Annotated in this window: 49 protein-coding genes (2 of these 49 cut by a window edge); 21 read left to right on the top strand and 28 right to left on the bottom strand. The window is 67.3% G+C overall.

Going from position 1 to position 57,220, the window contains the following annotated elements:
- On the bottom strand, positions 1–506 hold the 5' portion of the coding sequence (locus tag ACHQ4I_RS14280) for a magnesium transporter MgtE N-terminal domain-containing protein (protein WP_420772187.1). 814 nt of this gene lie to the left of the window's left edge; the window shows 506 of its 1,320 coding nt (coding positions 1–506); it begins with the start codon at positions 504–506; its stop codon lies off the left edge, out of view.
- A 64-nt stretch (positions 507–570) separates the two neighbouring features.
- On the opposite strand from ACHQ4I_RS14280, the gene ACHQ4I_RS14275 reads away from it, so the two are divergent.
- From ACHQ4I_RS14275 to ACHQ4I_RS14265, 3 genes are read left to right on the top strand one after another with little or no spacing between them, the layout of a single operon-like run.
- The gene (locus ACHQ4I_RS14275; protein WP_420772186.1) at positions 571–1,527 is read left to right on the top strand and encodes an HpcH/HpaI aldolase/citrate lyase family protein; all 957 of its coding nucleotides are present in this window, start codon (positions 571–573) and stop codon (positions 1,525–1,527) included.
- 12 nt (positions 1,528–1,539) lie between these two features.
- Positions 1,540–2,031, top strand: coding sequence for a YflT domain-containing protein (locus tag ACHQ4I_RS14270; protein WP_330250104.1), 492 nt, complete (start codon positions 1,540–1,542; stop codon positions 2,029–2,031).
- Between the two features lie 5 nt (positions 2,032–2,036).
- Positions 2,037–2,618, top strand: a complete 582-nt coding sequence (locus tag ACHQ4I_RS14265) for a suppressor of fused domain protein (RefSeq protein WP_420772185.1) — start codon at positions 2,037–2,039, stop codon at positions 2,616–2,618.
- A 42-nt stretch (positions 2,619–2,660) separates the two neighbouring features.
- Here ACHQ4I_RS14265 and ACHQ4I_RS14260 read toward each other — a convergent pair whose 3' ends face one another.
- On the bottom strand, positions 2,661–3,737 hold the full coding sequence (locus ACHQ4I_RS14260; protein ID WP_420772184.1) for a magnesium and cobalt transport protein CorA: 1,077 nt from the start codon (positions 3,735–3,737) through the stop codon (positions 2,661–2,663).
- Positions 3,738–3,799: 62 nt separating this feature from the next.
- On the opposite strand from ACHQ4I_RS14260, the gene ACHQ4I_RS14255 reads away from it, so the two are divergent.
- The 4 genes from ACHQ4I_RS14255 to ACHQ4I_RS14240 all read left to right on the top strand — a co-directional run bounded on the left by ACHQ4I_RS14255 (position 3,800) and on the right by ACHQ4I_RS14240 (position 8,244).
- On the top strand, positions 3,800–4,654 hold the full coding sequence (locus ACHQ4I_RS14255; RefSeq protein WP_420772183.1) for a PHP domain-containing protein: 855 nt from the start codon (positions 3,800–3,802) through the stop codon (positions 4,652–4,654).
- Positions 4,655–4,656: 2 nt separating this feature from the next.
- Complete coding sequence (locus ACHQ4I_RS14250; RefSeq protein ID WP_420772182.1) at positions 4,657–4,917, top strand: hypothetical protein; 261 nt, start codon at positions 4,657–4,659, stop codon at positions 4,915–4,917.
- Positions 4,918–4,968: 51 nt separating this feature from the next.
- Positions 4,969–6,573, top strand: coding sequence for an FAD-binding protein (locus tag ACHQ4I_RS14245; RefSeq protein ID WP_420772181.1), 1,605 nt, complete (start codon positions 4,969–4,971; stop codon positions 6,571–6,573).
- A gap of 474 nt (positions 6,574–7,047) precedes the next feature.
- Positions 7,048–8,244 (top strand): NAD(P)-dependent malic enzyme, encoded by a 1,197-nt coding sequence (locus ACHQ4I_RS14240; protein ID WP_420772180.1) that lies wholly within the window; start codon positions 7,048–7,050, stop codon positions 8,242–8,244.
- A gap of 56 nt (positions 8,245–8,300) precedes the next feature.
- Here the strand turns inward: ACHQ4I_RS14240 and ACHQ4I_RS14235 are convergent, their stop codons facing one another.
- The 5 genes from ACHQ4I_RS14235 to ACHQ4I_RS14215 all read right to left on the bottom strand — a co-directional run bounded on the left by ACHQ4I_RS14235 (position 8,301) and on the right by ACHQ4I_RS14215 (position 12,460).
- Positions 8,301–8,717, bottom strand: a complete 417-nt coding sequence (locus tag ACHQ4I_RS14235) for a CBS domain-containing protein (RefSeq protein WP_420772691.1) — start codon at positions 8,715–8,717, stop codon at positions 8,301–8,303.
- A gap of 299 nt (positions 8,718–9,016) precedes the next feature.
- Positions 9,017–9,757: an ABC transporter permease gene (locus tag ACHQ4I_RS14230; RefSeq protein WP_420772179.1), complete on the bottom strand. Its 741-nt coding sequence runs from the start codon at positions 9,755–9,757 to the stop codon at positions 9,017–9,019.
- Entirely contained in the window at positions 9,754–10,422 is a 669-nt protein-coding gene (locus ACHQ4I_RS14225) for an ABC transporter permease (protein ID WP_420772178.1), read from the bottom strand. The genes ACHQ4I_RS14230 and ACHQ4I_RS14225 overlap by 4 nt, the downstream gene beginning before the upstream one ends.
- The gene (locus ACHQ4I_RS14220; RefSeq protein WP_420772177.1) at positions 10,419–11,567 is read right to left on the bottom strand and encodes an ABC transporter ATP-binding protein; all 1,149 of its coding nucleotides are present in this window, start codon (positions 11,565–11,567) and stop codon (positions 10,419–10,421) included. The genes ACHQ4I_RS14225 and ACHQ4I_RS14220 overlap by 4 nt, the downstream gene beginning before the upstream one ends.
- Before the next feature lie 8 nt (positions 11,568–11,575).
- On the bottom strand, positions 11,576–12,460 hold the full coding sequence (locus tag ACHQ4I_RS14215) for an ABC transporter substrate-binding protein (protein WP_420772690.1): 885 nt from the start codon (positions 12,458–12,460) through the stop codon (positions 11,576–11,578).
- A gap of 357 nt (positions 12,461–12,817) precedes the next feature.
- On the opposite strand from ACHQ4I_RS14215, the gene ACHQ4I_RS14210 reads away from it, so the two are divergent.
- The 3 genes from ACHQ4I_RS14210 (at position 12,818) to ACHQ4I_RS14200 (ending at position 16,112) form a co-directional block, all read left to right on the top strand.
- Positions 12,818–13,624: a glycine betaine ABC transporter substrate-binding protein gene (locus ACHQ4I_RS14210; protein WP_420772176.1), complete on the top strand. Its 807-nt coding sequence runs from the start codon at positions 12,818–12,820 to the stop codon at positions 13,622–13,624.
- A gap of 217 nt (positions 13,625–13,841) precedes the next feature.
- Positions 13,842–14,534, top strand: coding sequence for a PadR family transcriptional regulator (locus tag ACHQ4I_RS14205; protein ID WP_420772175.1), 693 nt, complete (start codon positions 13,842–13,844; stop codon positions 14,532–14,534).
- Between the two features lie 96 nt (positions 14,535–14,630).
- A complete protein-coding gene (locus tag ACHQ4I_RS14200; protein WP_420772174.1) occupies positions 14,631–16,112 on the top strand; it encodes a DHA2 family efflux MFS transporter permease subunit in 1,482 nt (493 codons plus the stop codon).
- Positions 16,113–16,204: 92 nt separating this feature from the next.
- On the opposite strand, the gene ACHQ4I_RS14195 is transcribed toward ACHQ4I_RS14200, so the two are convergent.
- Complete coding sequence (locus tag ACHQ4I_RS14195) at positions 16,205–18,010, bottom strand: molybdopterin-dependent oxidoreductase (protein ID WP_420772173.1); 1,806 nt, start codon at positions 18,008–18,010, stop codon at positions 16,205–16,207.
- Between the two features lie 57 nt (positions 18,011–18,067).
- Positions 18,068–18,622: a CGNR zinc finger domain-containing protein gene (locus tag ACHQ4I_RS14190; protein ID WP_420772172.1), complete on the bottom strand. Its 555-nt coding sequence runs from the start codon at positions 18,620–18,622 to the stop codon at positions 18,068–18,070.
- Between the two features lie 88 nt (positions 18,623–18,710).
- On the opposite strand from ACHQ4I_RS14190, the gene ACHQ4I_RS14185 reads away from it, so the two are divergent.
- Positions 18,711–19,586, top strand: a complete 876-nt coding sequence (locus ACHQ4I_RS14185) for an alpha/beta fold hydrolase (RefSeq protein WP_420772171.1) — start codon at positions 18,711–18,713, stop codon at positions 19,584–19,586.
- Between the two features lie 130 nt (positions 19,587–19,716).
- Here the strand turns inward: ACHQ4I_RS14185 and ACHQ4I_RS14180 are convergent, their stop codons facing one another.
- The 4 genes from ACHQ4I_RS14180 to ACHQ4I_RS14165 all read right to left on the bottom strand — a co-directional run bounded on the left by ACHQ4I_RS14180 (position 19,717) and on the right by ACHQ4I_RS14165 (position 24,933).
- Complete coding sequence (locus ACHQ4I_RS14180) at positions 19,717–21,507, bottom strand: AMP-dependent synthetase/ligase (protein WP_420772170.1); 1,791 nt, start codon at positions 21,505–21,507, stop codon at positions 19,717–19,719.
- Between the two features lie 80 nt (positions 21,508–21,587).
- A complete protein-coding gene (locus ACHQ4I_RS14175; protein WP_420772169.1) occupies positions 21,588–22,514 on the bottom strand; it encodes an alpha/beta hydrolase in 927 nt (308 codons plus the stop codon).
- Positions 22,515–22,564: 50 nt separating this feature from the next.
- Positions 22,565–23,395: an SDR family NAD(P)-dependent oxidoreductase gene (locus ACHQ4I_RS14170; RefSeq protein WP_420772168.1), complete on the bottom strand. Its 831-nt coding sequence runs from the start codon at positions 23,393–23,395 to the stop codon at positions 22,565–22,567.
- Positions 23,392–24,933, bottom strand: coding sequence for a flavin-containing monooxygenase (locus ACHQ4I_RS14165; protein WP_420772167.1), 1,542 nt, complete (start codon positions 24,931–24,933; stop codon positions 23,392–23,394). The genes ACHQ4I_RS14170 and ACHQ4I_RS14165 overlap by 4 nt, the downstream gene beginning before the upstream one ends.
- A gap of 89 nt (positions 24,934–25,022) precedes the next feature.
- On the opposite strand from ACHQ4I_RS14165, the gene ACHQ4I_RS14160 reads away from it, so the two are divergent.
- On the top strand, positions 25,023–25,655 hold the full coding sequence (locus ACHQ4I_RS14160) for a TetR/AcrR family transcriptional regulator (RefSeq protein WP_420772166.1): 633 nt from the start codon (positions 25,023–25,025) through the stop codon (positions 25,653–25,655).
- Between the two features lie 66 nt (positions 25,656–25,721).
- Positions 25,722–27,356 carry an alkaline phosphatase D family protein gene (locus ACHQ4I_RS14155; RefSeq protein ID WP_420772165.1) on the top strand — a complete coding sequence of 545 codons (1,635 nt, stop codon included), beginning with the start codon at positions 25,722–25,724 and terminating at the stop codon, positions 27,354–27,356.
- A 31-nt stretch (positions 27,357–27,387) separates the two neighbouring features.
- Here ACHQ4I_RS14155 and ACHQ4I_RS14150 read toward each other — a convergent pair whose 3' ends face one another.
- Complete coding sequence (locus ACHQ4I_RS14150) at positions 27,388–27,711, bottom strand: hypothetical protein (protein ID WP_420772164.1); 324 nt, start codon at positions 27,709–27,711, stop codon at positions 27,388–27,390.
- Positions 27,712–27,795: 84 nt separating this feature from the next.
- Between ACHQ4I_RS14150 and ACHQ4I_RS14145 the strand changes: the two genes are divergently transcribed.
- Positions 27,796–28,371, top strand: a complete 576-nt coding sequence (locus ACHQ4I_RS14145; protein ID WP_420772163.1) for a TetR/AcrR family transcriptional regulator — start codon at positions 27,796–27,798, stop codon at positions 28,369–28,371.
- Positions 28,372–28,908: 537 nt separating this feature from the next.
- Here ACHQ4I_RS14145 and ACHQ4I_RS14140 read toward each other — a convergent pair.
- From ACHQ4I_RS14140 to ACHQ4I_RS14115, 6 genes are all read right to left on the bottom strand, one after another.
- A complete protein-coding gene (locus ACHQ4I_RS14140; RefSeq protein ID WP_420772162.1) occupies positions 28,909–32,724 on the bottom strand; it encodes a multifunctional oxoglutarate decarboxylase/oxoglutarate dehydrogenase thiamine pyrophosphate-binding subunit/dihydrolipoyllysine-residue succinyltransferase subunit in 3,816 nt (1,271 codons plus the stop codon).
- 96 nt (positions 32,725–32,820) lie between these two features.
- On the bottom strand, positions 32,821–36,486 hold the full coding sequence (locus tag ACHQ4I_RS14135; RefSeq protein ID WP_420772689.1) for an ABC transporter ATP-binding protein: 3,666 nt from the start codon (positions 36,484–36,486) through the stop codon (positions 32,821–32,823).
- A 138-nt stretch (positions 36,487–36,624) separates the two neighbouring features.
- Complete coding sequence (locus tag ACHQ4I_RS14130) at positions 36,625–37,407, bottom strand: ABC transporter permease (protein ID WP_420772161.1); 783 nt, start codon at positions 37,405–37,407, stop codon at positions 36,625–36,627.
- Entirely contained in the window at positions 37,404–38,390 is a 987-nt protein-coding gene (locus ACHQ4I_RS14125; RefSeq protein WP_420772160.1) for an ABC transporter ATP-binding protein, read from the bottom strand. The genes ACHQ4I_RS14130 and ACHQ4I_RS14125 overlap by 4 nt, the downstream gene beginning before the upstream one ends.
- A complete protein-coding gene (locus ACHQ4I_RS14120; protein ID WP_420772159.1) occupies positions 38,387–39,115 on the bottom strand; it encodes a hypothetical protein in 729 nt (242 codons plus the stop codon). Before ACHQ4I_RS14120 ends, ACHQ4I_RS14125 begins: the two co-directional genes overlap by 4 nt.
- A 113-nt stretch (positions 39,116–39,228) precedes the next feature.
- On the bottom strand, positions 39,229–40,254 hold the full coding sequence (locus tag ACHQ4I_RS14115) for a glutathione S-transferase family protein (protein WP_420772158.1): 1,026 nt from the start codon (positions 40,252–40,254) through the stop codon (positions 39,229–39,231).
- Positions 40,255–40,443: 189 nt separating this feature from the next.
- Between ACHQ4I_RS14115 and ACHQ4I_RS14110 the strand changes: the two genes are divergently transcribed.
- Together ACHQ4I_RS14110 and ACHQ4I_RS14105 are read left to right on the top strand one after the other, a co-directional pair.
- The gene (locus tag ACHQ4I_RS14110) at positions 40,444–41,238 is read left to right on the top strand and encodes an enoyl-CoA hydratase/isomerase family protein (protein ID WP_420772157.1); all 795 of its coding nucleotides are present in this window, start codon (positions 40,444–40,446) and stop codon (positions 41,236–41,238) included.
- Positions 41,239–41,403: 165 nt separating this feature from the next.
- The gene (locus ACHQ4I_RS14105) at positions 41,404–42,669 is read left to right on the top strand and encodes a class I adenylate-forming enzyme family protein (RefSeq protein WP_420772156.1); all 1,266 of its coding nucleotides are present in this window, start codon (positions 41,404–41,406) and stop codon (positions 42,667–42,669) included.
- 1 nt (position 42,670) lies between these two features.
- Here the strand turns inward: ACHQ4I_RS14105 and ACHQ4I_RS14100 are convergent, their stop codons facing one another.
- Positions 42,671–43,417, bottom strand: coding sequence for a tyrosine-protein phosphatase (locus tag ACHQ4I_RS14100; RefSeq protein WP_420772155.1), 747 nt, complete (start codon positions 43,415–43,417; stop codon positions 42,671–42,673).
- Between the two features lie 430 nt (positions 43,418–43,847).
- Between ACHQ4I_RS14100 and ACHQ4I_RS14095 the strand changes: the two genes are divergently transcribed.
- Positions 43,848–44,327: a TetR family transcriptional regulator gene (locus ACHQ4I_RS14095; RefSeq protein WP_420772154.1), complete on the top strand. Its 480-nt coding sequence runs from the start codon at positions 43,848–43,850 to the stop codon at positions 44,325–44,327.
- Between the two features lie 47 nt (positions 44,328–44,374).
- Positions 44,375–45,553, top strand: a complete 1,179-nt coding sequence (locus tag ACHQ4I_RS14090; protein ID WP_420772153.1) for an amino acid deaminase/aldolase — start codon at positions 44,375–44,377, stop codon at positions 45,551–45,553.
- Between the two features lie 166 nt (positions 45,554–45,719).
- Here the strand turns inward: ACHQ4I_RS14090 and ACHQ4I_RS14085 are convergent, their stop codons facing one another.
- The gene (locus ACHQ4I_RS14085) at positions 45,720–49,163 is read right to left on the bottom strand and encodes an AAA domain-containing protein (protein ID WP_476445393.1); all 3,444 of its coding nucleotides are present in this window, start codon (positions 49,161–49,163) and stop codon (positions 45,720–45,722) included.
- Positions 49,164–49,251: 88 nt separating this feature from the next.
- Positions 49,252–51,045, bottom strand: a complete 1,794-nt coding sequence (locus tag ACHQ4I_RS14080; RefSeq protein ID WP_420772151.1) for a DEAD/DEAH box helicase — start codon at positions 51,043–51,045, stop codon at positions 49,252–49,254.
- A gap of 62 nt (positions 51,046–51,107) precedes the next feature.
- Here ACHQ4I_RS14080 and ACHQ4I_RS14075 point away from each other — a divergent pair, with 62 nt between their 5' ends.
- Entirely contained in the window at positions 51,108–51,962 is an 855-nt protein-coding gene (locus ACHQ4I_RS14075) for a carbon-nitrogen hydrolase family protein (protein ID WP_420772150.1), read from the top strand.
- 11 nt (positions 51,963–51,973) lie between these two features.
- Positions 51,974–52,597, top strand: coding sequence for a phosphoribosyltransferase (locus ACHQ4I_RS14070; protein WP_420772149.1), 624 nt, complete (start codon positions 51,974–51,976; stop codon positions 52,595–52,597).
- A gap of 34 nt (positions 52,598–52,631) precedes the next feature.
- Here the strand turns inward: ACHQ4I_RS14070 and ACHQ4I_RS14065 are convergent, their stop codons facing one another.
- The 5 genes from ACHQ4I_RS14065 to ACHQ4I_RS14045 all read right to left on the bottom strand — a co-directional run bounded on the left by ACHQ4I_RS14065 (position 52,632) and on the right by ACHQ4I_RS14045 (position 56,741).
- On the bottom strand, positions 52,632–53,162 hold the full coding sequence (locus ACHQ4I_RS14065) for a gamma carbonic anhydrase family protein (protein ID WP_420772148.1): 531 nt from the start codon (positions 53,160–53,162) through the stop codon (positions 52,632–52,634).
- Between the two features lie 289 nt (positions 53,163–53,451).
- Positions 53,452–54,333, bottom strand: coding sequence for an ESX secretion-associated protein EspG (locus tag ACHQ4I_RS14060; protein WP_420772147.1), 882 nt, complete (start codon positions 54,331–54,333; stop codon positions 53,452–53,454).
- Positions 54,315–55,598, bottom strand: coding sequence for a WXG100 family type VII secretion target (locus ACHQ4I_RS14055; RefSeq protein ID WP_420772146.1), 1,284 nt, complete (start codon positions 55,596–55,598; stop codon positions 54,315–54,317). Before ACHQ4I_RS14055 ends, ACHQ4I_RS14060 begins: the two co-directional genes overlap by 19 nt.
- Positions 55,591–55,968, bottom strand: a complete 378-nt coding sequence (locus ACHQ4I_RS14050) for a hypothetical protein (RefSeq protein ID WP_420772145.1) — start codon at positions 55,966–55,968, stop codon at positions 55,591–55,593. Before ACHQ4I_RS14050 ends, ACHQ4I_RS14055 begins: the two co-directional genes overlap by 8 nt.
- A 47-nt stretch (positions 55,969–56,015) precedes the next feature.
- Positions 56,016–56,741 carry an alpha/beta hydrolase gene (locus ACHQ4I_RS14045; protein WP_420772144.1) on the bottom strand — a complete coding sequence of 242 codons (726 nt, stop codon included), beginning with the start codon at positions 56,739–56,741 and terminating at the stop codon, positions 56,016–56,018.
- Positions 56,742–56,867: 126 nt separating this feature from the next.
- On the opposite strand from ACHQ4I_RS14045, the gene ACHQ4I_RS14040 reads away from it, so the two are divergent.
- On the top strand, positions 56,868–57,220 hold the 5' end (the start) of the coding sequence (locus ACHQ4I_RS14040; protein ID WP_420772143.1) for an SMP-30/gluconolactonase/LRE family protein. The gene runs 580 nt beyond the window's last position; the window shows 353 of its 933 coding nt (coding positions 1–353); the start codon lies at positions 56,868–56,870; its stop codon lies off the right edge, out of view.

Genomic DNA, 57,220 nt, shown 5'->3' with positions numbered 1-57,220 from the left:
GGCCTGCCGATTTCGTACGGGGTCAGTCCGCTGACCTGGATCCAGTCCACCACGTGGACGGTGCGGCGGCGCCCGAGCCTGCGGTGTCCGCGCACCGCGACCCTGGTCACCCGCCAATCCCTGGTCCGAGTCTGTTCGATACCGAGATCGACGACCAGGACATCGACATCCGCGACGTCCGGCAGATCCGGATCCGCAACGCGCACCGAGGAATCGACGATCTGGGCGAGTGCGAGCATCTCGCCGGGACGCTGGTTGAAGCGGCGCAGGCTCACGGTGCCGGTATTGAGCGTGACGGAGCCGGGCTCGATCGCGGTGATCCGCAGCATCGGCACGAAAATCCGCCGTCGCGATGGCAATTCGACGACCAGGCCGTGCACGCGCGGCTGCTGGCGGTCGTAGCGGATGGCCACGACGACGTCACGGATGCGGCCGATAGACTCGCCGTCCGGGCCGAGTACCACCAGCCCGGCCAGTCTGGCGACGTACACCCTGGTTGCTGCCATGGTTGTCAGGTTAGAGGGTTCGCGGACCGGTCTTCGCACCAAGCCACGATCGACGGGAGTGATCATGAAGCCGCGCCGCTCGGTGCTCGCCTGCCCCGGTAGCAGCAAGAAGATGATCGATAAGGCCAAGGGGCTGCCGGTCGACGAGGTGTTCCTCGATCTGGAGGACGCGGTGGCGCCCGCCGCCAAGGCCGAGGCAAGGGCGAATATCGTGGCGGCGCTGAACGACTCCGGCTGGGGGACCCAGCTGCGGGTGGTGCGGGTCAACGACTGGACCACCCAATGGACCTACGCCGATGTGATCACCGTGGTCGAGGGCGCCGGTGCCGCACTGGACGCGATCCTGCTGCCGAAGGTCACCGACGCCGGTCAGGTGCGGGCACTGGATCTGCTGCTCACCCAGTTGGAGCGGGCGAGCGGGCTCGAGGTCGGCCGGATCGGCATCGAACCGCAGATCGAGAACGCCATGGGTTTGCGCAATATAGATGAGATCGCCACCGCGAGCCCGCGGGTGCAGGCGCTGGTCTTCGGTCCGGCCGACTTCATGGCCAGTATCAATATGCGCACCTTGGTGGTCGGTGAACAGCCCGAGGGTTATGACACCGGCGACGCCTACCACCACATTCTGATGACCATCCTGCTCACCGCCCGCGCGCACGGCCTGCAGGCCATCGACGGTCCCTACCTGCAAATTCGCGATATCGACGGATTCCGCAGAGCGGCCGGGCGCACCGCCGCACTCGGTTTCGACGGCAAATGGGTGCTGCATCCCGGACAGATCGAGGCCGCGAACGAGATCTTCAGTCCGCGCCAGGCCGATTACGATCGCGCCGAGCTGATTCTGGACGCCTACGCCTTCCACACCTCCGAAAAAGGCGGTGCGCGCGGGGCGGTAATGCTCGGTGACGAAATGATCGATGAGGCCAGCGCGAAGATGGCTCAGGTAATCGCCGATAAGGGCCGGGCCGCGGCAATGACGCGCACCACGCGTTTCACACCCCCGAACATCGGTTCGGAATAGCAGAATAGAGATATGACGAATCCCCTGGGGAACTCGAATCGCGCGCGGCAGGGTCTGCCGACGCCGCCATCGGGCTGGCCGGTCGGCTCGTATCCGACCTATGCCGAGGCGCAGAAGGCGGTCGACTTCCTGGCCGACAACCAGTTCCCCGTGCAAGACGTGACCATCGTCGGCGTCGACCTCATGCAGGTCGAGCGCGTGCTGTACCGACTGACCTGGGGCAAGGTGATCGGCGGTGGGGTGGTTTCGGGCGCGTGGCTCGGCCTGTTCCTCGGCCTGCTGCTGAGCCTGTTCACCACCAGCGGCGGTTTCGCGCCGGTGCTGGTCGGCCTGGTCGGCGGCATCATCTTCGGCGTCATCTCCACCTCGATCCCGTACGCGGCGACCAAGGGACAGCGCGACTTCGCCTCCACCATGCAGTTGGTGGCCGGCCGCTATGACGTGCTGTGCGACCCGAAGTCGGCCGAGCAGGCTCGGGACATGCTGGCGCGGTTGGCGATCTGAGCGGCATGGAAGTAGTGGACAAAGTCCGCACCGAGGTGCTGGACCACTTCGGCGCGACATCGACGGGGGTCGATTCCGCGTCGGTGACCTTCCTCGGGTTGGAGCCCATCGAAATCCTGCGCATCCCCGGCGAGGATCTGGTGCACTACGTGACCCTCGGCGGGTCACGCCATCCCATGGGCGATCCCAGTGACCTGCACGCCGATCCGGTGCGTGGACCGCGCGCCGAACTGGTGATGACGCTACGTGCCGGTGTCGGCCCGAGTTCCGGACTGGCCCGCACACTCGGCGTGCTCGTCGCGGCGCCCGCCGTGGAAGGCGTTGTGCTGCAAGCCGATGCGCTGCTGGACCTGGGCGAGCCGATGTGGCGCGATGCGCCGTTCACCGCGGTGTTGTTGGGCGAGAGCGATATTCCCGAGGTGGAGCTGCCCGAACCCGCCCAGCCGGTGCGGTACTTCGCGGTGGTTCCGGTGACCGCGACCGAGGCGGCCTGGGTGCGGGTGCGTGGTGCGCAGGCGTTGCGTGATGCGTGGGCGGAGGCCGGAATCGATGTCTACGATCCGGGCCGCGGAGCCGCGAATCTCTGAGTCGGCTGCCCGGCGAAAGCCCGGAAACAGCACCGTCTTTCGCTACAACCAGTTGTTGCGGTGGAAGGTGAGGTACAGCCCGGTGCACAGGAGTGCGATGACGCCGAGCACCACTGGATAGCCCCACCTCTGGTGTAGCTCCCACATATGGTCGAAGTTCATGCCGTAGATGCCCGCGATCATCGTCGGCACGGCGGCGATGGCGACCCAGGCCGAGATCTTGCGCATATCGGTGTTCTGCTGCAGGGCGATCTTGGCCAGTGCGGCGCCGACCAATGCGCTCAGGGAATCGTCGAAGTCGGTGATGCGCTCGGCGACGGTGGTGTGGTGGTCGGCGACATCGCGAATGTAGCGCCGAATCTCCTTGGGCAGCGGAAGATCCGGCTTCTGGCCCAGCAGTTGCAACGGAACCTGCAGCGGATTGACCGCACGGCGCAGTTCGACGACCTCGCGCTTGAGCTGATAGATCGATTCGATGGCCACCGTATTGCGCGGGGTGAAGACCTCCTCTTCCATCTGGTCGATATCGTTCTCGACCGCCTGCGCCACATCGATGTAGGAATCCACCACATGGTCGGCGACCGCGTGCAGCACCGCCCCGGGGCCGAGCCCGAGCTGTTCGGGATGGCACTCCAATTCCCTTCGGACACCCGCCAATCCGGTGTGCTCGCCATGGCGCACGGTTACCGCGAAATTCGCTCCGGTGAAGACCATGATGTCGCCGGTCTCGACAATCTCACTGACGCTGTGGATTTCGTGCGGGACGTAGCTGACGGTGCGCAGCACGAGAAACAGGGTGTCGTCGTAGCGCTCGAGTTTGGGTCGCTGATGGGCGTGGACCGCATCCTCGACGGCCAGCGGGTGCAGGCCGAAGGTTTCGGCGATATCGGCCATCTGGTACTCGTCGGGCTCATGCAGTCCGACCCAGACATATCCGGTGCCGCGCTTGTCGACCTCGGCCAACGCCTCCGCATGGGTGAACCGTCCCGGCAGTCGTTCACCGTCGATGTAGACCGCGCAATCGACCACCGCACGCGCGGTCGGCACAGGTATGTGCGGTGCTTGCGCCGCCCTTCTGGCCTGGCTGCGGAACGACGGTAGCGGGGGAATCGATGGCACCGACCGATGCTACGTCGCCTGCGCGTGCGTCCTCCTGACGAGCGCACGGTAAGAAAGAAGGCGTGCGCATCGACCTGCATACCCATTCGACCGCGTCCGACGGCACCGATACCCCGGCCGAACTAGTCCGGAACGCGGCGGCGGCGGGACTGGACGTCGTCGCGATCACCGACCACGACACCACCGCCGGGTGGAGCGAGGCGGTCGACGCGCTGCCGAAGGGATTGACGCTGGTGCGCGGCATGGAGATGTCGTGCGTCGGTCTCGGCGAGGACGGTTGGCCGGTTCCGGTGCATTTGCTCGCCTATCTCTTCGACCCGACCGATCGGAGTTTCGCCGACGAGCGCGACCGCCTGCGCGCCGAGCGGGTCGAACGGCTGCGCGCGATGGCCGAGCGGATGCGGGCCGACGGACTACCCATCGATCCGGACGCCGTGCTGGCCTCGGCCGGACCGTCGGCGGGGCGCCCGCACCTGGCCCGCGCGCTCGTCGCGGCCGGTGTGGTGCCGAGTGTGGACGCGGCCTTCACCGAATTGCTGGCCCCGCACGGCCCCTATTACGCCGAGAAGGCCGATACGCCGCTGCGACGGGCCGTCGAGATGATCGCGTCCGCGGGCGGCGTCAGTGTGCTCGCGCATACCAGGGCGCGCAAGCGGGGCCGGTTGCTGGCGCTCGACGATATTCGCGAACTCGCCACGCTCGGACTCGGCGGGCTGGAGATCGCGCATCCGGATCATTCCGCGGCCGACCGGGCCCTGCTGGTGGACCTGTCCGCCGAACTCGGTCTCATCACCACCGGATCCTCGGACTATCACGGCGCCAACAAGACCATCCGGCTCGGCGAATTCACCACCGACCCGGCACAATTCGAGGAACTGGCGGGCAAGGCAACGGGAGTTCCGGTGATCACCTCGTGAGAGTGCTGCGCGGACTCAGCGGAATCGTCGCCGGTGGGATGTTCGTGCTCGCCCTCGTCGTTGCCGGCACCGCGGTCATCGCCGCCCGCCGCGACTTTCCCGGACCGGGTGGGGAATCGGTGACATGGCATATTGCCGCATCCGTAATCGGCATTGGCGCACAGATTTTTTCGGACCGGCATCGTGGTTTGGCAGCCTTTTCTGGATCAATGGTCGTTTTCGTTGTCGCCGGATTATTGCTCTGGACGCAGTGGTGGAGCTGATATTTCGGTAATGCTTGCGGCCGCGTGAATTGTGGCCGAACATTTTTCTTTGTGACCGAATTCGATACGGACGTGCTCGTCCTCGGCGGCGGTCCCGCCGGGGCTTGGGCCGCCGTCTCGGCCGCCACCGCGGGCGCTCGGGTAGTGCTCGTCGACAAGGGCCGCTGCGGGTCCAGCGGACCCACCGCATGCGGGACGACATCGCTGTGGAATATCCCGCCCGGACCCGCCAGGGACGAGGCGGTGCGGCGCGCGTACGCGCACGGTGGCGGGCTCGCCGAACCGGAGTGGATACTGCGGGTGCTCGACGAGACGCATCGACGGGTCGAACAGCTGGTGGAGTGGGGTTATCGGTTTCCGGGGGCGGGCAATGGGCCCGATTCCATGGGGATGTCGTTGCGCGTGTGCTTGGACGGCGCGAGCTATCTGCGCCGGATGCGGCGCCGTCTGCTCGATGCCGGGGTGTGCATTCTCGATCACCATCCCGCGCTGCAACTGCTCGTCGATCGCGACGGTGTGGTGGCCGGCGCGGTCGGCGTCCAGCAGCACAAGAGTTTTCGCCCATGGACAATTCGGGCGGGGGCCGTTGTCGTGGCCACCGGCGGCTGCGCCTTCCTCTCCGGCGGCGCGGGCACCGATGTGGACACCGGCGACGGACTGCTATTGGCCGCCGACGCAGGCGCGCATTTGTCGGGCATGGAATTCTCCAGTGCCTATGGTCTCGCGCCGGTTTCGCCGTCACCACGCGACGCGCCCTTTGTGCCCGGGCTGGCACTGCAATTCGCGACGCTCTACGACGAATCGGGCGCGGAGATAACCGGTCACCGCTGCGCGGCATTCGCCGCGATCGCCGATGGCCGCCGGATCTACGCGGCCCTGGACGATGTGCCGTACGCGGTCCGGCGCTGGCTCTCCCGGCAGGGCTTGGTCGATCGCACCCGCCGGGTGCCATTGCGCGCGGTGCTGGAGGGCACGGTGCGCGGGACCGGCGGGTTGCGCATAGCCGGGGCGGACTGTGCGACCACGGTCGCCGGACTCTACGGCGCGGGCGATGTGACGACGCGCGAGCCGATCACCGGCGCGGTCGGCGGGTTCGGCGGTCAGGACGGAGCCTGGGCCATCGCCTCGGGGGTGTGGGCCGGCAAGGGCGCGGCGCGGTTCGCACGCGGTCGCGGCATGATCGGTCCGGTGCGCGAGGTGACGGGCGCCGGACTGAATCCGGTGGCCCGAATCGATCCGCGCGCGGTGGTCGGCCTGGTCCAAGAGCACACGCTGCCGCTGCGGCGCAGCTACTGGCGCAGCGCGGGCAGTCTGCGCGACAGCATCGCCGAACTCGACGCCATGTGGCCGGGCGCCGAATTCGACCTCGGCGGATTCGGCGTGGATCGGTTGCGAGCCAGGCAGGCGGCGGCACTACTGGCGGTGGCGCGCTGGACCAAATACAGTGCCCTGGCGCGCACCGAGAGCCGCGGAATGCACCGGCGCACCGATCATCCCGGCGCGGTGGCCGATTGGCGGGTGCGGCTGACCTCGGGCGGTCTCGACACGGTCTGGGTACGCTCGGACACGCATCCGCCCGCGCCGCGAGTTGCCGACATGATGCCCGAGCCGGCGGCGCCGCGGGAGCTCACCACGGGCGATCCGCTCCCGTTGTGACAGCTCACCGGATACCGCTGCCGAACTGCGAGTTTCTGCTTACCCCCTGGTAATTCCAGCGACCTACCCTCGAAAGATGACGCTCGACCGGGATACGACACGCCGGTTTGGCAATGCGTCCTCCCGGCTGGCAGAATGTTGCGGATTCCCGCCTACGCCACCGCCGGGTACGGGAACATCGGCGATCACCGCCTCGCGACGCACCGTCGCGACCCGAGGATCCCCGGCGCTAGCGACCCCTTGCAGGTCGCTCGAAGAGATCGGCACGTTTTGTACGGACACACCCGTCCGACCGTCGCTCTGCGGATCAGTGCCGCGCCACGTTTCGGTAGTAGGCCGTCGTATTTCCGATGCCTTCGGCTCGACCCGAAATGTCCCGGTCAGCGCACTCGATGAGCGTGTGAATCAGCCAATACCCATGTACCCGGCGGTAACCGTCCCACCGGCTTGTCCGACCCGACCAGGAGTGAAATCGTGTCATCTGTGACTGACGCAGCGAATGCCACCGCAAGCCTTTCCGAAATCACCCAGGAAGAAATTTTCGCGGGCCACCTAGGCGGCAAGCTCTCGGTCGAACTCACCGCACCGCTGGAGACCCAGCGCGACCTTTCCATCGCCTACACCCCGGGTGTGGCGAAGGTCAGCCTGGCCATCGCGGAGGACGAGGCGCTGTGCAAGCGCTACACCTGGACCGACCGGCTCGTCGTCGTGGTCAGTGACGGCACCGCGGTGCTCGGTCTCGGCGACATCGGCCCGCGCGGCTCGCTGCCGGTGATGGAGGGCAAGGCGGCGCTGTTCAAGAAGTTCGCCGGGCTGAACTCGATCCCGATCGTGCTCGACACCAAGGATGTCGACGAGATCGTGGAGACCGTCATCCGGCTGCGCCCGAGCTTCGGCGCGGTGAACCTGGAGGACATCTCGGCGCCGCGCTGCTTCGAGATCGAGCAGCGGCTCATCGAGGCCCTCGACTGCCCGGTGATGCACGACGACCAGCACGGCACCGCCATCGTGGTGCTCGCCGCCCTCAACGGTGCGGCCAAGGTGCAGGGCCGTGCCATCGATGACATGAAGGTCGTCGTGTCCGGCGCCGGCGCCGCCGGTGTGGCGTGCACGAACATCCTGCTCGCCGCGGGCGTCAAGGACGTGACCGTGCTCGATTCGCGTGGCATCGTCAGCCAGGACCGCGGCGATCTCAACGAGGTGAAGGCCGAACTGGCGCAGCGCACCAACCCGCGCGGGCTGACCGGTGGTGCGGCCGAGGCGATGGCCGGATCCGATGTCTTCCTCGGGCTGTCCGCGGGCACCATTGCCGAGGAGTTGATCGCCTCGATGGCGCCGGACTCGATCGTGTTCGCCATGTCGAACCCGAATCCCGAGATCCACCCCGATGTCGCGCACAAGTACGCCGCGATCGTGGCGACCGGGCGGAGCGACTTCCCGAACCAGATCAACAACGTGCTGGCCTTCCCCGGCGTCTTCAAGGGTGCGCTGGACGCAGGCGCTCGCCGGATCACCGAGGGCATGAAGATCGCCGCCGCGAACGCCATTCTGAGCGTGGTCGCCGATGAAATCGGCCCGGAGAAGATCGTGCCGAGCCCGCTGGACCCGCGCGTCGCCCCGGCCGTCGCCGAGGCCGTTGCCGCCGCTGCGCGCGCCGAGGGTGTCGCGTAGTCCGACCCTGACATACGGGGCTGCTCACTCGATGTGAGCAGCCCCGTTGCGTTTGGTCAGTGGGGAGTGGAGACGGCCGAGACGAATTCCGCGATTTCGGCGTTGCTGAGGTTCTTGGCGATATCGGATTCGCAGATCATGCCGACGAGTCGCTTGTTCTGGTCCACCACGGGGAGCCGTTTGATCTGGTCCCGTTCCATCATGTCGAGGACTTCGCGGACTTCGGCGTCGGCGGAGATCCAGCGCGGGGTGCCCTCGGCCAGGTCGCCGGCCCGGATCTTGCTCGGATCATGGCCCATCGCAATGCATTTCACCACGATGTCGCGGTCGGTCAGCATGCCGACCAGCCGGTCGTCATTGCCGATCGGCAGTGCGCCGACATCCAGCCTGCGCATGAGCTGCGCGGCCCGATCCAGCGTTTCGTCGGCGGGGATCCATTCCGCGTTTTCGTGCATGATGTCGCGCGCCTTCATAGAGCGGCTGTTCACGTTACGCCTCCTGGTGTTGGATGAGTGATCTCGCAGGAGTCGGCCACGCGGTCGTGCGTCGAGCATCCGCGAAGCAAACTTCCGCGGCCAGACACATCGTGACCCATGTCACATCATTGGTCAATGCGTGCAAACGCCGTACCGGTCCGAACGTCGGCCGCGCGGTCTCGGGATCGGGCGGCGCCCCGATGATGCCGATGTCACGCCGGATGCTGCGCAGGCACGCAACATCGCGCGGACATACTGCGGATGCTCTTCCTCGGGCCAGAGGATTGATGCCGCGTTCACTCGGCCGGTTGCAGGACGGGTTCTTCTTCGATGGGGATGGCGGCGACCGGTGGGAGCGGCGCGTGGGTGGTGCGGCGGAGGCGGCCGGTGCCGGGGGCGCTGGCCCAGACCGTGACGGCGAGCAGGCCGTCCATGAGCATGGCGAGGGCGGCGACCAGCAGGGCGCCGACGAGGACGCGGTCGTAGCGGTAGACGGCGATGCCGTCGAAGATGTAGCGGCCCAGGCCGCCCAGGTTGACGAAGGCGGCGATGGTCGCGGTGGCGATGACCTGGAGGGTGGCGCCGCGCAGGCCGGTGAGCAGGATCGGAAGCGCGTTGGGAACCTCGACGCGGAACAGGATCTGGCGTTCGGTCATGCCCATGGCGCGCGAGGCGTCCACGACATCGGCCGGGACATTGGCGATTCCGGCGTAGGCACCGGCCAGCAGCGGAGGAATGCCGACCGTGACGAGCGCGAGTAGCGGCGGGATCAGCCCGAGCCCGAGCAGCAGCACGAGGAAGGTGAGCAGGCCCAGGGTCGGCAGGGCGCGCATGGCATTGGCGAATCCGACGAGTACCGCGGAACCGCGGCGGGTGTGCCCGATGACCAGGCCGAGCGGGATCGCGACCGCCGCGGAGAAGACGATGGTCAGGAAGCTGTACCAGAGGTGCTCGCCGATGCGGTGCTCGATACCCGCCGGCCCGTCCCAGTTCGCGCCGTCGGTGAAATAGTGCCAGGCGTCGATGAAAAGGTTCATGCGGCAGCGCCTTTCGCTTTCGCGGCCCTGGCGTCGGCGCGCGCCCACGGGGTCGACCAGCGGCCAAGGGCGTAGACGAGCCGGTCGAAGATCAGGGCCAGCGCGAGCGTCACGATAATGCCCGCGATGATTTCGTCCGGATAGTCGCGCTGATAGCCCTGGGTGAAGAGTTTGCCGAGCCCGCCGACACCGATCAGCGCGCCGACCGAAACCATGGCGATATTGGTGACCACCACGACCCGCAGGCTGGATACGAAAACCGGTATGGCCAAAGGCATGTCGACGGTCAAGGTGCGCCGCAGCGAACTGAAGCCGACGGCGTCGGCGGCGTCGATGACGGTGGGCGACACCGAATCCAGCGCCGTCGGCACCGCGATCACCAGCAATGCGGTCGAGTAGATGGTGAGCGCGATGATCACATTCAGCGGGTCGATGGTCGAGATTCCGGCCAGCGGCGGAATGATCACGAACAGCGCGAGCGACGGAATCGTGTACGACAGGCTGGCCACCGTCACCGTGATCCGTCGCAGCCAGGACACCCGGCGCACCAGCGTGCCCACCGGAATCGCGATGATCAGCCCGAGTGCCAGCGGCGCCAACGCCAGATACACGTGGGTTCTGGTGAACCCCATGATCTCGGCGAAATTGTCGATCAGATATCTCATGCGTTCTCGGTCTCGAAGAAATGCCGATTGCGCTCGTCGTCCTCCGCCGTGCGCTGTCCGGACAGCTGCTCGAGCACTTCGGGTGCCCGGATGCCACCGCGTGCGGCGCCCGAACCATCCACGGCGACACCGATTCCCGATGGCGACGAGATCGCCGCATCCAATGCCTGACGTAGGTCGCCGCCGGGTGGGAACAGCGAACCGCCCGCCGCGATGCTGTCGTGCAATGCCCGGCCGGCCCGAATGCCCTCGACGCCGGTGACATCGATCCAACCGCGCGGAACACCGGAATCGGTAACCACCAGCACCCATTCGCCGCGCTCCAGGCGCAGTTCGGCGAGCTCGGATTCGGTCGCGGTGTGAATCTCGTGCAGTACCACGCTATCCGCGCTGCGGAACGACAGCCCACGATAGCCGCGGTCGCGGCCGACGAATCCGGCCACGAAATCGGTTGCGGGAGCGGCGAGTACGCGTTGCGGTTCGTCATACTGCTGCAGGATGCCGCCGGGTCCGAAGACCGCGATTCGGTCGCCGAGCTTGACCGCCTCATCGATGTCGTGGGTGACGAAGACGATGGTTTTGTGCAATTCCGCCTGCAGGCGCAGCATTTCGGCCTGCAGCTCCTCGCGCACCACCGGATCGACCGCACTGAACGGTTCGTCCATCAGCAGCACCGGCGGGTCGGCGGCCAGTGCCCTGGCTACCCCGACGCGCTGCTGCTGTCCGCCGGAGAGCTGGGCCGGATAGCGATTGGCCAGCGAGCGGTCCAACCCGACCCGGTCCAGCACCTCGAGTGCCGCCGCGCGGGCCGCGCGGCGCCGAACCCCTTGCAGCACCGGCACGGTCGCGACATTGTCGACGACCGTGCGGTGTGGCAGGAGTCCGGCGCTCTGGATCACGTATCCGATGCCGAGCCGCAGCTTGACCGGATTCACCGTCGAAATGTCCGCGCCGCCCACGGTGATGGTGCCCGAACTGGGCGTGATCATCCGGTTGATCATCCGCATCGAGGTGGTCTTGCCGCAGCCCGACGGTCCGACGAAGACGGTGAACGAGCCGGATTCGATGCGCAGATCGAGTTCGGAGACGGCGTGCGTGCCATCCGGATAGGTCTTGCTGATGCGGCTGAATTCGATATCGGACACGCTGGCTCCTACTTGGTCGGCGTGTTCAGCCCCTGGGCGGTAACCCATTGCTGCGCCGCGGCCTTGGGTTCGGTCTTGCTGCTCCCGGAGACGGCCTCGTTGAGCTTGATCAGCTCGTCGGTGGTGAGTTTCGCGGACACGGCGTTGAGCGCGGCCAGCGCCTTATCGCTCTTCTTGGCGGCGTTGAACAGCGGCACCACATTCTGGGCCGGGAAGTTGTGCTTCGGATCCTCCAGCACCACCAGGTTGTTCTGCACGATCGCCGGGGAGGTGGTGAAGATATCGGCCGCGGTCACGGTGCCCTCGACCAGCGCGCGCACCGTCGCGGGACCGCCGCCGTCGGCGATCGGCACGAAGTTGTTCGCGGCGATATCGAGGTTGTAGTTCTTCTTCAAACCGGGCAAACCGCCTGCGCGCTCCTGGAATTCGGCGGGCGCGCCGAATTTCACCTCGGCCGAATGCGCGGCCAGGTCGGCGATGCTGTGCAGGTTCCAGCGCTCGGCGGTGGCCTTGGTGACCACGACCGCGTCGGAGTCCTGACCTGGAGCCGGGGTGCCGACGGCGAGATCGGAGCCCACCGCCTTGGTGAGTGCGGCGTCCACCTCGGCGGAGCTGGTCGCGGTGGCGTTCTTGTCCAGGTACTGCAGCAGGTTGCCGTTGTAGTCCGGGATCACCGAGATCGCGCACTGCCGCAGCGCCGGAATGTAGGCCTCGCGGCTGCCGATATTGAGTTTGGTATCGACCTGGAATCCGTTGACGCGCAACACTTCCGCGTAGATATTGGCGACCGTCTCGGATTCGGGGAAGTTCGCCGAACCGACGGTCAGCCCGTCGCCGTCACAATTGCCCTTGGCCGCAAGCGGATCGGAGTTGCCGCACGCGGACAGGATCATGGCGGCGGCCAGTGCCGCGGCGGCGATGAGGAAGCGGGCGGCGCGCAGCGTCAGGCGCAGCGCGAACCGCCCGTGCCTCGCGGCATCGGGGGTGATCGTGGTTTTCACTGGAGTCCTTCCGGCATGGACGGCGGTGCGAGGAGCCGTGTACGCACGGCCACCCGGTACATTCTGGTGGTTCATACTGCCCGCCGCATGGTGTTCCTGTTCGCTACGGAGAGTTGGTGTCGCCGGATGGAGTTGGCCGCGTCGAGGCGGATGCTGGCCCGAATTTTGGCCGTTACGGCCATCGGGCTGGCCGTTTCCTGTGGAAGCGACAATCCGGGCCCGACAATAACGGTCGGCGCGGGCGATTCGATGGAATCAAATCTCCTTGCGCAAATCTATGCGGGAGCGCTCGCGCGGACCGGTGCGCGCACCGCGGTGGCCGCCGATCTCGGTCGGCGCGCGGACTATCTGGCCGCACTGGACGCGGGCACCGTGACGGTGGTCGGTGAACACAGCGGCGAACTGCTCACCTTTCTGAATTCCGGGGCACAGGCTCGCAAGCCCGAGGTGACGACCGATGTGGCGGACAAGTCGGGGCCCGTGCGGCTGTCGGTGACCGAGGAGCTGAACCGGTCGCTGCCGGAGGGGCTCGCGGTATCCGACCCCGCCGACGGCACCGATATGCGGCCTCGGGTGCTGTTGACCGAGGCGGCGGCGACCCTCGACAACGTGCGGTCGGTCGGCGAGTTCGCGCCGCGATGTGGTGCGGTGGAAGCCGCAGTCGCGCCGGTACCGGGTGTGCTCCAAGCGGCGGGTCCGGTGCGGATCGCCGGTTGCGATTTCGCCGCGACCAGGCTCTACCCCGATGTGGCGGCGCTGCGAAAAGCGTTGCTGGACGGCGAGATCCAGGCCGGAATCCTGACCGGGCCGCCCGCCATGGTCCCCGGCGCGACCGACGGGCTGACGATCCTCGCCGATGGCGACTATGCGGTGCGCGCCGAGAATGTGCTGGCGGTCTACCGCAAGGGTCTGCTCGACGATCGGCAGATTCGGAAGCTGAACTACGTCGCGGGTGAGCTCACGACCGATGGTTTGGCGGAGATGATCCGCAAGGTCCGCGAGGGCGCCAGTGCTTCGGATGTGGCCCGCGCCTGGTTGGACGAGCACGCACTTTAGCCGGTCTTTCGCCGGAAATCCCTGGTCACGACGACCCGAGCGGTGCACGCTCGGGTCGTTTTGCTATGTCGCCTATCACTTTTCGCGTCGATGCATCCGTCTTGTGTGCTGATTGATCCACGCCGTATATTCCACGTGGAGTATTTGATGCGGAGTATGTCGGCGGCCACGGCTAGCGTGCATGCTCTCGGGACGTGACATATGGGAGGTGACCGAAATGGGGCAGCACGCGCGCCCAGCGGTGACGCCATTGGCGATCGCCGTGCTCGCGCTGCTCGACGAGCGGCCCATGCATCCCTATGAGGCGTTTCAGCTGCTGATCGCCCGTCGGGAGGACATCCTGGTGAAGGTGCGGCCGGGCTCGCTCTATCACACGGTGGCGCGGTTGGCAGACCAAGGATTGGTGTGCGCCGAGGGCGTGGACCGGGACGGGAATCGGCCGGAGCGCACGACCTATCGGATCACCGAAAGCGGCCGGGCGACATTGCGTTCCAGGGTCGCCGAGATCCTGCGCAGCCCCGCCCGGGAGTATCCGGTGTTCCCGCTCGCGCTCGCGGAGGCCCACAATCTGCCCGCGCGGGAAGTGCTCGAGTTATTGCGAGAGCGCGTGGACAGGTTGGGTGAGGACCTCGCCGACGTGGAGATGATGAGCCAGTGGGCGGGTTTGCATGCCGTGCCGCGTCGCTACTGGATCGCGCTCCCGTATCTGCACGCCACCATCGCGGCCGAGATCGCGTGGGTCAACAACCTGATCTCCGAACTGGATAGCGGCGAGATGGAGTGGAACGAGTTCGATCCCGCCACCGGCGTTCGGATCGACGAGCACCAGCACACCTGGTCCGTTGCCGAAGATTCCGACCTACCCCCGGTGCCGCGCCGCTGGACCGAGACCAGCGCGTCACCGCCCTGATGCGCACGGGTGTGCGCGGCCGGACGGCCGCGCACGTAGTCGCACCGACCCGTCCCGCGTCATCGGGAACAGACATCCGAGATAGGAACCGAGTACATGACCACCCAACGCAATCCGTGGCTGGCGCTGTTCGCGCTGGTCGTCGGGTTCTTCATGATCCTGTTGGATATGACCATCGTCGCGGTCGCCAATCCGGCGATCATGACGGATCTGCAAGCCGACATCTCCCAGGTGATCTGGGTGACCAGCGCCTACCTGCTGACCTACGCGGTGCCGCTGCTGGTGACCGGCAGGCTCGGCGACCGCTACGGGCCCAAGAACCTCTACCTGGTCGGCCTGGCCGTCTTCACCGCCGCCTCGCTGGGGTGTGGTCTGTCCGGATCGATCGCCATGCTGATCGCGGCGCGGGCCGTGCAGGGACTCGGCGCCGCGCTGATGACGCCGCAGACCATGGCGGTCATCACCAGGACCTTCCCGCCGGATAAGCGCGGTGCGGCCATGGGCCTGTGGGGTGGCGTGGCCGGTCTCGCCACGCTGGTCGGCCCGATCCTCGGCGGTGTGCTGGTCGACGGGCTCGGCTGGGAGTGGATCTTCATCGTCAATGTCCCGGTCGGCGTCATCGCCTTCGCGCTGGCGGTCTGGCTGGTTCCGTCGCTGCCCACCAATGAGCACAAGTTCGACGTCCCGGGTGTGGTGCTGAGCGGTATCGGCCTGTTCCTGCTGGTATTCGGCATCCAGGAGGGCAACACCTACGACTGGTCGCTGCGCATCTGGCTGATGATCGCCGCGGGTCTGGTCGTGCTCGCGGTATTCCTGGTGAACCAGTCGCGCAATACCGGCGAGCCGCTGCTGCCGTTGGGGCTGTTCCGCGATCGCAACTTCGCGCTGTCGAATGTGGCCATCGCGTCGATGGGTGCGGCGATCACCTCGATGATGGTGCCTTTGTACTTCTACCTGCAGGCGGTGCGGGAGATGTCGCCGACCAAGTCGGCCTTGGTGTTCGCGCCGATGGCGATCCTCACCGGCATCTTCGCGCCGGTCATCGGCAAGTTCTCCGATAACTTGCATCCGCGCATCGTGCCCACCATCGGTTTCATCGGATTCTCGGCCTCGATCTTCTGGTTCGCGGCCGTGATGACTCCGCATTCCTCGATCGTGTGGTTCATGCTCTCGGGCGCGCTGGCCGGTATCGCCAACGCCTGCATCTGGGCGCCGCTGGCTTCCACCGCGACCCACAACCTGCCGATCCAGCTGGCCGGTGCGGGTGCGGGTGTCTACAACACCACCCGCCAGGTCGGTTCGGTACTCGGTAGCGCCGCGATCAGCGCGCTCGTCGCGGCCCGCATGACCGCCAATGGTCTCGGCGGCGGCAAGATCTCCGAAGGCGGTGCGGGACAAGGCTCGATCCCGGAGTTCGTGAAGGACTCCTTCAGTACCGCCCTCAGCCAATCCGTCCTGCTCCCGGCGGGCATCCTCCTGATCGGCGTCATCGCCTCGGCTCTGTTCCTCCGACACGGCAAGTCCGCCGCGTCCGGGGCGAAGACCGACCTGGCCAAGGCCGACACCGTCGGCGTCTGAGGTCGGTATTGCGCCCCGCGGGCCGATCGGTCCGCGGGGCGCACGCGCTTGTCGAGCGGATCGGCGTTGGCGCGCAGTCGAAGTGATTCGGCTCAGCCGACGGTGACCGTGGTGGAGGGGTAGCCGGTGGCGCCGTCGGGGACCACGGGAGCGCGGGCCTCGGTTTGGGTTTCGCCGGTGCCGTCGGTGGCGCGGGCGCGGATGGTGTGCGGGCCGGGGGTGGCGTTCCAGTCGTAGACCCATTGGCGCCAGGTGTCGATGGATTGTTCGGCGGACAGGCGGGCGGGTTGCCATGGGCCGTTATCGATTTGGACTTCGACGGCTCGGATGCCGCGATGTTGGGCCCAGGCCACGCCCGCGATGGCGATGCTGCCCGGCTGCACCTTGGCGCGGGCGCGCGGGGTGTCGATGCGGGTGCCGGTTTTGATGGGGCCGTAGGCGGACCAGCCGCGCCGGGTCCAGTAGGCGGTGGCGCGGTCGAAGCGGGTGATCTCCAGTTCGGTCACCCATTTGGTGGCGGAGACATATCCGTAGAGACCGGGGACGACCAGGCGGGCCGGATAGCCGTGCACGACCGGGAGCGGTTCGCCGTTCATACCGACGGCGAGCAGCGCGTCTCGGCCGTCGGTGAGCACCGCAAGTGGACTGCCCGCGGTGAACCCATCGATGCTGTGCGACAGGACCATATCGGCGTCCGGGTGCGGTCCCGCCTCGGCGAGTAATTCATCCAGACGGTAGCCGCGCCAGCGTGCGTTGCCGATCAGATCGCCGCCGATCGGATTCGATACGCATGCGAGCGTCACCAGCGTCTCGACCGGCTTGCGCTTCGCGAGATCCGACCAGCTGATCTGGATTTCCCGATCCACCATGCCGTGGATGCGCAGCGACCAGTCGTCGATCGAGACCTGCGGAACGGTCAGCGCGGTATCGATCCGGTAGAAGTCGCTATTGGACGTCAGATACGGAGTAAGTCCTGGCAGCTTCAAATCCGCGTCGGGTGCGAGCGACACCGCCGGTCCACTCGGCTCCGGCAACTGAATCCCCGCCCGCTCACCAGACACGTCGCGGCGCCGCGACCCGATCAGCCGCCCTCCCGCCTCACTGACCAACGCCAACCCACCCGTAATCACAATGCCCCGCAACACCTGCCGCCGCCGTGGCCGCACAACGGGCCCGGGCTCTCCCACCGCGCCCGGGGCAGGTTGGTCAGCAGTGGGTTTCGGTGTCGAAGCGGCCGCGTTGCCGGGCTCGGCCGTCCCGTTCGCCACTTGCTCGGCCGCTGGTCCGACCGCGCTCGGTGGAGTCGGTGCCGCCGAGTAGTCATCCTCGGCGGCAGTGTTTTTCGGTGCTGCGGATGATGTCGAACTCGAGGCCGGGGTATGCGGGTGGGGGGACGTGTCGCCGCGGGATGCCGTGGCTTCCGGTGTGACGCCAGCGGGTGCCGGAGTTGGTTCGGCGGAGGCTCTCGCGGCGACTGCGTCGTCGATGCGAGCGGTTAGTGCGCGCAGGGCGTAAATGGCTGCGGCGGTACCGATTACGGTGGGCCAGGCGGCGGAGAGGCCGGAGCGGCCGAAGGCGATGGCGGCGGTGAGGAGGCCGAGGGCGGCCAGTAGCCAGGATCCGCGGGGGTGGTCGGTGCGTTCGATCGCGCCGATGAAACCGGCTACCAGGATGGCCACCAGTGCCATGCTGACGAAGAGCAGGGTCTTGTCGTTGGTGCCGAAGGTTTGGATGACCCATTCGCGCAGGCCGTCGGGTGTGTGGTCGATGACGGTCGAGCCGAGGGCATTGGCCGGTGCGCTGTCGGGGCCGGTGAAGGCGGCGACGAGTTCGGCGACGCCGAGTGCCAGACCGGCGCAGACGATGCCCGCCGCCACCCGAAAGCGCAGTTCAGCCATGGTCCGAGCCTACTGCGGCGGGTGCCAGGGGAGTATGACCATTCGGTGACGTGAGCGTCAGTCGGACTTGTGCCGCTTGTAGTAGCGGGCGACGCGGACGCGGTTGCCGCAGCGTTCGGGTGAGCACCAGCGGCGGCGCGGGTGGGCGGGCAGGAACAGCAGCACGCAGTCGTCGGCCTCGCAGCGCCGCAGCTTGCCGATCGATGGGTCGGTGAGCAGGTCGGTGGCGGCTTCGGCGAGCACGGCGGCCAGCTTCTCGGCCGGGGTGCCGTTGCGGCGCACGGTCGCGGTGACCGCGTCGACGTCCCATGCCAACTGCCGGATCGCGGGCGCGGCGGCTTGCGCGGCATTGAGTCCGCGCAGCGCGTCGGCGGGCGGGCGGCGATCGTGCAGCAGTGCGTCGAGCGCGGTGCCGATATGGTCGCGCACGGCGCGGACCGCGGCGAGGTCGGTGGCGGTGGTATGCGCCACCGCCAGCTCCGGGAAGCGATCGGCTTGCAGCGCAAGCCAATTCGCGAGCGCTTCCGGTGTGTCCAGCAGGTCGGCGTCGGTCGGCCGGGTGTTGACCAGGTCCAGTGCCAGCGGCTCGCCGACCAGCGGGGCTTCAGTCATGACACTAATGGTACATCCAGCAATTGACACATTAGAAGAAGATCCGCTAGAACTAATGCATCATCACGGAGAGAAAGCATGTGAAGCCATGATCGAGCTGCCAACCATCCACCACCGCCGCATCGACGTCGACGGTGTGGAGGTCTTCTACCGCGAATCGGTCCCGACAAACGCCGACGCCCCGGTGTTATTGCTACTGCACGGCTTCCCGTCGGCTTCGCACCAGTTCCGCAGGCTGTTCGATGTGCTCGGCGGGCAGTACCGGCTGATCGCCCCGGACTACCCTGGCTTCGGAAACACCACCGCACCAGCCGATTTCGATTACTCCTTCGACCGATTGGCCGATGTGGTCGAGGGTTTCGTCGAACGGCTCGAACTGTCCGAGTTCGCGATGTACGTCTTCGACTTCGGCGCTCCAATCGGCTTCCGCATCGCGCTGCGCCACCCCGAGTGGATCAACGGCCTCATCGTCCAGAACGGCAATGCCTACGAGGCGGGACTCTCGGATCTCGCCCGCGACTTCACCGCACTGCGTCCCGAGCAGGACGGGGCCGAGGACACCATCCGCGGCCTGCTCACCCTGGAAGGCACCCGTGGTCAGTACGAGCACGGCGTTCCCGACCCGACCGTGCTCACCCCCGAATCATGGATCCTCGACCAGTACTTCCTCGACCTGCCCGGCCGCAAGCAGGCCCAGGTAGCCCTCGCCTTCGATTACAAGTCGAATGTCGCCGCCTACCCCGAATGGCAGCACTGGCTGCGCAAATTCACCCCGCCCACCCTCATCGTCTGGGGTTCGAACGACCCGTTCTTCCCCGAGCCCGGCGCGCACGCCTACCTCGCCGATCTTCCGGACGCCGAACTGCATGTCTTCGATACGGGCCACTTCGCCTTGGAGACGCACCTGGCCGACATCGCGCCGCTCATCGCCGATTTCCTGGACGCTCGCACCGCGCGGCAGTGAGCGCTACATCGGTCGCCCACGCTTTGCCCCATTCCGCGCAATCGCCAACGGAATGGGCGCTCAGACCAGGTGATCGGCCAAAAGCAAAGGCGCCGTCCGCAACTCACGGACGGCGCCTCGCAAACCAGCGTCAGCTGTAGATCTTCTCCACCTCGGAGGCGTACTGCTTCATCACCACGGCCCGCTTCAGCGACATCTTCGGCGTCAGCTCACCGGTCTCCTGCGTCCAGTCGACGGGCAGGATGCGGATCTTCTTGATCGCCTCGGCATGCGAGACCTTCTTATTGGTCTCGGCGACCGCGGCATTGATCTCCGCGACCAGCGCCGGGTTCTCGATCACCTGCTCGATCGGGGTCTCGACGGGCAGGCTGTTGCGTTCCTTCCAGCCGGGCAGCGCCTCAGGGTCGAGGGTGATCAGCGCGCCGACAAACGGCTGTCCGTCGCCGACGACCATGACCTGGCTGATCAGCGGATGGGCCCGAAGCGAATCCTCCATCAGACCGGGGGAGACATTCTTGCCGCCCGCGGTGACGATGATTTCCTTCTTGCGGCCGGTGATGGTGACGTACCCGTCGCCGTCGATGGCGCCCAGGTCGCCGGTCTTGAACCAGCCGTCCGTGAAGGCGTCCTCGGTGGCCTCGGCATTGCCCCAGTAGCCGTTGAAGACGACCGACCCACGCAGCAGCAGTTCGCCGTCCTCGGCGATCTTCACCGCGTGCCCCTCGATCGGCTTGCCGACGGTGCCGACGCGAATATTGCCGGGAGTGTTCACGGTGATGGCCGCGGTGGTCTCGGTGAGTCCGTAGCCCTCGTAGATGGTGACGCCGACGCCGCGGAAGAAGTGGCCCAGGCGCGCGCCGAGGGGTCCGCCGCCGGAAACCGCGGCCTCACACTGACCGCCGAGCGCGACGCGCAGCTTGCTGTAGACGAGCTTGTCGAACAGGGAGTGCTTGAGCTTGAGCACCAGGCCGGGCCCGCCGTTGTCGAGGGCCTCGCTGTAGGCGATGGCGGTCTCGGCGGCGGCGTCGAAGATCTTGCCCTTGCCGCCGTCGTGCGCCTTCTGCTTGGCGCTGTTGAACACCTTCTCGAAGACGCGCGGCACCGCGAGGATGAAGTGCGGGCGGTAGCTGCCGAACTGCTCGACCAGGGTGGACCAGTCGGAGGTGAACGCCAGGATCACCTTGGCGTCGAATGCGGCCAGCGTGACCGCACGCGCGAAGACGTGCGCCAGCGGCAGGAACATCAGGGTCTTCTTGCCCTCGGCGACATACCTGTTCAGGGCGATGCGGTCGGACGTCGACTCCGCGTACAGGTTCGCGTGCGAGAGCATGACGCCCTTGGGGCGGCCGGTGGTGCCCGAGGTGTAGATCAGGGTGGCCGGGGACTTGGCATTGACCTCGGCGCGGCGCGCGTGCACGGTCGCGTCGTCGAGCTCCGCGCCGCGGGCGATCAGTTCGTCGATCGCGCCCTTGTCGATCTGCAGGGTCTCCTTCAGATCCGGCAGCGCGCCCGCCTCGATCTCGTCGATGACCTTGCGGTGCTTATCGCTGTCGACCACCAGCAGTTTGGTGGCGGAGTCCTGCAGGATCCACTTGGCCTGTTCGGCGGCGGAGCTGTCGTAGATCGCGACGGTGCAGCCACCGGCGGCCCAGATGGCGAAGTCGAGCAGCACCCACTCGTAGCGGGTCGGGGCCATGATGGCGACGCGGTCGCCGACCTCGAGGCCGGAGGCGATGAGGCCCTTGGCCACACCGGTGACCGCCTTCGCGAATTCCGCCGCCTTGATTTCCCGCCAGCCACTGCCGTTCGTAACGTTGAACAGCACCGCGCCGGGCGACTGCTCGGCGTGCCGGAAGACGTTATCGGAATTGTTCGCATCTTCCGGGATGGTGTAGGAAGCCTGGACTTCGAACTCTCGCATCAGTGCCCTTCCACGTGGGTTTACTCGCCAGTAATCTACGACACCTGTGACCGGGACGTCAGCTCGGCCTGTTCACAGATCTATCCTAAGTCGCGCGTCGAGACCGGCTGAACGGCTTCTCGCAGGAAATCGGCGAGTTCGGTCAGTGCCGCCGCGGCGGGCCCGACGAGCGCGGCCTGCAACTGCGCGACATGCCATAGCCCCTTGCTCTCAGTGAACCGAGCGTGCACGCCCGCTGTCCGCAGGGCCGTCACGAATTCGACACACTGCGCGTGCAGCAGCTCGCTGACGTCGACCTGCACATAGGTGGGCGGCAATCCGGCCAGTTTTCCGTGTCGCGGCGCATAGCCGGTGTCCTCGGCGTCGCCGTCGCCGAGATAGGCGGCGGCGCAGGCGCGCGACCACGGCCGGCTGATCACCAGATCGCGCGACTTCTCGGGGATCTGATTCGGGTCGACCCACGGCGCGATCAGGCCGAGCGCGGCCGGGGTGTATCCGTGCTCGGCGATCAGCCGCTGGGCGGTGGCCAGCGACAGCCCGCCGCCCGCCGAATCACCCGACAGCGCAATCTGTTCGGGGCGATAGCCGATATTGCCGACCAGCTCCAGGAAGGCCGACTCGGCGTCGTCGAGTCCGGCCGGGAACGGGTGTTCCGGTGCCAGCCGGTAGTCGAGAACGTAGACGGCGCAACCGGTTTCGTGGGCCAACCGGGCGGCGAGCGAGCGGTGCGTCGCCAGCGATCCGACCGCATAGCCGCCGCCGTGCAGATAGAGCACGGCTCCGCTGCTGAGGTTCGGCTTCTGCGAGCCCGCGGTGATTCGTTCCGCGGGCCGGCCGCCGAGCCGGAGCCGGTGCACGGTCGTGCCCGAGGGGAGGAACTGTGCGCGCGAACCGATATCGAGCAGCAGGCGCTGCATATGCCAGGGCAGGCGCGCATTGAGCGTGACCCGGAAGATCGGACTCAGCAGCGTACGCGCGATGGGTAGCGGAATATTGATGTCACGCATGGGCTTTCCTCGATTCCCGGCGCCCGCTTCCGGACGCCGGGCAGCAGGGCTCAGGGCAGGAAGGGCCGGTTCACGGCGGCGGCGATCCGCTGGTAACCGGAGGCGGTGACGCGGACGAATATGTCGAGCAGCTTGGCCTCCCAGCCGATCAGCACCCGGCCATGGCCCTTGCGGACACCCTCGGTGATGGTTTGCGCGGCCATCTCCGGAGTGTGGATCGCCAGCTTCTTATCGAACATCGATGCCGCGCTCGTGCCGTCGATCCCGTCGGCGTAGGTGGCGTTGCGGGCGACGGCGGTCTTGATTCCGCCGGGATGCACACAGGTGACCTTGACCGGATGCTTGCCGACCAGCATCTCCTGACGCAGCGCTTCGGTGAATCCGCGCACCGCGAACTTGGCGGCGTTATAAGCACTCTGGCCGGGGACCGCGATCAGGCCGAACAGGCTGGACACGTTGACGACGTGCCCCTCGCCCGATTCGATCAGCAGCGGCAGGAACGCCTTGGTGCCGTTGACGACGCCCCAGAAGTCGACGTCCATGATGCGCTCGATGTCCTTGAACTCCGAGCGGATCACCTCACCGTGGTAGGCGATGCCCGCGTTGTTGTAGATCTGGTGCACCTTGCCGAAGTGCGCCTTGACCGCATCGGCATACAGCAGTACCGCTTCGCGCTCGGCCACATTCAGCCGATCGGACTTGATCTCGGCCCCGTACGCCTCGCAGCGGCGCACGGTCTCGGCCAGGCCTTCGGTATCGATATCGGAGAGCGCGAGCTTGGCGCCACGCCTGGCCAGGTTCTCGGCGAGGGCGCGGCCGATGCCGGAACCCGCCCCCGTGATCACACAAACCTTGCCCTTGAAGTAAGCGTCATTGCTCACTGTGCTGCCACCACTTTCAGATTGTTTCGTGAGGTGTCGACCGTCGTGGTTTCGTAGGCGGAGACGTCGAAGTTCTTCGTCAACCTGCGGAACTCGAAGGTGAAGTCCGGCCACAACGTGGTGTTGTTACCGTGCTTGTCCAGGTACCAGCTGGCGCAGCCGCCGGTACTCCACACGCTCTTCACCAGTTTGCCCTGAAGTTCCTTGTTGTACGAGTCCTGGACCTCGCGCTTGACCTCGACCGTGCGCAGGCCGAGGCGATCGACGGTGGCCAGCGCATCGGCGATGTAGTTGATCTGCGATTCGATCATGTACACCATCGAGGTGTGGCCGAGGCCGACGTTCGGGCCGAGCAGGAAGAACATATTGGGGAAGTTGGCGATGGCCGAACCCTTGTAGCCCTGCTGGCCGATCTCGTCGAAGACCTCCGACATCGTGCGGCCGTCCTTGCCGGAGATGGTGTCGTAGGTCGGTGAATCCGTGACGTGGAAGCCGGTCGCCACGATGAGGGCGTCGATTTCGCGCTCGGTGCCGTCCTTGGTGACGATCGAGTTCGCGCGGACCTCGGCGATGCCGTCGGTGACCACATCCACATTCGGGCGGCTCAGCGCCGGGTAGTAGTTGTTGGAGATCAGCATGCGCTTGCAGCCGATCCGGAAGTCCGGGGTGACCTTCTTGCGCAGCTCCGGATCGCGGATCTCGAACTGCAGCTTGGCCCTGGCGATCAGTTCGAAGGCCTGCATCAGTGCGGGGACCTTGGCGAGGCCGACGACCTGGGTCTCGCGCGCGGCGTAGATGGCGGCGCGGGATAGGCGCTGGAAGCCGGGGATGTGCCGGAAGGCGAGGCGCTCGGGCAGCGTGTAGGGACGGTCCATGCGGGGGAGCAGCCAGGGGGCGGTGCGCTGGTAGACGTCGAGGTGGGTGACATCGGCCGCGATGGACGGCACGATCTGGATGGCGGATGCGCCGGTGCCGATGATGGCGACGCGCTTGCCCTTCAGGTCGGCGTCGTGGTTCCAGCGGGCCGAGTGGAAGATCTCGCCCTCGAAACCATTGATGCCCTTGATATCCGGGAGCGCGGGCTCGCACAGCGCACCGACCGCGGAGACCACGGTGTCGGCGGTGAAGCTGCCCCTACTGGTTTCGACATGCCACAGGTTGGTGGCGTTGTTCCAGCGCGCGGCGGTCACGTCGCAGTTGAACAGGTGCTTGTCGAGCACGTTGTACTTGCGCGCGACGCCCTGGATGTACTGCTGGATCTCGCCCTGCTTGGAGAACGAGCGCGACCAGTTCGGGTTCAGCGCGAACGAGTACGAGTACAGGTGCGAAGGCACATCGCAGGCCGCGCCCGGATAGGTGTTATCGCGCCAGGTGCCCCCGACATCGCTGCCGCGCTCCAGTACGAGGTAGTCGTTGCGGCCCCGCTGGCTCAGCCGGATCGCCAGGCCCAGACCGGCGAAACCGCTGCCGATGATGATGGTCTTGACGTGGCGGGCTTGCCGGTTGCCGACAGCTTTGTCTGTAACCTTGCGACTCATATAAGTGAGACTACGGTCTTATTGAGCACGAGTCAACAGTGTTGAGCAGCGTTCAATAGTTATTGACTTAAGTTCAGTAGGATGAGTTCGTGAGTAGAGGCAACGGAGAGACCGTCAAGCGCACCCGGCTCAGCCCGGACGAACGCCGCCGACAACTGATCACTCTGGGCGCCAAGATGCTCGGCGACCGCGCCATCGAAGACATCTCGATCACCGAAATCGCCGAAGAGGCCGGTATCTCCCGCGGCCTGCTCTTCCACTACTTCCCGACCAAACAGGACTTCCAACTGGCGATCGTCCGCCACGCCAACGCCGAGTTGCTGGAGCGTGTCGCGCCCGACCGCTCGCTCGGTGTCTTCGAGATGCTGCGCGATTCGATCGACCGGTATATCGCGTATGTCAGCGAGAACCGCAACTCGTATGTGTCACTGCTGCGCGGCCCGGCCAGCGTCACTCCGGAGCTGGTTCCCCTCGTGGACCAGACCCGTGACGCGATCATCGGCATCATCCTCACCGAGGTGCCCGTGCCGATCGATGAGGCCGAACGTCCGCGATTGACCCTGGCCATGCGCGGCTGGATCGCGTTCGTGGAGGAGGCCACGCTGACGTGGCTGCGCAATGAAACCATTACGCGCGATCAGTTGGTCGATCTGTTGGTCGAATCCCTGCTGGCGCTTGCGCTCTCGCTCGATCCCGCGCTGGCTGCCGCACTGCGCGGTTAGCCGCGCTGAATCCTCGCCGCCCGCCGCGGGGGCCGTCATGGGTAGCGATCGGGGATACCCTGACGTATGGGTCTGTCACGGCGGGAGTTATTGCGGAGCGGGACTGCCGGGGCGGTTGCGGTGCTGGTGGGAGCGTCTGCGGCGAGTAGTGGGCGGTTTCGGGTGCCGCGGTGGTCGGCGGATCCGTTCACGTTGGGGGTGGCATCGGGGGATCCGCTGCCGGATGGGGTGGTGTTGTGGACGCGGCTGGCACCGGATCCGTTCGCGCCGGACGGGCTCGGTGGGATGGCGCTGCATCCGGTGAGCGTGGACTACGAAGTCGCGCGTGACGAACAGTTTCGGCAGGTGGTGACGCGGGGGACGGCGGTCGCCACCCGAGAACTCGCGCATTCCGTGCATCCCGAAGTACAGGGGTTGGAGCCGGATCGCTGGTACTTCTTCCGATTTCGCGCGGGCTCGGCGATCTCACCGATCGGCCGGACCCGCACCGCACCCGCGCTGGGGCAGCCCACCGCGCGCATGCGTTTCGCGTTCGCCTCCTGCCAATCGTGGAGTTCCGGCTACTACACCGCATATGAGCACATGAGTGCCGAAGACCTCGATCTGGTTGTGCACCTTGGTGATTACATATACGAGCGGGGCTGGACGCGCGGTCGCGTCGGCATGTCGGTGGAGCCGCAATTCCAAGCCGAAGCCGTCGATCTGCCCGGCTACCGACTGCGCTACGCCCAAGCCAAGGCCGAGCGGCCGTTGCGCGCCGCCCACGCCGCCTTCCCCTGGCTCGTCACCTTCGACGATCACGAGGTCGACAACAACTGGGCGGGCGATTCGCCGGGCATCGGGCTCGATATCTACCGCATTCCCAAGCTCTTTCGCGGCCGTCGTGCCGCGGCCTTCCAGGCAATGTACGAACATCAGCCGTTGCGCATCGCGTCCCTGCCCGCCGGCTCCACCATGCACATCCACCGCCGCTACAGCTTCGGCGACCTCGCCGAAATCACCATGCTCGACACCCGCCAATACCGCACCCCCCAGGCCTGTGGCGACGGCGGTCTGGTGGCGGACTGCACCGAGCGATTCGCCTCGGACCGAACGATTCTCGGTGCGCAGCAACGTGATTGGCTGATCGATGGCTTCGGTAAGTCCACCACTCGCTGGCAGATCCTCGGCAACCAGGTCTCCATGGGCCAATCCGACTATGACCTCGGCCCCGGCGTCGCGACCGGCACCGACTCCTGGGACGGCTACGTATCCGATCGCAACACCATCCTCGGTGCCGCCGCCGACCGCGGCGTCCACAATCTGGTGGTGATCACCGGCGACCGTCACCAGAACCACGCCGCCAACCTCCGCGCCGACTACTCGAAGCCCGAATCTCCGGTCGTAGCCTCCGAATTCATCGGCACCTCCATCACCACCGGCGGCAACGGAAAGGATATGACCCCAACCGGCCGCACTCTTCTTGCCGCCAACCCCGACCTGAAATTCTTCAACTCCCAACGCGGCTACTCCCGCGTCTCGCTGGACCATGGATTGTGGCGCAATGACTTCCGAGTAGTCCCCTACATCAACCGCCCCGGCGCCCCCATCCACACCCGCGCCACCTTTGTGGTGGAGAACCGAATTCCCGGCGTTACCGAACTGTCGCGCTCCGACGGCCAGGTCGGGCAACATTCCGGAGCGGGCTCGCCGCCGCGCTGAAGTCCCTCGGAGTTCATGACCACGAAGTAGGTCAACGCGTGGCGACGCGTGGCGGATTGGCCAAACCCAGGGCGGAGTTGAGCCGATATGCGCCGCCGAGCCCATGGAACACCGCCATGGACAACGCCCCGGCGAAGACGCCGCCGATACCGGCAAGCACATGGGCCGGCAGATCGGCCCAGTAACCGATCATCACAGCGAGGGCCAGCCCCAATGTCCCTGCCACGGCATTGCGCAGCGAATCGTTACCCCACACATTCGGAAACTGTTCGCCGACCATGCCTTTGACGAAATGCGGGACGGCATTGGCGCCCATCACACCGGCAAGCGCGGACAGCAGAATCGTATGCCACATATTTGCCACCTATTTTCAGTCAACAATCGTTGACTGAATAGTAGCGACTCCTTCGCATTCGGTCAACGATCGTAGACTGAACGCATGAGTTCCCATCCCACCCGCCGCGCCGAACAACGCGACCGCACCCAGGCTCGGATCTTGGACGCGGCGCGGCAGCTGTTCGCGGAGGTTGGCTACGACCGGGCCACCATCCGCGCGATCGCGGCGGCGGCCGACACCGACCCGGGCCTGGTGATGCGCTACTTCGGATCCAAAGACAACTTGTTCGCCCAGGTCGCCCAATTCGACCAGGACGAACTGATCACCGGAACGCCACCGGAGGCCGCCGAACAACTACTGGCCGCACTCGAACAGAAACTCGCCGAGCACCCCACCGACGCGCTCACCGCGATCCGGTCCATGCTCACCCACCCCGACGCCGCCGCCGAAGTCCGCTCCGCCATGGTCGCCCGCCAACAACAGGCCGCCCAACACCTGTCCCCCGACGACGCCACCCTCCGCGCCGGCCTCATCGGAGCCCTCACCATCGGCACCGTAATCGGCCGCCACCTACTCCAACTCGACGCCCTGCACGACGCCCCGCCGGACCGAATCACCGCCCTCCTCCGCCGCGCCATCCACGCCATTGCCCACGAGGCCCCAGACCCCGCACGGTAACCGGGCGCCAGCGGCTTATCCCGGAATCGCCATGCGCCGCGACCAGCTGCTATCGCGCGGTTGCGAGGGTGCGCTGCTGCTGTGTCGTCAGCGCGTGGGCCCCGCTCTGGTCCTTGGCCCAGATCTCGCCGACGTACGGCCTTCCGCGACAACGCAGTGCCAGGAGTTGCCACCGCCAGTGGCGATCGACCAGTTTTCGACGTTGGAGCCTCGAGCGGACTCGGTGCCGGTGCGGGCTTTTCGCCTCTTATTGTGCGGTTTTGAATTGCCAAGTCCGCCAATATGTCTGCGAGATGCTGTCGTCACGCCGTGCAGCTCGACGTTGGCGCTGCCGAACATCGTCCACGGATGGTGATAACCAAAGCTGCACCATGCCGAGCGTCCAAGCGGCACCTGCCAACGCATTCGGAACGTCCGCTTCCTACGCCGCAATCATCGCCCGGTCGGCTGCCGTGAGGTGACGTCTGGAATGACCAACGCCGGGCCGAATCGCTCTGGGGGAGAGCGGATTCGGCCCGGCGTTTGGTCAGTGCGAAACTACGCGGTCGGCTCGAAGGCCTCGGCGACGATTTCGGCCTGCTCCACGGCGTGGACCTTGGACGAACCCGAGGAGGGGGCCGACATGGCGCGGCGGGAGATGCGGCGCAGCTTGGTGAACCGCTCCGGGAGGAGTTCCGGGAGGTTCAGGCCGAAGAACGGCCATGCGCCCTGGTTGGCGGGTTCTTCCTGGACCCAGGCGATATCGGTCGCATTCGGGTAACCGGCCAGCGCCTCGTTCAACCGGAACTTGGGCAGCGGGTAGAGCTGCTCGATCCGGACGATGGCGACGTCCTCGCGGTTGTCCTTGGCCTTGGCCGCGACCAGCTCGTAGTAGAGCTTGCCGCTGGTGAGCAGGACGCGCTTGACCTTGCTGCGGTCGCCGATGCCCTGTTCGTAGGTGGGCTCGTCGAAGACCGAGCGGAACTTCGATTCGGTGAAGTCCTTCAGGTCCGAGACCACGGCCTTATTGCGCAGCATCGACTTCGGGGTGAAGACGATCAGCGGGCGGCGGATGCCGTCGAGCGCGTGGCGGCGCAGCAGGTGGAAGTAGTTCGCCGGGGTGGACGGCACGGCGACCGTCATCGAGCCCTCGGCGCACAGCTGCAGGAAGCGCTCGATGCGACCGGAGGTGTGGTCCGGGCCCTGACCCTCGTGACCGTGCGGCAGCAGCAGCACGACCTCCGAGAGCTGACCCCACTTGGCCTCACCGGAGGAGATGAACTCATCGATGATGGACTGCGCGCCGTTGACGAAGTCACCGAACTGCGCCTCCCACAGCACGAGTGCGTCCGGGTTGCCCAGCGAGTAGCCGTATTCGAAGCCGACGGCGGCGTATTCGCTCAGTGCCGAGTCGTGCACCGCGAACCAGCCCGGGTTCGTGCTGCCGATGTTGTGCAGCGGCGTGTACTCCTCGGCCGTCTTGCGGTCGATGATCACCGAATGGCGCTGGGTGAATGTGCCGCGACGCGAGTCCTGACCGGTCAGACGCACCGCGCGACCCTCGTCGATCAGCGAGCCGAAGGCGAGCAGCTCGGCGAAGGCCCAGTCGACCTTGCCCTCGTAGGCCATTTCGCGCCGCTTCTCCAGCACCGGCTTGACGCGCGGGTGCACATTGAAGCCATCGGGAACACCGAGGAAGGCATCGCCGATGCGCTGCAGCACGGTCTTGTCCACGGCCGTCACGACGGTCGAGGGCACCTGCTGGTCGTCCTCGACCGACTCGCTCGGCTCCGGGACGTACTTCTCCAGTTCGCGAACCTCGTTGAAGACCCGCTCCAGCTGACCCTGGTAGTCACGCAGCGCGTCCTCGGCCTCTTTGAGCGAGATATCGCCACGGCCGATCAGGCTCTCGGTGTAGGCCTTGCGCACCGAGCGCTTGGTGTCGATGACGTCGTACATGTACGGCTGGGTCATCGACGGATCGTCGCCCTCGTTGTGGCCGCGACGCCGGTAGCAGATCATGTCGATCACGACGTCCTTGCGGAACTTCTGGCGGAAGTCGACCGCCAGACGCGCCACCCAGTCGCAGGCCTCCGGGTCATCACCGTTGACGTGGAAGATCGGCGCGCCGATGAACTTCGCGATATCGGTGGAGTATTCGGTGGAGCGGCTGTTCTCCGGTGCGGTGGTGAAGCCGATCTGGTTGTTCACCACGATGTGGATGGTGCCGCCGACGCGGTAACCGCGCAGGCCCGACAGGTTCAGCGTCTCCGCGACCACACCCTGACCCGCGAAAGCGGCGTCACCGTGCAGCATCAGCGGCATGACGGAGAAGCCCTCCGGCCCGTCGCCCTTGTCCAGAAGGTCTTGCTTCGCGCGTACCAGACCCTCGAGCACCGGGTCGACCGCCTCGAGGTGCGACGGGTTGGCGGTCAGCGAGACCTCGATCTCGTTGTCGCCGAACATCTGCAGGTAGGTGCCGCGCGCGCCGAGGTGGTACTTCACGTCGCCGGAGCCGTGCGTGGCGGCCGGGTTCATGTTGCCCTCGAACTCGGTGAAGATCTTCGAGTACGGCTTGCCGACGATATTGGCGAGCACATTGAGGCGACCGCGGTGCGGCATACCGATGACGACCTCATCGAGCGAATGCTCGGCGCACTGGTCGATGGTGGCGTCCATCATCGGGATGACGGCTTCGGCGCCCTCGAGCGAGAAGCGCTTCTGGCCAACGTATTTGGTCTGCAGGAAGGTTTCGAAGGCCTCGGCCGCGTTCAACCGGTTCAGGATGTACTTCTGTTGCGCGACAGTCGGTTTGACGTGCTTCTGCTCGACCCGATCCTGAATCCACTGCAGCTGCTCGGTTTCCAGGATGTGGGTGTATTCCACACCCACGTGGCGGCAGTAGGCATCGCGCAGCACCGAGAGCACATCGCGCAGCTTCATCCGCTCCTGGCCGTGGAAGCCCGCGACATCGAAGGTGCGGTCCAGGTCCCAGAGGGTGAGGCCGTGCTGGGTGACATCGAGGTCCGGGTGGCTGCGGAACTTGTCCTTGACCAGCCGCAGCGGATCGGTGTCGGCCATCAGGTGGCCGCGGTTGCGGTAGGCCGCGATCATCTCCAGCACGCGGGTGCTCTTGTCGACGCCGCGTTCCTTGACGTCCTTGCGCCAGCGCACCGGCTCGTACGGCACGCCGAGGCCGTGGAAGATCTCGTCGTAGAACTCGTCGTTGATCAGCAGGTTGTGGATGGTCCGCAGGAAGTCGCCGGATTCCGCGCCCTGGATGATGCGGTGGTCGTAGGTCGAGGTCAGGGTCATCAGCTTGCCGACGCCGAGCTCGTTGATGCGCTCGTCGCTCATGCCCTGGAATTCGGCGGGGTACTCCATCGCGCCGGCGCCGATGATCGCGCCCTGGCCCGGCATCAACCGCGGCACCGAGTGCACGGTGCCGATGGTGCCCGGGTTGGTCAGCGAGATGGTGACGCCGGTGAAGTCGTCGATGCCGAGCTTGCCGTCGCGGGCGCGGCGCACGATGTCCTCATAGGCGGTGTGGAACTGCCCGAAGGTCATGGTCTCGCAGCCCTTGATGGCGGCGACGACCAGCGAGCGGTTGCCGTCCTTGCCCTGCAGGTCGATGGCGAGGCCGAGGTTGGTGTGCGCGGGGGTGATCGCGTTGGGCTTGCCGTCGATCTCGGCGAAGTGCCGGTTCAGGTTCGGGAACGACTTGACCGCCTGCACGATCGCGTAGCCGAGCAGGTGGGTGAAGGAGATCTTGCCGCCGCGGGTGCGGGCCAGATGGTTGTTGATGACCAGGCGGTTGTCGATCATCAGCTTCGCCGGAATGGCGCGCACGCTGGTCGCGGTCGGGATGGCCAGCGACGCGGACATGTTCTTGACCACGGCGGCGGCCGGGCCGCGCAGGACCTTCGCCTCGTCGGCCGCGGTGTCGGCGGGCTTCGGCGCGCCGGAGGTGGGCGCGGCATTCGAGGTCGGCGCGGGAGTCGTCTGCGGCGCGCGGGCGGTCACCTTCGCGGGCGCGGGAGCCTTCGCGGGAGCCTTGGGAGCTGCCGGGGCGGGAGCCGCCGGGGCCGGGGCCGCCGGGGCCGGGGCCGCGTTGACCGGGGCAGGGGCGGGGGCCGCTGCGGTCGGGGCCGCGTTCACCGGCGCGGGGGCCGGAGCCGGGGTGGCCACCTGCGCGGGCGCGGCGCTGTTACCAGAATCACCCGCGACCTCGGGCGTGTAATCGGCGAGGAACTCGTGCCAACTTTCATCGACGGAAGATGGATCCTGTTTGTACTTCTGATACATCTCATCGACTAGCCACTGGTTCTGTCCGAACTGGGAAGTTGAGCTGCTCACAGCAGGTGTTCGCCTCATTTCGTTCTTCGCGCTGCGACGTTTGTGACGTGCCCGGCACGGGGATCAGCGGATGCGCGCCGATGCGCCCTCTCTGAGGATAGGCCCAGCAGCAAATCAGTGGACCGACTGACCGCCGGACAAACCCGATCCCAAAGATGACGACCCGTCCTCGCTCGAGAATATTCCCTCCGTTTCGCTGGCCGCCGCCCAGAGCTGGGCATAGGGCCCACCGGCCGCCAGCAGCGCGTCGTGCGGTCCGATTTCGGCGATCCGTCCGCATTCCACGACGGCGATCCGATCGGCTCGCGCGGCGGTGCCCAGACGGTGCGCGACGACCACGGTGGTCCGGCCCCGAGCCAGCGATCGGCTCGCTACCAGGACCGATGCCTCGGTCTGCGGATCCAGGGTGGCGGTGGCCTCGTCGAGCAGCAGCAGATCCGGGCGCACCAGCTCGGCTCGGGCCAGCGCGATCAGTTGACGTTGGCCGGCCGAGAGGCCGCGGCCGCGCTCGCCGACCGGGTGGCGCATGCCCTGCGGTAGCGCGGCGATCATGTCGGCCGCACCGACCGCCGTGGCGGCGGCCGCGAGCTCCGCCTCGGTCGCGGATGGTTTCCCGAATGCAATGTTGCTGGCGACGTCGCCGGTGAAGAGGTGAGCTTCCTGGGGGACTATGCCGAGCCGGGAGCGGTAGTCGGCGAGGCGATAGTGCCGGATGTCGATGCCGTCGACGCGGATCGCGCCGGCCGGGTCGACAGCGTCGGGCAGGTCGTAGAGCCGGGCCAGCAGCTTGACGATGGTCGACTTGCCCGCACCGGTCGGGCCGACCAGGGCCAGCGTGGATCCGGCCGGGATCCGCAGTGATACCCCGTCGAGGGCGGGCTTCTCGGTGCCCGGATAGCGGAATCGGATGTCATCGAGGACGACCTCGCCGCGCAGTCCGTGGTCGATCGCGACCGCGTCCGCGGGATCGGCGGCGATCGAGGACGGGGTGCGGAGCAGGTCGCCGATGCGGCGCAGGCCGACGCGGGCCTGCTGATAGCCGTCGAAGACCTGGGACAACTGCAGGATCGGGCCGAAGAGCAACTGCAGATACAGCACGAAGGCGATGAGGGTGCCCGCAGTGGTCGCTCCGCCGGCGACTTCACGCGCACCGAAGTACACGACCGCGGCCAGTGCCAGATCCGCCCACGCGATGACGAAGGCGAAGTACATCGCGATGGCCCGCTGGGCGCGCATCCGGCTGGTCCGGTAGCGATCGGAGTATTCGGCGAAGCGGCGGGCGGCGACCGGCTCGTGCCGGTTGGCCTGGACGGCGCGCAGGCCGGAGACGTTCTCCTGGAAATCGGCATTGACGGTCGAGACGTGTTCGCGGGACACGGTGTACGCGGTGGCGGAGACGCGACGGAACAGCACCGTCGCCAGCAGGAGCGGCGGCAGCGCGATCAACACCACCGCGGCCAGCGAGGCATCGATGACCAGCAGTGCCACCGCGATCCCGACCAGGGTGAGCACGCCGATCAGCGTGGTCGCGACGCCGGTCTGCAGGAACGTCGACAGCGCGTCCACATCCGTGGTCATCCGGGTCATGATGCGACCGGACAACTCGCGTTCGTAGTAGTCCAGACCCAGTCGTTGCAGGTGCGCGTAGCTGCGCACGCGCAGACCGTAGAGCACGCGTTCGCCGGTGCGGGCGGTGAGCACGGTGGTTGCCGCGCCGACCGCGAGGCCGAGCACAACCAGCGCCGCGCCGAGCCCCCCGGCGCGGGCGAGCGCGGCCGAATCATGGCCGCTCACACCGGTATCGATGGCGTAGCGCACGATCGGCGGGAAGGCGACGCCGATCAGGGTGTCGAATGCGAGCAGGGTGATGACGGTCAGCACCAGCCAGCGCACCGGGCGCAGCAGGCGGGTCAGGCGGAACCCGGGATCGGGTTGTCTCAGCTGCTCGTCGTCGAGGCCGGGCTGTTCGATGGCCGGTGGTAAACGTTCGATGGTGCGGCGCAGTTCGGGGGTTTCGCTGAGATCGGCTGCGGCGCCGGAGAATCCGCCCGGTCCGGTGGCGGGCATCGTGGTGCGGCCGAATCTCGTGGTGCCGAGGGTGCCGCCACGTCCGAGAACGGCCGGGGCTTCGTCGGCGGCGTATGAGGCCGGGCCGGGGAGCCGGATCACCCGATCCGCATGGGCGAGTGTGGATTCCCGATGCGCCAGGATCAGCGTCGTGCGGCCGCCCGCATCGGGGAGTTTGTCGAAGATGGCCGCCTCGGTGATCGCGTCGACGGCGGAGGTCGCGTCATCGAGCACCAGAATTCGCGGCTGCGCCAACAACGCACGGGCCAGCGCGATTCGCTGTCGCTGCCCGCCGGACAGCGTCAGCCCGCGTTCGCCGACCACGGTGTCGTAGCCGTCGGGGAGTTCGGTGATGAACTCGTCGGCGGCGGCAAGCTTTGCGGCATAACGGATTTCGGCATCGGTGGCCTCGGGGCGGCCGAGGGCGATATTCGCGGCGATGGTATTGCTGAACAGGAACGGGTCATCGAATACCACGCCGATCGCGCTGCGGAGATCGGTTGCGCACAGATCGGCGATGTCCACCGAGGTGGTGTTCGAATCGAAGAGGCGAATGGCGCCGGAGTCGGGGGCGTAGAAGCGGGGGAGAAGTAGTGAGAGCGTTGACTTTCCGGAGCCCGCAGGACCGATGATGGCAACGGTTTCGCCGGGATGCACGGTGAGATCGAGGTCGCGCAGGATCGGTTGGGCGGGTTCGAATCCGAAAGTGACGGAATCTATTTCGATGCCGAGTGGGCCTTCGGGCAGGTCGACGGGGGCGGACGGGTCGGCGATTTCGGGGGCGGCATCGATGACCTGGTAGACGCGCTCGGCGGCGGCTCTGGTCAGCTGGGCCATGATGACCACCGAGGACATGGTGCGGGTGGTGACCGTCATGGTCGTGACGTAGGCGGAGAAGGCGAGGAAGGTGCCGATTCCGATGACCCCGTGCAGTGCGAGCAGGCCGCCGACGACGATCACGCCGACCAGTCCGGCTTGCGGGATGGTGGTGACCGCGGGTGCGAAGCGCGCGTTGATGGCGGCGGCGCGCATGCGTTCGGCGTAGAGGGTGCGTCCGTGCTGCTCCAGCACGCGCACCATCCGGGCCTCCTGGCCGAAGCCTTTGACCACGCGGACGCCGGTGACAGTCTCTTCGACATGTTGGGCGACCTCGGCGGCCCGCTGCTGTGCGGACCAGGTCGCGGCGTAGAGCCGTGGGCGCATCCGGTACACCAGCAGTGCGATCGCCGGGACGACCAGCAGTGCGACCGCGGCCAACGGCGGCGATAGCCACACCATGACGGCGGCGGCGAGTAGGAATTCCAGCAGTGCCAAACCGGACAGCGGGACCATTGCCAAAAGGCCCTGCACCAGTTGCAGATCGGTGATCGAGCGGGACACGACCTGGCCGGTGCGCAGCGCGTCCTGGCCGACTCCGTCCAGGCGTTGCAGCGAGCCGAGCAGATTCAACCGCAGTGCGTGCTGGACATCGAGTGAGAGTCGTCCGGCCAGCATGCGTCGTCCGAAGGCGGCCGAGAAACGGCCCACCGCGACGAGGACCAGTAATCCGGCGACGACGCCGATCACCGAGGTGTCGCCGAGCCCGGCGGCGTCGACGGCGCGCTTCGTCAGCAGCGGTGCGGAGATTTCGACCAGTGCTCCGGCGATCAATGCGACCGCGATGCCCGCGACTGTTCCGCGGTGGGACCAGCATTCGGTCCACAGTCTGCGCATCCAGCCCGGTTCACTCAATTGCGCTGTCCACCTGTCCTGTCGGCTTGTGTCGACGGTAACGACACGGATAGCCATGGGATTTGTTCCCTGCGGGCCGGCGGCTTCCAGCAACCGCCTGTCGATGCGGCGTGGTGGGGGTCAGATGTCGCGTTTGCGCAGGAGCCACCAGGCGCCGCCGCCTATGCCCAAGGTCCAGAGCATCAGGACCACCAGGGCGGCGGGGGTGGGGGCCAGGAAGTTGTTGTCTTTGAACGAGCCGACGGCGACGGTACTGATGGTGGCGGAGCCGGGCAGCACGGTGACTACTCCGGCGATGCCGATGGCCTTGGCGACAACCCAGGTCAACGGTTCGATGATCAGGGTCCAGCCGAGCATGGTGGCGATCGCGCCGGTGGAGGTGCGCAGGAGCAGACCGAGGCCCGTGCCGATCAGCGACCAGCAGGCGGCGGCGAGCAGCCCGCCGCCGAAGACGGCGAGTAGGCGCAGGCCGAAGTCGAATTTGCCGCGGCCGAAGGCGAGCAGGCAGGCGAAGGCCAGTAACTCCACCGCGAAGGTGGTTGCCAGCGCGAATCCGGCGGTTACCAGGAATTTCGCGGCGGCGAGGCGATCGCGGTCCGCGGTGAACAGCGCGGTGGATGGCATTGTCGCGTAACGGTATTCGGCGCCCGCTCCGGCGGCGCCGAAGGCTCCGGCGGTCACGATGGCGACGGCAAGGCCGATGTAGAGCCCGATGGTCGCGGCGCCGGTCGCCGGATCGGACTTGGGGTCGGCCGGTCCGGCGAGCAGCGCGGTGACCGCGCTCGCGACGAGTGCTATCGCGGGGATGAGGGCGGCGAGGATCCGGCTGGCGCGCAGCGTGCTCACCTTGCGGACCTCGGAGTTGACGGCCGGAACGAGGTCCGGGGGCAGAACGGCGATCATCGTGGAATCCCGTATGGCGTCGGTTGGGGCGGTGCGATCCCGGCATAGGGGGCGGGCTGCGCCGGGCGGGCCGGTTTGACCAGCGAGGCGAGCACGCGGTCGGGGTGGATCTGATCGGCGGTGATGCTGTCCAGGCGGACCCCGGCCGCCGTCGCCGCCGCGCGGATCTGTGCTTCGGTGGCCTCGGCCACCGCGAGCCGGCCGTCTGGTCGGATCACCGCATCGGTGAAGCCCTGTGCGGCCAGCATGGTGGCCAGCGCGATGGGCGTGGACGCGACGACGACCAGGCGATCGGGGTGGCCACGACGCAGCCGGGCGGGAGTGCCCTGATATACCACCACACCGTCACTGATCACGATGATGTTGTCCGCGATCGGAATCACGGTCGCCAGACTTTCGCTGGACAGCAGGACCGTGCCGCCGCGGCGCGCGTGCCGGCGCACGAAGTCTTGCAGCCATGCGCGCTCGGCCGCGTCGAGTCCGGCCATCGGTTCGTCGAGGATCAGCAGTTGCGGATCGCCGAGCAGCGCGGTCGCCAATGCCAGTCGGGTCTGCGATCCGGCCGATAGCGCGTCCGCCCGCGTTCGCGCCCATTCACCGAGGCCGACGATCTGGAGCACCTCATCGACCCGCGCGTCCTCGACACCCGCGGCCGCCGCGTACACCAGCAGATGATCGCGCGCGGATCGAGCCGGATGCAGTCCGCGCGGCGCCAGCATGCCGCCGACGACGGCCGAGGGACCACGCCTCGCCTCGCCTTGCCGCGCGGAGCCGGGCCCGCCGACCGAGGCCGTACCCGAGGTCGGCGCGAGCAGGCCGAGCAGGATCCGCATAACGGTCGATTTACCCGCGCCCGCGGGCCCGACCAGGGCGGCGACGGTCCCGGACGGGACGGTGAAGCTGACGTTCTCGACCCCGGTGACCAGGTCGTAGCGCTTGCTCAGGCCGCGGACGGAGAACGCGAGCGGTCGGCCCGCGCTCATCGCGGCGTCGGGGGTTGCGGTTTGATCGGATCCAACGCGGGCAGCGGATCGGCATCGATGATCAGCTGCCGATCGGCGGGCCAGGTCATCGGCGCGGGCCCGAAGGCCTTGCGCGCATTGCTGATCGTGGTCTTGCCGAGCGCCCGGTTGCCGAATCCGCCGATCACCGCGCCGATGCCGGCAGGCACCACCTTGCCGGCCATCAGCGCGGCGCGTTTGGTGATGAAGCGGATGATGAATCGCTTGAGCAGCGAATCGTTCATGCTCGACAGGCCCGGAATCTTGCTGGCGAACAGGGTGCCCCAGTTCTTCGCCGACTGACCGACGGTCTTCTCGACGATCTCCATCCCGCTCTCGCCGAGCACGACGGCCAGCACCAGCGCCCGGCGCGTCTCCTTGTCCTCGGGGGCGATGCCGTGCACGGCCGCGACCGCGAGGGTGAATACCGCGGAGGCCTCCATGAAGAAGGTGGTCTCGGCGCTCACCGCGGCAATGGCCGCGACGGTGCCGACCCCCGGCACCGCGGCCGTCGCGCCGACCGCACCGCCGCTGCCGGTCACCGCGAGTAGGTACTGGTGCTCCAGCCGGTCGATGATCTGCGCTGGACTCTCCGACGGATGCGAACGCCGCAGCCGGTCCACGTACTTGGCGACGGCCGGCGCCTGCAGGCGCGACCCGGTATCGAGTAGCTGGACCACCGTCTTCTCGAACGTGCCTTTGAACACGGCGATATCCTCCTCTTCCGCCTGTACGGGATGAACCTTATGGCACCGACCGCCATCAACTCGTCATGACAACGATGTACCCGGTCGGCCGGGTTCCCCGCATGTCGCTTCGATCACGCCGGTTCGCGCAGGGCAGGGACCCTTTCCGTGAGCGGTGGCGGTGGCGGCGGCGTGCCGTCGCCGAATGGCCTGCCGCCCAGCGCCTCTCGGCCGTGCGGGGTCAGCCAGCCGGTCAGGTCCGGACCCTTGGGCACGATCCGCGTCGGGTTGATGTCGGAGTGCACCACGTAGTAGTGCGTCTTGATCTGCCCGAAATCGATGGTGTCGCCGAATCCGGGCGTCTGATAGAGGTCACGCGCATAAGCCCAGAGCACCGGCATTTCGGACAGCTTGCTGCGGTTCGCCTTGAAGTGGCCGTGATAGACCGGATCGAATCGGACCAGCGTGGTGAACAGTCGCACGTCGGCCTCGGTGATGGTGTCGCCCACCAGGTATCGCTGGGTGGTCAGGCGTTCGGACAGCAGGTCCAACCGGGCGAACAGCCGGTCGTAGGCCGCCTCGTAGGCCTCCTGCGTCCCCGCGAACCCACACCGGTAGACGCCGTTGTTGATATCCCGGAATACGGCCAGGCTCAGCTCGTCGATCTCGGCCCGCAACTCCTCCGGATACAGCTGCGGCGCACCGGGGCGATGCAGTTCGGTCCACTCGGTGGAGAAGTCGAGCGTGATCTGCGCGTAGTCATTGGTCACCACCTGTCCGGTGCGGACGTCCACGATCGCGGGGACCGTGATGCCGCGCGGATAGTCCGGGAACCGCGCCAGATACGCGTCGCGCAGCCGCGGGATGCCCAGCACCGGATCCACGCCACCGGGATCCAGATCGAAGGTCCAGCTGAGCTTGTCGTGCGTCGGTCCGCACAACCCCAGTGAGATCGAATCCTCCAACCCCAGCAGCCTGCGCACGATCAGCGTCCGGTTGGCCCACGGGCAGGCCCGTGCCGCGATCAGGCGATAGCGGCCCGGCTCGACCTGGTATCCGTCGCGGCCGTCGGCCGTAATGCGGGTGGTGATGTAATTCGTATCCCGCTTGAACTCACCGGCTTCGACGTAGGAGCCACTTTCTGATACCGCCTTGGTCACCTGTCTAGTCTGGCAGATCGAGGGCTCAGCCGACGGAGTCAGCGGGGTCGGTGAGCCCGGGGATGGCGGCCGACTGAGTCGGCGGGGTGGGTTGGCCTGGGGATTGCAGCCGACGGACTCGGCGGGGTGGGTGAGCCCGGGGATGGCAGCCGACTGAGTCGGCAGGGTACGGCGGCCTAGTCTTGCCGGATGAGTGATACGAAAGCCACCCGGCTGACTCGGGAAACCACCGACGGCGGAGCCGAGGTCGCGACCCTCACCCTGGCGAATCCGCCGCTGAATCTGTTCGACCAGTCGATGCTCGACGCGCTGATCGAGGATCTCGCCGAGCTATCGGCCAATCCGCCGCGCGCGGTGCTGTTGCGGGCCGAGGGCAAGCTGGTCTCCGGCGGCGTCGACGTGCACGTATTCGACGGTTTGACGGCCGAGCAGGGCGCCGAACTGTGGCGCACCCTGTTCGCGCAGATCATCCATCCGCTCGAGGCGCTGCCGTGCCCGGTGATCTTCGCCGCGCACGGCCTCACCCTGACCGCCGCCTTCGAAATGGCGCTGGCCTGCGACATCATCCTGGCCGCGCCGAAGGCGAAATTCGGCCTGGTGGAGACGGTGGTGGGCCTGACGCCGTCGATGGGCGGTCCGCAGCGGCTGGCCGAGCGCGCGGGTTCTGGCCGGGCCCGCGAATTCGTGATGACCGGTGATCTCTACGACGCCGCGACCATGGCCGAATGGGGCGTGGTCAACGCCGTCCACGATGATGTCGACGCCGCGGCAAGGGAATTGACGAACCGCCTGGCCCAGGGCCCGACCCGGGCGCATGCCGCGACCAAGCAGATCATCGAGGCCTGGCGCTCCGGCGGTGTGGCGCACGCGGATTCGGTGACGCCGGAGGTGTCCGGCGCGCTGTTCGACACCGCGGATCTGCGCGGCGCGGTGCGCAGCTTCCTGGAGGTCGGGCCGGGAAAGGCGACCTACACGGGGCGGTGACGGCCGGGACACGTGCACCGCCTGATCGGGCGCTGTCGGACGAAGTCCGCCATCAGCCTTGCGCTCGACCGAGCGTCGGCGAGTTCACCGCCTATTCCAGCGAAAATGTGACTCGCGTCATATAGTCCAAAGAGCCTGCAGGCTCGAGGCGTGTGCGGAGGACGTATGTCGCAGTTTCTGGTCGAGTACCCCCTGAATCGTCCGCATGCCTGCGACACACCGCTGGCCCGCGGCGCCGACGGGGTGCTGCGCTACGGCAATCTCACCCCCGCACTGACCGAACTATTGGATCTGCAGGTGCACGCCTTCTCGACCAGGGAGGCGGTGGTGGAGATCGGTGGCCCCCGGCTGAGCTATCGGGAGCTGTGGCACTCCGCCTCCCGTATCGCGGGCGGCCTGCAGGAACACGGCATCGGCTACGGCGACCGGGTCGCCATCCATATGCCAACAGGTGCGCGCTGGGTGCAGGCGTTCCTCGGGTCCCTGCTCAGCGGCGCCGTCCCCGTACTTGTGCACGACGGACTACCCGATGCGGTGGCCGAGCGGGTGATCGCGGACAGCAGCACCGACTTCGTGCTCGGCGGCGGTAACGACGAACTGCCCGACGGCGCCGCCTTCATCGATGACGGTGCGGCGCTCGATGATCTGGCGCTGCTCTGTTACACCAGCGGCGCCGGGCTCTGTCCGACCAACACCGCCGCGCCCAAGGGTGTCGAGCTGACCAACGAAAACCTGCTCTCGGCAATCCGTTCCGTCGTCGCGGCGCTGGACCTGCCGACCGACGGCCTGCGCAATCTGGTGCTGCTACCGCTGGCGCATGCGAGCGGCTGTGTGGACCAACTGCTGCCGACCTTCGCGGTCGGCGGCACCGTCGTCCTTGCGCCGGACAGTGGAAGACTGGCCGAAACCATCGTCTCCGAACGGATCGATATGGTTTCCGCGACGCCACGCATATTCGCCCGATTGCGGCCGGAACTCGCGGCGCTGCGCACCGAAGGGCTGCGCACCGAAGGCATCGTCCGGCTCAGCAACGCGGGCCACCGCGGTGAACGCGCCGTCGACCCGACCGATCCCGCGGATCTGGCCGCCACGCTGCGCGATATGTTCCCCGCCGCCCGGCAGTGGTCGGTCTGGGGCGCGACCGAAACCAGCGGCATCGGGCTGGTCGTCGACGACGATACCGACAACGCGCCCGGCGCCGATCCGGTGCTGGGATTCCCGTTCGGCGGTACGGAATTGGCGCTGTGGGGGCCGCGGGCGCAGGCCGGGCACGGCGAATTGCTATGTCGCGGGCCGAATGTCACCCGCCGCTACTGGAACGATCCGGAAACCACCGCGGATCGCTTCACCGGAAGTTGGTTCCACACCGGCGATCAGGTCAGCATCGATGCCGAGGGGCTGGTCCGGCGCGAGCAGGTGCAGGCGGGGTAGCTCACTCGAGCAGGCGATCGCGCAGCCGCTCGCGCAGCCGCGTGGTGAATCCGATGGCGGTCAGGTAGGACTCGAAATCGCCGTGCCGTTCGCGCACCACATCCGTGGCGACCTGTAGGTAATCCTCGCGGACGCCCAGGATGTCGATGGAGAGTTCTACTCCCGCAGTGAGTTTCGGCGCCATCATGTCGCGCAGTGCGGGGACGGCGTCATTGCTGGCCATGAAGTCGGCGAGCACGTCGGTCTCGCTGACCGCGACCGCGCGCAGCAGGGTGGCGATGGCCCAGCCGGTGCGGTCCTTGCCCGCCGCGCAGTGCACGAGCACCGCGCCGTCCCCGCTGGCGATGGTCTCGGCGATGGCGATGATCGCGGTATTGGCCTCGGGCAGGGCCGGGAAGTACCGGTAGACCTCGAGCATGTGGGAGAACGCGGAGTTGGTCTGGGCGTCGTGCGGCGGCGCCTCGGCCATCCGGGAGTCGAAGGGGGTGATGTTCAGTCGCACGCCGTCGGGCAGGTTGTCGTGGCCGATGTGCTCGATCTCGCGCAGCCCGCGCAGGTCATAGACATTGGTGACGCCGAGTTCGCGCAGGATGGCGTGCCCGGGTAGGTCCAGGCCGCTCAGTTGGGCCGAGCGCAGCAGCACGCCGGGGCGAATCCGCGCACCGTCGATGGTGCGCAGTCCGCCGAGGTCGCGGAAGTTGAACGTGCCGGTCAGGTAGAACTGGTCGGCCGAGGGCGAGAGAGTCACTGATCAAGGCTAACTACCCGAGGAATCAGTGCGGTGTCGATTGCGGATAGAGTACGGAACCCCTGGTGGTCCAGTTTGTGAGGATTTACTGTGTGATACGCCACACCGCGGCGGGCGGGGAACAACCCGACCCGTAGTCTGGTCAATGGTGTATCTCGGGCAGGGCGGGCGCGAGAGTGACGCTGGGGGAGGCGATTCCGGTGGACACCGATCGATCGCGGCGACATTCCGTTTGGGTAACAAAACATTCTTCGAGTCTGGAAATACCCAACGAACCCGTTCTTAAACTCGGAAAACCCTCTACGATTGGTGAATGTTGGACTGGGCATCCAGGAAATTCCCGATCGGGGGGATTCGTGAGATCGACCCGCCATGTTCAGCGAGTCGCGCCGACGAAGGTGCGCGAGTTGTTTCCCCGAGGGAGTCGTCGTTGAGCGTACGTGGAGATATATCGGCGGTTCGGTTGCGGCCGACCATCTGCGAGGCCGTCGAGAAGGCGGCCGCCTCACTCGATTTCACCGGAGTGCGGGCACTTCGGGTGTTGCTGCATGCCGGTGTGAGCGCTTACTGGCCACTGGTCAAGGCCGCCCCGGCCAAGCAGGCTCGGGCGTACGAGGCGACCGTGCATCAATTGGCCGAGCGCTGGGAGGCGCAGACCGAATGTGTCGCCGACCCGAAGGCCTCGGCCCTGTTCCGGGAGATGGACTCCGAGGTCGCGACCTTCCTCGACCTCTGTGCGAACCGGTCCGGCGCGCAGTGGCTGGAGCCGGTGGATGCCATCGCGGCCTATGCGGTCTCGGTGCTGCAGGGCACGGTGCTGCGCTGGCTCGCGGATTGCAATGACGAGACGACGCTCGTGGTGCTCGACGACCTGGTCAGCAGCTTGGCCACCCGGGCTGCCGCAGTCTGATCCCGCAATACTGGACGTCTGACCAGTTTGGTGGTTGAGTTATATCGGTGACCGAGAAGTCGCCGATTGTCGCCCTGCATACGGCCACGGCCGAGCTGGACCCGCCGCTGGCCGCCCTCGACCTGACCGCGCTGCGTGCCAATGCCGCGGACCTGGTCCGTCGCTCGGGCGGTGTGCCCATTCGGGTGGCGAGCAAGTCGGTGCGCTGCCGCGCGGTGCTCGAGCAGGTGCTGGGCACCGGCCTCACCGCCGATGGCGGCTTCGCGGGCATCATGTCGTACTCCCTGCGCGAGGCCATCTGGCTGGTCCGCCTCGGCGCCCGCGATGTGCTGCTCGGCTATCCGACCGTCGAGCGCGCGGCGCTGGCCGAATTCGCCGCCGATGACATCCTGCGCGAGTCCATTACGTTGATGGTCGACGACCTCGCGCAGCTGGAACTGATCCGCGCCGCGGTCGGCACTGACCTGGTGCGGCCGCGGATCTGCCTCGATGTGGACGCCTCGCTGCGAGTCGGACCGCTGCACCTGGGTGTTCGGCGCTCGCCGATACGCACCCCCGAACAGGCCGCCACGCTCGCGCGCGAAGCGCGCAATCGCGGTTTCGATGTGGTCGGCGTGATGACCTATGAGGCGCAGATCGCCGGACTGCCCGACTCCAATATCGCTGTGCGCCTGGTGAAGCGGGCCTCGGCGGCCGAAATCGTCAAGCGCCGCGGGCAAGTGCTCGACGCGGTGCGCTCGGTGGTCGGCAAGCTGGAGATCGTCAATAGCGGCGGTTCCGGATCCATCGAGGTCAGCATTGCCGATCCGGATGTCACCGAGGTGACCGCGGGCTCCGGGCTGTACGCGCCGACCCTGTTCGACAACTACCGCGCCTTCACCCCGCGTCCCGCACTGTTCTTCGCGACATCGGTGCTGCGCAAGCCGACGCCCGACATCGCGACGGTTTTCGCGGGCGGTTACATCGCCTCCGGTCCGACCGGTCCGTCCCGAGTGCCGAAGCCGGCGTGGCCCGGTGGGTTGAAGCTGCTGGGCACCGAGGGGGCGGGGGAGGTGCAGACGCCGCTCTCCGGGGCCGCCGAACTGCGGATCGGCGATCGGGTGTGGTTCCGGCATGCCAAGGCCGGTGAGCTGTGCGAGCGGTTCGATCAGGTGCATCTCGTCGACGGCGATGGCGCGCGGACGACGGTGCCGACCTATCGCGGCGAGGGCAAGAGTTTCGGCTGAGTCCACCGGCAATTGCGAATTCGTCTGCGGGCCGCGACCGTGAATTTCAAGATCAAATACTGATGCGACGGCGGCACATTGAATTCCCGATAAAAGAACCAACCGGTCCGATGATTATTTCGATCATGCACTGGCGGGCCGCTGAAAGAAATATTCAGCGCCTCGTTCAGCTGAGTCGCAGGAATGTCGCGAGATCCGAGAGATCGTCCGGGGTATTCGGCAGATATTCGGTGAGCAGCGGCGATCGGATAATGACGGCCTTCCACATGGCTCGACAGAGCGTCGCTTGAACCATGCTGCGCGACAACAGGAACCGCATGCCGTAGGGGGCATCGGCGGGGCTGGAGGTGGTCATCGACATCAGCACCACCGCGGCCTCCCGGCCTCGGAAGCGTTCGGCCGTGCCGACCAGCACATCCTCGATCTTGGCCCGTGCCAGCAGCGTGCGGATCAGGCCGACCTGGGCGCTGTAGGGCGCCACCACGAGAATGTCGTGCGGGTGCAGCCGCCGCGTCATGGCGCCGGTCGTCCACGAGACCCCGAGCAGGGCGCGCACCCGGCGGACCACCTCGCGGGCCTCGGCCACCGATTCGGTCGCATCGCCGCCGTGCTCCACCAGCACCGTCTCCAGCCCCGGCTCGATGCCTTCCAGCTGCCGTGCGAGCGTGACCGTCTCGTTGGAGCGCAGGCGGTTGTCGTAGTACAGCCGGGAGATCGGGTCGCAGATGCGCGGGTGCATGCGCCAGGTGCGATCCAGAAAGTAGCCGCGATCGGCGGGCAGGGTGTGGCGGCCCTCGGTGAGCCAGCCGAGCACCGACTCGTCGACCGGCTCCGGATGCGTGCTGCGCGCCGCGGCGGGCGCGGGATCACCGAGCAGCAGCAGATTGCGCGCGCTCACCGCGACCGCGATGGTATCGGCGAGCGGGAAGCGGCCCGCATCGGCGATCACCAGCAGATCCAGACCATCGCCCGGCACCAGGTCGTCATCGGCGAAATCGGCTGGGGCACCGCCGATCACACAGCCGTTGACCGCATTGTCCAGGAATCGCGGATAGCGCGAACCGTCGATCACCGACCACTCCGGCGCCACCGTCACGACATCCTTCTTGGCCACCAGTTCGGGCAGCACACCCATCGCGACGATCATGTCGAGCATGCTCTCCACCGTCGAATGCGACTGTGCGACAACGCCGACGCGCCACTTGTGCCGGGTGACGAGCCGTTCGATCGCCCTTGCGACGGTGGAGGTCTTACCAGTGCCGGACGGTCCCTGCACCGCGAGGTAGGAGTCGTCGAGATCGAGCATCGCGGCCGTGATCGCCGCCGCGTGGTCACCGTGCACATCCGGCAGCCGCTCGGCGCGGCGCAGACGCGGCGCCCGGCGCGCCAGGATGTCGAATACCGCGCCGGCCGGGATCTCCGGCAGCGCCATCAGCAGTTGCTGGGCCGCGAATTCGACTGCGGTTTCGATGTTCTCGTCCCAGGCGGGTAGTCCGGGCGCGATGGCGGTCGGCAGGTCGTCATACGGTTCGCAGCCGTCCGGCAGCAGTTCCTCCAACCGGACGGCGTCGTCGAAGTTCGCGTCGACCGAGCAACCGAGCACGGTCGCGGTGGCGGTCGCGCGCCGACCGACGGCGGTGATCATCCCGGCGGCAACCGGCTGGTCGTAGAAGGTGTACACGGTGGCGCCCGGCGTCAGCACCGTGCCGGTCGCGGCACCGCCCGCGGTATCGGCGCCGCCCCAGCCGATGCCGATGCGTCCGGTCAGCGTGAGATATCTGCGCATCGTCGTTTGCTGCGGGCTGCGATGCCATTTGGTGTCCACCGTGCCCCAGTCGGCCACCAGTACCCCTGGCGCATCGGCCCATTCGTCGACCGGATGACTGAGCCGGTCGGCATGGGCCCACCACAGCGGCTGGCGTTCGCGCCGGTGATAACCGAGGGCCGCCGCCATCAGCGCGGCGGGATGGCGCGGCTCGCCCTGTGCCGCCGCGAATTCCGCGAGCGCGGCCTCGATCGACGAGGGCCGCGACGGCGGCACCGGATCCGGCTCCTCCGGCCTCGGCACCAGACACCACGAACTCGCCTGATCCAGCAGCACCGCATCCGGATACACGCGCTGTTCGGCCGACCGATCCAGCAGCCAGTCACGCAGCCGCAGCAGCGTGACGCAATCACGTTCCGGGCGAGCGGCATGCGCCGCATCCGGTAGCAATCGCCGCAGGCGGCTCAGCCGGTAGGAGCGTTCCCCGATGACCAGGGCATTGCGCACGATCGGATAGAGGTCGACGAGCACACCCGCCTGCAGCAGATCCTCGACGGTCTCCTCGCCGACCCCGTAACGGCCGGACCACCGCAGCAGCGCCGAACGCACACCGGACGTGTAGTGGTACACCCGCATATCCGAGTACGTCCGGAGGCGTTGGGCGACAAAGTCGAGCGTTTCGGCCAGTGCGCGCCGCCGTCCGGCCTCCTCATCGGCGATATCGGTCATCGCCCGATACGGTGCGGGTGCGGCACCGAACGGGGCGCGGAAAGCCAAATGGACGGCGCCGGAGCCGCCCACCTCGATACCGAGCAGCTGCCCCGATGGCCCCTCCTCGATGGTCAGCGAGAGATCGCCCGGCGACGGCGGCGGTAGCGCGCCCAGCGCGATCGCGTCGACCAAGGTGTGCGTCGGCTGTCCGGAATCCTCGCGACGCAGCTGGATTTCGGCCTGGCGGCGCAGTGTGGCGAAGGTGCGTGGCGGCAGGCCGGGCACGGTGGCGGCGGTGTTCGCCAGTCGGTCGATGGTGCTCACGCCCGCCTCGCGCAGCCTGGCCCGCGCGGTGCGCGGCATCCCGGCGACCAGCAGCAGGTCACGCGCCGCCGAGAGCGCGGTGGTGCAGGTCGGGCAGTGGCCGCAGGCGAGATAGCGCGGATCGCCCCACTGCACCGGGAGTAATTCGCTCAGTTTGTCTTCCAGGATTCGCTCGACCCGTCCGCGCCGGGCGAGATAGACCGGCACCAGATCGGTCAGCGGGTAGGTCTGGCTGTCCTCGCCCAGGTGCAACCGAGCCAGGGGCGCGGTCAATGCGCCGCTGTTGTCCAAAGCGTCCGCGCAGGCGGCGAGTTCGAGTGCCGCGCCGACGCGATCCGGTGGTCCGGCCGCGGTGCCGTGCACGGTGTAGCGGACCCGGTGGCCCGCGCGCACCAGGAAATCGCTGGCGCAGACGAATTTACCGTCGAAGAAGGTGGCACCGTGGATCACGTGCGCACCGGCGCGCAGAGCGGCGATGGTCTGCGCATGGGCGGCCTGTAGCGCGGCGATATGCGCTCCGGGATCCGTCACCGGATCGTGCTCGGCCGCGGCGCCGACCCTTTCGAGCGACCCGCGAGCAGTCGCTACGGAATGGATCTCTACCATCTGGCTGCCGAACCGATCACGGAAGTCCGCGAGCCTGCGTTCGCGCGAATCGTCGAACCCGGGGCGCGGCACCGGATCCGGCACCGCATCCACCGCGCCCGAGACAGTGCCCAGTTCGGTGTCGAGGGCACGCAATAACGCGAATTCACAGTGCGCCGCGCGCACCAAGTCGACGGCGGAGCAGACGACACGATCACCGAACACGATCAAACGCGGCCCTCCTGTGTCTTCGCCGGACACGGACGGCAACACTGTAGCTAGCCGGTTTCCACCTCGGTGAACCCTCCCCGGTTCAGGAGCGTGGTTTACGCCGTTCCGGTCGCTTGGCGCCGTCGCGGTCGCGTCGCGGTCCGGCGCGGAACGGACGTCCGCCGGGCGGACCGGAATCGAGCTGCAGCTGAATGAGCTGACCGCTGATCCTGGTGCGCCGCAACGCTTCCAGGGTCTCCGAGGACAGGTCGGCCGGAAGCTCGACGAGACTGTGGTCCGGTCGGATGCTGATGTGGCCGAAGTCGCTGCGGCGCAGGCCGCCCTCGTTGGCGATGGCGCCGACGATCGCGCCGGGCACCACCCGGTGCCGCTTGCCGACGCTGATCCGGTAGGTCGCCAATTCGGCTCCGGTGGCGCGGTGCTGCGAGGGACCGCGATCCTCGCCCTCGAACCGGCGGGCGGGCCGATCCCCGCGCGGCATGCGTTCGCGCTGCGGGCGCTCGGTCGGCTCCGGCTCGGGCTCCATGAAGAAGTTGTCGCCGTCGTAGCCGCTGACCGCGAGCGCCGCCGCGATATCGACGAGCGGAATGTTGTGCTCGCGCTCGTAGTCCTCGATGAGCTTGCGGAACAACGGCAGATTCGTCGAGCTGAGGTTCTCGGTGATGGAATCGCCGAATTTGGCGACGCGCTGGGTGTTCACATCGTCGACGCTGGGCAGCTGCATTTCGGTGAGCGGATGCCGGGTGGCGCGCTCGATCGACTTGAGCAGGTGACGTTCACGCGGCGCGACGAACAGCAGGGCCTCGCCGCTGCGCCCGGCCCGGCCGGTGCGGCCGATGCGGTGCACATAGGACTCGGTGTCGTGCGGGATGTCGTAGTTGACCACATGCGAGATGCGGTCCACGTCGAGACCACGCGCGGCGACATCGGTGGCGACCAGAATGTCCAGTGCGCCGGACTTCAGCTGTCCGATGGTGCGCTCGCGCTGGTTCTGCGCGATATCGCCGTTGATCGCCGCGGCCGAGAAGCCACGCGAGCGCAGCTTTTCGGCCAGCTCCTCGGTGGCCTGCTTGGTGCGCACGAAGATGATCATCGCCTCGAACGCCTCGACCTCGAGGATCCGGGTGAGCGCGTCGAGCTTGCGCTGATGCGAGACCTGCACCCAGCGCTGGGTGATGTTGGTATTGGTCGAGGTCTTCGACTTGACCGTGATCTCGACCGGTTCGCGCAGGTACTTCTTGGAGATGCCGCGAATCGCCGAGGGCATGGTCGCGGAGAACAGCGCGACCTGCTTCTCGCGCGGGGTGTCGGCGAGGATGCGCTCGACATCCTCCTGGAACCCCATCTTCAGCATCTCGTCGGCCTCGTCGAGCACCAGATACTGCAGCTGCGACAGGTCGAGCGTGCCCTTCTCCAGGTGATCGATCACCCGGCCCGGCGTGCCGACCACGACATGCGCGCCGCGGCGCAGGCCGGAGAGTTGGACGCCATAGGCCTGGCCGCCGTAGATCGGCAGCACATGCAACCCGGGAATATGGGTGGCGTAGCGGCCGAACGCCTCGGCGACCTGGATCGCGAGTTCGCGGGTCGGGGCAAGTACGAGGGCGCGCGGAAGTTTGCCGGTCGCCTCGATGCCCATGAGGATCGGGATGGCGAACGCCGCGGTTTTGCCGGTGCCGGTCTGGGCGAGCCCGACCACATCGGCGCCGTCGAGCAGTGGCGGAATCGTCGCCGCCTGGATGGGCGAGGGCGACTCGTAGCCCACATCGGCGATGGCCGCGAGAACACGCTCATCGATGCCGAGATCGGCGAAGGTCGGGCCGTCATTGTCCCTGTCGTTGTCGCCAGGAACGCTGTCGACCTGATTGGTACTCATTGACCAGGAGTTTACTGCCTCGCAGTGGTCGTCCCGGCCACCGGGCCAATACGGTGAGACGTATGCAACCCGAAAGCGTGTCCGCGCATCACGACCCGGCGTCGTCAGTGGTGTCCGTGGCGGTGGTCCAATTCGCGCCGGGAACCGATCCGTCCGCCAATCTCGCGGCCCTGCGCGAGCACGTTCGCACGGCATCCGAACGGGGTGCGAAGGTGGTGGTCGCGCCCGAATACTCGATGTTTGCCGTCACCCGGCTCGACGAGCGGGTCGTGGCCGTCGCCGAAGCGCTGACCGGCCCGTTCGTCACCGGTCTCGGTGAAATCGCGCGCGAATTCGGGGTGTATCTGGTTGCCGGAATGGTCGAACAGGTGGCGCCGGGGGCCGGTCGAATCCGCAACACACTGGTCGCGCTGGGACCCGATGCGAGTCTGGTGGCGAAGTATCGGAAGGTGCATCTCTACGACGCGTTCGGACATCTGGAATCCGATGTCGTCGAGGCGGGGGCGATCGAGATCCCGGCCACATTCACGGTCCAGACTGTGACATTCGGCATGCAGACCTGTTTCGATCTCCGCTTTCCGGAAGGCTGTCGTCGCGTCGCGGCGGCGGGTGCGCAGGTACTGGTGCTGCCCGCGCAGTGGATTCCGGGTCCGGCGAAGGTGGATCAGTGGACGACGCTGCTGCGCGCCCGCGCCATCGAGAACACCGTGTATGTGGCCGCCGCCGATCAGTGCGCGCCGCGCGGCGCGGGCGCCTCGATGATCATCGATCCGACCGGCGCGGTGCTCGCCGAACTCGGCGACGAACCCGGCGTGCTCACCGCGGGCATCGACCTAGATCAGCTCGCCGCGGTCCGCCGTACCAACCCCAGCCTGGCATTACGTCGATTCGCGATCACCGAGCGGGTTCCGGAGTAGCGTCAATTGGGATGATCTACTCCGATCGGACGGCGGCCGGTCGCGCGCTGGGTTTGGAACTCGGCCACCTGCGTGCGGCGCAACCGCTGGTGCTCGGACTGCCCCGCGGCGGGGTCCCGGTGGCGGCCGCGGTGCGCGAAGTGATCGGCGGTGATCTCGACATCCTGTTGGTCCGCAAGCTCGGTGTGCCATGGCAGCCGGAGCTGGCGATGGGGGCCATCGGTGAGGAGGGTGTCCGGGTGCTCAATCAGGATGTGTTGTCGCACACCGGGATAACGCCGAAGCAGATAGCCCACATCGAGGATGCGGAACGTGACGAACTCGAGCGCCGCCGCGAGGTGTGGCGCGGTGACGCCAAGCCGATCCCGATCGCGGGCCGCACCACGGTGATCGTGGACGACGGCATGGCGACCGGGGCGACGGTGGTCGTCGCCTGCCGGGTCGCGCAGCTGCACCAGCCGTCGCGGATCGTGGTCGCGGTGCCGGTGTCCTCGGCCGAGGCATTGCGCCGAGCGGCCACCGAGGCCGATGAGGTGGTCTGCCCGTGGGTTCCGCACAGCCTCGGCGGGGTCGGCATGGCGTATCGGGATTTCCATCAGCTGGATGACGACGAGGTCACCGCGCTGCTCGCATGAGATTTCCCGCGGTTATCGGCGAACCTGCCCGAGGTCAGGATCGGACTTCGGTGATGCCCTTGCGGTGGCGTTGGGCGAGTTCGGCGTAGAAGCCCGGGTTGAGTTTGACCCAGCCTTCGGCCTGGGTGCCCTCGATGGACTTCTTCACCTCGGCGGGGGCGCCCGCGGCGAGCACGCCCGCCGGGATCTTGGCGTGCGGCGGGACCAGGGAGTGCGCGGCGATCATGGTGCCAGCACCGATTTCGGCCAGGTCCAGGACCGTGCTGCCGTTGCCGACAATGGCCTCCGCGCCGACCGACGCGCCGTGGAAGACGACGCTGTGGGCTATGGTCGCACCGGGGCCGATCTCCATCGGCACATCCGGCGGCACGTGCAGGACCGCGTTGTCCTGGATGTTGGCGCGTTCCCGAATGGTGATCGGCGCCAGGTCCGCACGCAACACCGCGCCGTACCAGATGGACGCGCCTGCCTCGACCCGCACGTCACCGATCAGGGTCGCGGTCGGTGCGATGAACGCCGTCGGATCGACCTGCGGCCGTTTGCCTTCGAATTCGTAAAGTGGCACGAAGCAGTATTCTCGTCGCGCCTCCGGCGCGGAGCGTTCGCGGCCCCCGATGTCTCGCGGCTGACCCTTTCGAGCGACCTGCAAGCAGTCGCTAGCGGCCCCTTTCGAGCGACCTGCAAGCAGTCGCTAGCGGCCCCTTTCGAGCGACCTGCAAGCAGTCGCTAGCGGCACGGCCCAGACTCGCGCCTGCGGCGCATGCGCTTCGGCCGCTCGGACGCGAGACGGGCCGCAAACGTCGCTCGTAAGACTCGCTCCGTGCGGGGTGATCGGTGCTTGTACGGCAGCGGTTTCACCAGCGCTCGGCGAAGTCGAGGGTGCGTTCGGCCGCGGTGACCATCGGGCGCAACACCGCGGTGAACCGTTGTGCGGTGACCGGCATGATGTCGACATCGACGCCGGTGCGCACGGAGTATCTGCCGTCGCCGACCACGTCGATCCAGCACAACACCCCGAACGGATGCAGCTCGCCGTCGGGCCGCCGCACCGAAACCACGATCTGGCCGATGCCGTCGCGAGATTGCCGCAGTAGCTTGCGAATTCGCGTCGGCGTCGCGGGTCCGGCCACCGGCACGGTGACCAGATCCCGGCTGTCCTCGTTGACCCGGGCCAGCGGCGCGGTCAGCTGTGCCATGGTGCCGGGCGTGTTCTCGGGCAGCACCGATATCACCCGCGCGGACAGGTTTTTCACCCGATCGACGAACAGCCGGATATCGCCGCCGCGGTCCGCGGTCGTTCCTGGGCGCTGTGCCGCGACCACCGCGATATCCCCGGCGATCGCACCGAGCACGCGCACCGGGCGCGACTGCGCCGCGATACCGGGCTCGGGGGCGGACGCGGGACCGGTCTGTTCGACCAGACCCGTCTGCTCGATCGTGCCGTCTGGCTCGGCCGCGCCGTTGGCTCCCGACGCGGGCTCTATCGCATCGCGCTGCCCGAAGACCTCGATGCGCACGGTGGGCCGGGCCAGCACCCGCAGCGCCCCCTCCAGGTCCGCGTCGAGAGTCTGCTCGCACCAACGGTTCAGGGCGGGGAGTTGGGCGGCGCGTTCGGCGGTATCGCGAGCCGAGAGTCGGACGGCGAGGGGATAGGGGATGCGGTCGCCGTCGGTGCGAGCCCAGGCCATGGCGAACTGGTCCGGGGTCAGCGTCCAGTTCACTCCAGTTCGGTCCATTCGCCGACGACCGGTGGTGTCGTCGGATCCATATCGCCGATCAGCTCACCGCCGTCGTCGGCCGGTTCCAGGAAGGTCAGATCGTCGTCGAAGAAGTGGTAATCGTCGTCGTAGTCTTCCTCGTCGCGGGCCTGTGCGCGGGCGGCTGCCGCACTGGTGCTCAGACCGGAGCGCGGGGTGTCGCCCGCGACCATCGCACCGCCCATCAGTCCGCCGACCGCGCCGGCGCCGGCGCCGTTGATCGCGTCGCTGCTGGCATCGCGTTTGCGCTCGTCGCGTTTGCGTTCGTCGTCCGAGGTGGAGTTGCCCGCGCCGGGGACCGTCGGTGCTATCACCGGGGCGGCCGCGGCGGTGACCACCGGTGCGCCGGTGCCGGGTCGAACGGCGAGATCCGGTGCGGCGGTCGGCGTGGTGGCCGCCGGGGTGGTTGCCGCGGGGGAATCCGCTATCGGCGCAACCGGTTTGGCTGCGGCGGGGGTGGTGTCTACGGCGGCCGCCGGGGTGATGGTGGTCGGCGTCGTCGCGGGTTGGGTCGTCGCCGCGGCGGGCTCGACGGTGGTCGGCGGTGTGATCGTCACCGATGCGCTCGCCGGAACCGTTGGGGTGGTGAGGGTTTGCGTTCCGGTATCGGGGCCGGTCGCCGCGGGAATCTGCGCTGCGGGCGTGGTGTCGGGCGTCTGTGCGGTATCGCCGGTGACCGCATCGGGGAAGGCGGGGATTCCGGATCCGGTCGGAATGAAAACCTTTGTGTAGATGCTGTCCATCGCCTGCACCACATCCTGGCGGGTGCCCTCGGCGGACTTCTGGGTGGCGGTGTTGTCGGTGGCCCGTGCCGGATCCAGCAGTGCGCCAGCGAGATCCGGTGCGGCGCCGGACGGGGCGACCACGGCCCCGCGCAGTGCCTCGGCGGCATCGCCTGCCTGGCCGAGCCGCTGGCCGACCGCGGCCATCACATCCGCGAGTTGCTGTCCGTGTCTTTCGAATTCGCGCACCGCGTCGGCCGCGGACTGCGCCGCCCCGCCGCGCCAGCCGTCGGCGATCGCGGCGCGGATTTCGGTATGCGCCTGTTCGACGGCGGTGGCGAGGCCGGTCGAGCTGCCCTGCCAGGCCTGCTGGCCACCCGTGAGGACGACCGGATTCATCAGCTGCACGCCGTCATGGATCTGCTGATGCGACAGGTTGTCGAAGATCTCGACGGTCCGCGTGTAGTCGGGGTCGACGTACCGGATGGGGGTCTTCTCACCGGTGTGCGGCATCTTACGCATGCGCGGCTCCCGCCACCTCGACCTGACCGACCGCCGCCGCGAGATCCTCATCGGCCCGGGTGTACGCCGCACCCGCCGCGCGGAAGGTCTGCGCGAGTGCCCTTGCGGCGTCGGCGTATTCGCGCAACCGGGTCATCGCGCCATCGGCCTTGTCCTCGAAGCCGCGCCGCAATGCCGCACCCGAATCGAATCCGCCGAAGCCGGGCAGCGAAGCGGCCCCGCTCAATGCGGCTATCTGGGCCTCGACCTCATCGGCGAGTTGTTCGTAGCGCTTGGCGCACTGCTCGTGCGCGCCCTCGGCGACAAGTACGCCATCGATCCAGAGCTGGCCATCGTCGATCGCTTGATTCAGCGCAGTCACATCCGACATCTCGCCGCCCCCTTCCTCGTCGTGCTGCCCGCGCAGCCGTGATCAACTCACCGATGTCGTGCCAACCCCACGACGACAGCCTGCATCCAGTCCGCGATGTCGGCAGCGACCCGCGCGCGCACCGGCTCGTGCAACAGGTCGTGCCCGGCGTCGGCGTACTCCCGCAAACTTACCCAATCGTGGCGCCGAGTCCAGACTTTCATCGCATCGATCGGCGCCCGTCGGTCCTCGACACCGTGCACGGCGAGGATCGGCAGGGTGCTCGGCAACGGCGTGCCGGGTGCGCCGGGCGCGCCGCCGCCGAGCGCGCGCTTGGGCACGCCGGATAGGACCAGCCCGACCAGCTCGCTCGGCGGCAGACTCGGTTCGCGTGGGTACTTCGTCTCCAGCCCGCTCAGGTCGTCGGCCGCGCTGGCGCGATCCGGCACCGCCGCGCCCAGGATGCCGAGGGCGGTGACCGCGCCGAGCGAGTGACCCATCAGGATCAAAGGGGTGTCCGGTAGTTCCGCGCGGACCAGCTCGATCAGCCGCATCGCGTCGGCCACCAGTTCCACCAGTGTGCCGGGATGGTCCGGATCGCCCTCGCTCAACCCGTGTCCCGAGGTGTCCAGCGCCCACACCTCGATGCCGAGGGCCTTCGGTGTCCGGGCGAAGCGGTGGTAATGGCCGCTGTGCTGCCCCATTCCGGGGAGCAACACCACCACCGCGGTCCTGTTCTCGACCGGCCATCGCCGATAGTGCATTCGGCCGCGAGCACCGTCGAAGAAGGGCATCCGTGGATACTGCCAAATCTTCGGCGATCCAGTCGAGTTGACGCACGACTTGCGTGCGTCGAATAAGTGGCAAGGTGGCTAGACTGCCGGGCGAGGCAAGGTCGGCCAGGAGAGTCGAGGTTCGCGTTGAGAAAGCTCCATCGTCCGGGCGCACGAGCGTGGTCGGTTGCTGCCGTGCTGGCCTTGAGCTGCGCCGGTCTCGGCGCGACAGATGCCATGGCCGAATCGGATGCCGTGGCCCGGCCCGGCACGGTCGCGGGATGCGCGCCCGCTCAGGCCGCGACCGCTGTGCCCGCCGGTCTGCCGGTGCTCGACTGGTCGGAGAACGTCGGATACGACGCGCAGGGCAATCTGTGGGTGTCGCGGCTGTACCGCAATGAGGTTCAGCGCTACGACAGCGCGGGACGGTTGACCGCGACGGTGCCGGTCGAATTTCCGGGCGCGGTTCGGCTCGGGCCGGACGGACTGCTCTATGTCGT

Origin of the sequence: Nocardia nepalensis (assembly GCF_048910785.1) — a bacterium.
GTDB classification, from domain to species: domain Bacteria; phylum Actinomycetota; class Actinomycetes; order Mycobacteriales; family Mycobacteriaceae; genus Nocardia; species Nocardia nepalensis.
Note: the sequence above shows the minus strand (reverse complement) of the source record. Positions and strands in the feature narration are given on the sequence as shown.

What these genes read in the sequence shown, in the direction of transcription:
- ACHQ4I_RS14110 (WP_420772157.1), top strand. Translation starts at nt 40,444, where the DNA reads ATGAGTGATACGAAAGCCACCCGGCTGACTCGGGAAACCACCGACGGC.
- ACHQ4I_RS14055 (WP_420772146.1), bottom strand. Translation starts at nt 55,598, where the DNA reads ATGCGTAAGATGCCGCACACCGGTGAGAAGACCCCCATCCGGTACGTC.
- ACHQ4I_RS14225 (WP_420772178.1), bottom strand. Translation starts at nt 10,422, where the DNA reads ATGAGATATCTGATCGACAATTTCGCCGAGATCATGGGGTTCACCAGA.
- ACHQ4I_RS14275 (WP_420772186.1), top strand. Translation starts at nt 571, where the DNA reads ATGAAGCCGCGCCGCTCGGTGCTCGCCTGCCCCGGTAGCAGCAAGAAG.
- ACHQ4I_RS14075 (WP_420772150.1), top strand. Translation starts at nt 51,108, where the DNA reads ATGCAACCCGAAAGCGTGTCCGCGCATCACGACCCGGCGTCGTCAGTG.
- ACHQ4I_RS14230 (WP_420772179.1), bottom strand. Translation starts at nt 9,757, where the DNA reads ATGAACCTTTTCATCGACGCCTGGCACTATTTCACCGACGGCGCGAAC.
- ACHQ4I_RS14270 (WP_330250104.1), top strand. Translation starts at nt 1,540, where the DNA reads ATGACGAATCCCCTGGGGAACTCGAATCGCGCGCGGCAGGGTCTGCCG.
- ACHQ4I_RS14195 (WP_420772173.1), bottom strand. Translation starts at nt 18,010, where the DNA reads ATGGCTGAACTGCGCTTTCGGGTGGCGGCGGGCATCGTCTGCGCCGGT.
- ACHQ4I_RS14080 (WP_420772151.1), bottom strand. Translation starts at nt 51,045, where the DNA reads ATGAGTACCAATCAGGTCGACAGCGTTCCTGGCGACAACGACAGGGAC.
- ACHQ4I_RS14205 (WP_420772175.1), top strand. Translation starts at nt 13,842, where the DNA reads ATGGGGCAGCACGCGCGCCCAGCGGTGACGCCATTGGCGATCGCCGTG.
- ACHQ4I_RS14060 (WP_420772147.1), bottom strand. Translation starts at nt 54,333, where the DNA reads ATGGACCGAACTGGAGTGAACTGGACGCTGACCCCGGACCAGTTCGCC.
- ACHQ4I_RS14155 (WP_420772165.1), top strand. Translation starts at nt 25,722, where the DNA reads ATGGGTCTGTCACGGCGGGAGTTATTGCGGAGCGGGACTGCCGGGGCG.
- ACHQ4I_RS14140 (WP_420772162.1), bottom strand. Translation starts at nt 32,724, where the DNA reads ATGAGGCGAACACCTGCTGTGAGCAGCTCAACTTCCCAGTTCGGACAG.
- ACHQ4I_RS14210 (WP_420772176.1), top strand. Translation starts at nt 12,818, where the DNA reads ATGGAATCAAATCTCCTTGCGCAAATCTATGCGGGAGCGCTCGCGCGG.
- ACHQ4I_RS14165 (WP_420772167.1), bottom strand. Translation starts at nt 24,933, where the DNA reads ATGAGTCGCAAGGTTACAGACAAAGCTGTCGGCAACCGGCAAGCCCGC.
- ACHQ4I_RS14145 (WP_420772163.1), top strand. Translation starts at nt 27,796, where the DNA reads ATGAGTTCCCATCCCACCCGCCGCGCCGAACAACGCGACCGCACCCAG.
- ACHQ4I_RS14045 (WP_420772144.1), bottom strand. Translation starts at nt 56,741, where the DNA reads ATGCCCTTCTTCGACGGTGCTCGCGGCCGAATGCACTATCGGCGATGG.
- ACHQ4I_RS14130 (WP_420772161.1), bottom strand. Translation starts at nt 37,407, where the DNA reads ATGATCGCCGTTCTGCCCCCGGACCTCGTTCCGGCCGTCAACTCCGAG.
- ACHQ4I_RS14125 (WP_420772160.1), bottom strand. Translation starts at nt 38,390, where the DNA reads ATGAGCGCGGGCCGACCGCTCGCGTTCTCCGTCCGCGGCCTGAGCAAG.
- ACHQ4I_RS14185 (WP_420772171.1), top strand. Translation starts at nt 18,711, where the DNA reads ATGATCGAGCTGCCAACCATCCACCACCGCCGCATCGACGTCGACGGT.
- ACHQ4I_RS14050 (WP_420772145.1), bottom strand. Translation starts at nt 55,968, where the DNA reads ATGTCGGATGTGACTGCGCTGAATCAAGCGATCGACGATGGCCAGCTC.
- ACHQ4I_RS14105 (WP_420772156.1), top strand. Translation starts at nt 41,404, where the DNA reads ATGTCGCAGTTTCTGGTCGAGTACCCCCTGAATCGTCCGCATGCCTGC.
- ACHQ4I_RS14215 (WP_420772690.1), bottom strand. Translation starts at nt 12,460, where the DNA reads ATGATCCTGTCCGCGTGCGGCAACTCCGATCCGCTTGCGGCCAAGGGC.
- ACHQ4I_RS14180 (WP_420772170.1), bottom strand. Translation starts at nt 21,507, where the DNA reads ATGCGAGAGTTCGAAGTCCAGGCTTCCTACACCATCCCGGAAGATGCG.
- ACHQ4I_RS14235 (WP_420772691.1), bottom strand. Translation starts at nt 8,717, where the DNA reads ATGAAGGCGCGCGACATCATGCACGAAAACGCGGAATGGATCCCCGCC.
- ACHQ4I_RS14200 (WP_420772174.1), top strand. Translation starts at nt 14,631, where the DNA reads ATGACCACCCAACGCAATCCGTGGCTGGCGCTGTTCGCGCTGGTCGTC.
- ACHQ4I_RS14150 (WP_420772164.1), bottom strand. Translation starts at nt 27,711, where the DNA reads ATGTGGCATACGATTCTGCTGTCCGCGCTTGCCGGTGTGATGGGCGCC.
- ACHQ4I_RS14265 (WP_420772185.1), top strand. Translation starts at nt 2,037, where the DNA reads ATGGAAGTAGTGGACAAAGTCCGCACCGAGGTGCTGGACCACTTCGGC.
- ACHQ4I_RS14135 (WP_420772689.1), bottom strand. Translation starts at nt 36,486, where the DNA reads ATGCGCAGACTGTGGACCGAATGCTGGTCCCACCGCGGAACAGTCGCG.
- ACHQ4I_RS14190 (WP_420772172.1), bottom strand. Translation starts at nt 18,622, where the DNA reads ATGACTGAAGCCCCGCTGGTCGGCGAGCCGCTGGCACTGGACCTGGTC.
- ACHQ4I_RS14175 (WP_420772169.1), bottom strand. Translation starts at nt 22,514, where the DNA reads ATGCGTGACATCAATATTCCGCTACCCATCGCGCGTACGCTGCTGAGT.
- ACHQ4I_RS14070 (WP_420772149.1), top strand. Translation starts at nt 51,974, where the DNA reads ATGATCTACTCCGATCGGACGGCGGCCGGTCGCGCGCTGGGTTTGGAA.